The organism is Streptosporangium sp. NPDC005286, from assembly GCF_040607515.1.
In the GTDB taxonomy this organism is placed as follows: Bacteria; Actinomycetota; Actinomycetes; order Streptosporangiales; family Streptosporangiaceae; genus Streptosporangium.
Genome location: NZ_JBEXGU010000053.1, coordinates 1 through 53099, shown reverse-complemented (window position 1 = coordinate 53099; position 53099 = coordinate 1). Strand labels below are relative to the sequence as shown.

44 protein-coding genes are annotated in these 53099 nt (G+C 69.9%); 19 read left to right on the top strand and 25 right to left on the bottom strand.

What is annotated here, in order from left to right; genetic code table 11:
* The 4 genes from ABZU75_RS20810 to ABZU75_RS20795 form a co-directional block, all read left to right on the top strand.
* A partial coding sequence (locus tag ABZU75_RS20810; protein ID WP_355556474.1) for a phosphoribosyltransferase family protein occupies positions 1-562 on the top strand: 562 nt, incomplete at its 5' end.
* 32 nt (positions 563-594) lie between these two features.
* Positions 595-1305 carry a class I SAM-dependent methyltransferase gene (locus ABZU75_RS20805; protein WP_355556471.1) on the top strand — a complete coding sequence of 237 codons (711 nt, stop codon included), beginning with the start codon at positions 595-597 and terminating at the stop codon, positions 1303-1305.
* A complete protein-coding gene (locus tag ABZU75_RS20800) occupies positions 1302-2543 on the top strand; it encodes a DegT/DnrJ/EryC1/StrS family aminotransferase (protein ID WP_355556468.1) in 1242 nt (413 codons plus the stop codon). Before ABZU75_RS20805 ends, ABZU75_RS20800 begins: the two co-directional genes overlap by 4 nt.
* A gap of 40 nt (positions 2544-2583) precedes the next feature.
* Entirely contained in the window at positions 2584-3612 is a 1029-nt protein-coding gene (locus tag ABZU75_RS20795; RefSeq protein ID WP_355556465.1) for a hypothetical protein, read from the top strand.
* A 7-nt stretch (positions 3613-3619) separates the two neighbouring features.
* Here the strand turns inward: ABZU75_RS20795 and ABZU75_RS20790 are convergent, their stop codons facing one another.
* The gene (locus ABZU75_RS20790; RefSeq protein ID WP_355556462.1) at positions 3620-5065 is read right to left on the bottom strand and encodes a cation:proton antiporter; all 1446 of its coding nucleotides are present in this window, start codon (positions 5063-5065) and stop codon (positions 3620-3622) included.
* A 236-nt stretch (positions 5066-5301) separates the two neighbouring features.
* Between ABZU75_RS20790 and ABZU75_RS20785 the strand changes: the two genes are divergently transcribed.
* From ABZU75_RS20785 to ABZU75_RS20775, 3 genes are read left to right on the top strand one after another with little or no spacing between them, the layout of a single operon-like run.
* A complete protein-coding gene (locus ABZU75_RS20785) occupies positions 5302-6012 on the top strand; it encodes an LmbU family transcriptional regulator (protein WP_355556460.1) in 711 nt (236 codons plus the stop codon).
* Between the two features lie 12 nt (positions 6013-6024).
* Positions 6025-7761 carry a non-ribosomal peptide synthetase gene (locus ABZU75_RS20780; RefSeq protein WP_355556457.1) on the top strand — a complete coding sequence of 579 codons (1737 nt, stop codon included), beginning with the start codon at positions 6025-6027 and terminating at the stop codon, positions 7759-7761.
* Positions 7758-8513: a thioesterase domain-containing protein gene (locus ABZU75_RS20775; protein WP_355556454.1), complete on the top strand. Its 756-nt coding sequence runs from the start codon at positions 7758-7760 to the stop codon at positions 8511-8513. Before ABZU75_RS20780 ends, ABZU75_RS20775 begins: the two co-directional genes overlap by 4 nt.
* Positions 8514-8515: 2 nt before the next feature.
* Here the strand turns inward: ABZU75_RS20775 and ABZU75_RS20770 are convergent, their stop codons facing one another.
* The gene (locus ABZU75_RS20770) at positions 8516-9868 is read right to left on the bottom strand and encodes an MFS transporter (RefSeq protein ID WP_355556452.1); all 1353 of its coding nucleotides are present in this window, start codon (positions 9866-9868) and stop codon (positions 8516-8518) included.
* A 121-nt stretch (positions 9869-9989) separates the two neighbouring features.
* Here ABZU75_RS20770 and ABZU75_RS20765 point away from each other — a divergent pair, with 121 nt between their 5' ends.
* From ABZU75_RS20765 to ABZU75_RS20755, 3 genes are read left to right on the top strand one after another with little or no spacing between them, the layout of a single operon-like run.
* Entirely contained in the window at positions 9990-10748 is a 759-nt protein-coding gene (locus tag ABZU75_RS20765) for an FkbM family methyltransferase (RefSeq protein WP_355556449.1), read from the top strand.
* The gene (locus ABZU75_RS20760; protein WP_355556446.1) at positions 10745-11977 is read left to right on the top strand and encodes a cytochrome P450; all 1233 of its coding nucleotides are present in this window, start codon (positions 10745-10747) and stop codon (positions 11975-11977) included. The genes ABZU75_RS20765 and ABZU75_RS20760 overlap by 4 nt, the downstream gene beginning before the upstream one ends.
* A gap of 12 nt (positions 11978-11989) precedes the next feature.
* On the top strand, positions 11990-15265 hold the full coding sequence (locus tag ABZU75_RS20755) for an amino acid adenylation domain-containing protein (protein WP_355556444.1): 3276 nt from the start codon (positions 11990-11992) through the stop codon (positions 15263-15265).
* A 107-nt stretch (positions 15266-15372) separates the two neighbouring features.
* On the opposite strand, the gene ABZU75_RS20750 is transcribed toward ABZU75_RS20755, so the two are convergent.
* Positions 15373-17298, bottom strand: coding sequence for a cobalamin-dependent protein (locus tag ABZU75_RS20750; protein ID WP_355556441.1), 1926 nt, complete (start codon positions 17296-17298; stop codon positions 15373-15375).
* A gap of 159 nt (positions 17299-17457) precedes the next feature.
* Here ABZU75_RS20750 and ABZU75_RS20745 point away from each other — a divergent pair, with 159 nt between their 5' ends.
* A complete protein-coding gene (locus ABZU75_RS20745; RefSeq protein WP_350962105.1) occupies positions 17458-18225 on the top strand; it encodes a hypothetical protein in 768 nt (255 codons plus the stop codon).
* Positions 18226-18335: 110 nt separating this feature from the next.
* On the opposite strand, the gene ABZU75_RS20740 is transcribed toward ABZU75_RS20745, so the two are convergent.
* Positions 18336-19775, bottom strand: a complete 1440-nt coding sequence (locus ABZU75_RS20740; protein ID WP_355556438.1) for a DHA2 family efflux MFS transporter permease subunit — start codon at positions 19773-19775, stop codon at positions 18336-18338.
* Between the two features lie 135 nt (positions 19776-19910).
* Between ABZU75_RS20740 and ABZU75_RS20735 the strand changes: the two genes are divergently transcribed.
* Positions 19911-20573, top strand: coding sequence for a TetR/AcrR family transcriptional regulator (locus ABZU75_RS20735; protein ID WP_355556435.1), 663 nt, complete (start codon positions 19911-19913; stop codon positions 20571-20573).
* Positions 20574-20651: 78 nt separating this feature from the next.
* On the opposite strand, the gene ABZU75_RS20730 is transcribed toward ABZU75_RS20735, so the two are convergent.
* The gene (locus tag ABZU75_RS20730) at positions 20652-21455 is read right to left on the bottom strand and encodes a TetR/AcrR family transcriptional regulator (protein ID WP_355556433.1); all 804 of its coding nucleotides are present in this window, start codon (positions 21453-21455) and stop codon (positions 20652-20654) included.
* Between the two features lie 77 nt (positions 21456-21532).
* On the opposite strand from ABZU75_RS20730, the gene ABZU75_RS20725 reads away from it, so the two are divergent.
* On the top strand, positions 21533-23863 hold the full coding sequence (locus tag ABZU75_RS20725) for an excinuclease ABC subunit UvrA (protein ID WP_355556430.1): 2331 nt from the start codon (positions 21533-21535) through the stop codon (positions 23861-23863).
* Positions 23864-24064: 201 nt separating this feature from the next.
* On the opposite strand, the gene ABZU75_RS20720 is transcribed toward ABZU75_RS20725, so the two are convergent.
* The 15 genes from ABZU75_RS20720 to ABZU75_RS20650 form a co-directional block, all read right to left on the bottom strand.
* The gene (locus ABZU75_RS20720) at positions 24065-25117 is read right to left on the bottom strand and encodes an LLM class F420-dependent oxidoreductase (RefSeq protein WP_355556427.1); all 1053 of its coding nucleotides are present in this window, start codon (positions 25115-25117) and stop codon (positions 24065-24067) included.
* A complete protein-coding gene (locus tag ABZU75_RS20715; protein ID WP_355556423.1) occupies positions 25114-26778 on the bottom strand; it encodes a thiamine pyrophosphate-dependent enzyme in 1665 nt (554 codons plus the stop codon). The genes ABZU75_RS20720 and ABZU75_RS20715 overlap by 4 nt, the downstream gene beginning before the upstream one ends.
* Before the next feature lie 173 nt (positions 26779-26951).
* Positions 26952-27893: an acyl-CoA dehydrogenase family protein gene (locus ABZU75_RS20710; protein WP_355556420.1), complete on the bottom strand. Its 942-nt coding sequence runs from the start codon at positions 27891-27893 to the stop codon at positions 26952-26954.
* A gap of 5 nt (positions 27894-27898) precedes the next feature.
* Complete coding sequence (locus ABZU75_RS20705; protein ID WP_355556417.1) at positions 27899-29071, bottom strand: acyl-CoA dehydrogenase family protein; 1173 nt, start codon at positions 29069-29071, stop codon at positions 27899-27901.
* The gene (locus ABZU75_RS20700; RefSeq protein WP_355556415.1) at positions 29068-30198 is read right to left on the bottom strand and encodes an acyl-CoA dehydrogenase; all 1131 of its coding nucleotides are present in this window, start codon (positions 30196-30198) and stop codon (positions 29068-29070) included. Before ABZU75_RS20700 ends, ABZU75_RS20705 begins: the two co-directional genes overlap by 4 nt.
* Positions 30195-31361 carry an acyl-CoA dehydrogenase family protein gene (locus ABZU75_RS20695; protein WP_355556412.1) on the bottom strand — a complete coding sequence of 389 codons (1167 nt, stop codon included), beginning with the start codon at positions 31359-31361 and terminating at the stop codon, positions 30195-30197. Before ABZU75_RS20695 ends, ABZU75_RS20700 begins: the two co-directional genes overlap by 4 nt.
* Positions 31348-32148 (bottom strand): SDR family oxidoreductase, encoded by an 801-nt coding sequence (locus ABZU75_RS20690; protein ID WP_355556409.1) that lies wholly within the window; start codon positions 32146-32148, stop codon positions 31348-31350. Before ABZU75_RS20690 ends, ABZU75_RS20695 begins: the two co-directional genes overlap by 14 nt.
* Positions 32149-33726, bottom strand: a complete 1578-nt coding sequence (locus ABZU75_RS20685) for an AMP-binding protein (RefSeq protein ID WP_355556406.1) — start codon at positions 33724-33726, stop codon at positions 32149-32151. It abuts the gene before it with no gap.
* Positions 33723-34508 (bottom strand): ABC transporter ATP-binding protein, encoded by a 786-nt coding sequence (locus tag ABZU75_RS20680; protein WP_355556403.1) that lies wholly within the window; start codon positions 34506-34508, stop codon positions 33723-33725. The genes ABZU75_RS20685 and ABZU75_RS20680 overlap by 4 nt, the downstream gene beginning before the upstream one ends.
* Before the next feature lie 50 nt (positions 34509-34558).
* Positions 34559-35299, bottom strand: a complete 741-nt coding sequence (locus ABZU75_RS20675; RefSeq protein ID WP_355556400.1) for an ABC transporter ATP-binding protein — start codon at positions 35297-35299, stop codon at positions 34559-34561.
* Positions 35299-36345 carry a branched-chain amino acid ABC transporter permease gene (locus ABZU75_RS20670; RefSeq protein ID WP_355556397.1) on the bottom strand — a complete coding sequence of 349 codons (1047 nt, stop codon included), beginning with the start codon at positions 36343-36345 and terminating at the stop codon, positions 35299-35301. The genes ABZU75_RS20675 and ABZU75_RS20670 overlap by 1 nt, the downstream gene beginning before the upstream one ends.
* Positions 36342-37211 (bottom strand): branched-chain amino acid ABC transporter permease, encoded by an 870-nt coding sequence (locus ABZU75_RS20665; protein WP_355556394.1) that lies wholly within the window; start codon positions 37209-37211, stop codon positions 36342-36344. Before ABZU75_RS20665 ends, ABZU75_RS20670 begins: the two co-directional genes overlap by 4 nt.
* 31 nt (positions 37212-37242) lie before the next feature.
* The gene (locus ABZU75_RS20660; protein ID WP_355556390.1) at positions 37243-38439 is read right to left on the bottom strand and encodes an ABC transporter substrate-binding protein; all 1197 of its coding nucleotides are present in this window, start codon (positions 38437-38439) and stop codon (positions 37243-37245) included.
* Positions 38436-39239: an enoyl-CoA hydratase/isomerase family protein gene (locus ABZU75_RS20655; RefSeq protein WP_355556387.1), complete on the bottom strand. Its 804-nt coding sequence runs from the start codon at positions 39237-39239 to the stop codon at positions 38436-38438. Before ABZU75_RS20655 ends, ABZU75_RS20660 begins: the two co-directional genes overlap by 4 nt.
* Positions 39240-39301: 62 nt before the next feature.
* Positions 39302-40807, bottom strand: a complete 1506-nt coding sequence (locus tag ABZU75_RS20650) for a class I adenylate-forming enzyme family protein (RefSeq protein WP_355556384.1) — start codon at positions 40805-40807, stop codon at positions 39302-39304.
* Between the two features lie 125 nt (positions 40808-40932).
* Between ABZU75_RS20650 and ABZU75_RS20645 the strand changes: the two genes are divergently transcribed.
* Genes ABZU75_RS20645 through ABZU75_RS20630 form a run of 4 tightly spaced genes read left to right on the top strand, consistent with a single transcriptional unit; the run spans position 40933 to position 44678 of the window.
* On the top strand, positions 40933-41751 hold the full coding sequence (locus ABZU75_RS20645) for a GntR family transcriptional regulator (protein WP_355556381.1): 819 nt from the start codon (positions 40933-40935) through the stop codon (positions 41749-41751).
* 49 nt (positions 41752-41800) lie between these two features.
* Complete coding sequence (locus ABZU75_RS20640; protein WP_355556378.1) at positions 41801-42619, top strand: enoyl-CoA hydratase/isomerase family protein; 819 nt, start codon at positions 41801-41803, stop codon at positions 42617-42619.
* On the top strand, positions 42616-43698 hold the full coding sequence (locus tag ABZU75_RS20635) for a CoA transferase (RefSeq protein WP_355556375.1): 1083 nt from the start codon (positions 42616-42618) through the stop codon (positions 43696-43698). Before ABZU75_RS20640 ends, ABZU75_RS20635 begins: the two co-directional genes overlap by 4 nt.
* Positions 43695-44678 carry an LLM class flavin-dependent oxidoreductase gene (locus ABZU75_RS20630; RefSeq protein ID WP_355556372.1) on the top strand — a complete coding sequence of 328 codons (984 nt, stop codon included), beginning with the start codon at positions 43695-43697 and terminating at the stop codon, positions 44676-44678. Before ABZU75_RS20635 ends, ABZU75_RS20630 begins: the two co-directional genes overlap by 4 nt.
* Before the next feature lie 22 nt (positions 44679-44700).
* On the opposite strand, the gene ABZU75_RS20625 is transcribed toward ABZU75_RS20630, so the two are convergent.
* Complete coding sequence (locus ABZU75_RS20625; RefSeq protein ID WP_355556369.1) at positions 44701-45828, bottom strand: CaiB/BaiF CoA-transferase family protein; 1128 nt, start codon at positions 45826-45828, stop codon at positions 44701-44703.
* On the bottom strand, positions 45825-46439 hold the full coding sequence (locus tag ABZU75_RS20620) for a TetR/AcrR family transcriptional regulator (RefSeq protein WP_355556366.1): 615 nt from the start codon (positions 46437-46439) through the stop codon (positions 45825-45827). The genes ABZU75_RS20625 and ABZU75_RS20620 overlap by 4 nt, the downstream gene beginning before the upstream one ends.
* Before the next feature lie 70 nt (positions 46440-46509).
* On the opposite strand from ABZU75_RS20620, the gene ABZU75_RS20615 reads away from it, so the two are divergent.
* Positions 46510-47691, top strand: coding sequence for an acyl-CoA dehydrogenase family protein (locus ABZU75_RS20615; RefSeq protein WP_355556363.1), 1182 nt, complete (start codon positions 46510-46512; stop codon positions 47689-47691).
* A 510-nt stretch (positions 47692-48201) separates the two neighbouring features.
* Here the strand turns inward: ABZU75_RS20615 and ABZU75_RS20610 are convergent.
* Positions 48202-49302: a histidine kinase gene (locus ABZU75_RS20610; RefSeq protein WP_355556360.1), complete on the bottom strand. Its 1101-nt coding sequence runs from the start codon at positions 49300-49302 to the stop codon at positions 48202-48204.
* A 133-nt stretch (positions 49303-49435) separates the two neighbouring features.
* Between ABZU75_RS20610 and ABZU75_RS20605 the strand changes: the two genes are divergently transcribed.
* A complete protein-coding gene (locus tag ABZU75_RS20605; RefSeq protein WP_355556357.1) occupies positions 49436-49924 on the top strand; it encodes a hypothetical protein in 489 nt (162 codons plus the stop codon).
* Positions 49925-50113: 189 nt separating this feature from the next.
* On the opposite strand, the gene ABZU75_RS20600 is transcribed toward ABZU75_RS20605, so the two are convergent.
* Positions 50114-51793 carry a carboxymuconolactone decarboxylase family protein gene (locus tag ABZU75_RS20600; protein WP_355556354.1) on the bottom strand — a complete coding sequence of 560 codons (1680 nt, stop codon included), beginning with the start codon at positions 51791-51793 and terminating at the stop codon, positions 50114-50116.
* 13 nt (positions 51794-51806) lie between these two features.
* A partial coding sequence (locus ABZU75_RS20595; RefSeq protein WP_355556351.1) for an acyltransferase domain-containing protein occupies positions 51807-53099 on the bottom strand: 1293 nt, incomplete at its 5' end.

Genomic DNA, 53099 nt, shown 5'->3' with positions numbered 1-53099 from the left:
CCGCATCGCCTCCACCCGGGCGTACGCGCGGGCCGCGGGACTGCCGCTGGCCGGGGCGCTGGTCCGTGACGAGCGGGTGGGCAGGACGTTCATCGAGCCCGACCTGCGACGGCGTGAGCGCAAGCTGCGGCGCAAGTTCTCCGTCGGCTCGCCGGTGGAAGGGGCCAGGGTCGTGGTGGTCGACGACTCGATGGTGCGCGGGTCCACCATGCGGCGCATCGTCGCGCTGCTGCGCGAGTCGGGGGCGAGCGAGGTGCACGTGCGGATCGCCGCGCCGCCGCTGATCTCGCCCTGCCACTACGGGGTGGACATCGTCGACACCGGTGAGCTGGTGGCGACCGGGCGCGAGATCGAGGAGGTGTGCCGGATCATCGGCGCGACGAGCCTGGCGCATCTGTCGGTGGCGGGCATGCGGCACACGCTCGGGAGCGCGGCAGGCGAGGGCCTCTGCGAGGGGTGCATCACCGGCGACTACCCCACCCGGGTGAGCTCGGCGCGCGACAAGTCGAGGCTCGTACCCGCGCGGACCTCGCGGCGCACGGCGGCCGCCCACCTCCGTTGACGGTGCTCAGGGCCGCGCCTAGCCTCCGCCAGATGAGACCTCACACACGATCGAACGGCTACGACGACGGTGGTTGCGACGCCCGCTACACCCGGACCACCTGCCTGTGGGGGCGCAGGCCGGACGGGATCTCCGACACCCTGGCGGACGCGCTCTCGCTGCCCCCGGCACCCGAGGAGATCGCTCCGCCCTCCGCTGCACCTGGCGCGGGCGCGCCCACGGTGCTCGACGTGGGATGTGGCGAGGGGCGCAACGCGGTGCGACTCGCCCAGCGGGGCGCGCGGGTGCTGGCGATGGACGTGTCGGCCGCCGCGCTGGAGAACGGCGCGCGGGCCTGGGGCAGTACCGGCGGTGGGGCCGGCGGGATCGAGTGGCGCCGGGGCGACGCGCGCACCACCCGGCTCGCGCCCGGCTCGTTCGACGGGGTGCTGGCGTGCAGCGTCCTGCACTGGCTGCGGGACGAGAGGCAGGTGGCCGACGTCATCGCCAGGCTCCAGGCCGCGACCTCCCCGGGAGGGGTCAACGCCCTGCTGATGTTCAACGGCGGTCACGCCTACCGGCCTCCCGCCGGCGAGATGCGCCTGCCGGTCCTGCTGCCCCACGACTGGTACCTCGCCAGGTACGACGGATGGACCCTGCTGAGCGCCACCGACACCGACTCCACCCACACCCACACCGGCCACGAGGAGCCGCACACCCACGCGGTGACCAGGCTGGTGGCGCGCCGGGAGCTGGACGCGTGAGCTCGCTGGAAGGTGGACTCGCGGGCCCGCCGCACCCGCTCGAATGGCCGGTCTACGACGACGGCACGGCGGCCAGGGTCGCCGAGCTGGTGACGCGGGGGCGCACGTTCGACTACGACTACGGGCCCGAGCTGGCCGAGCTGGAGCGGTCGTTCGCCGAGCGGCACGGCCGCGCCCACGCCCTGGCGCTCACCTCGGGTACCGCGGGACTGCTGGCCGCCTACTTCGCGCTGGGCATCGGCCCCGGTGACGAGGTGATCGTCCCGGACCTCACGTTCTTCAGCACCGCCTCGCCGCTGTTCCTGCTGGGCGCGGTGCCGGTGCTCTGCGACGCGGGCGACGCCACCGGGAACGTGGTCCCCTCGGCCGTGGAGGCACTGGTCACGCCGCGTACCGTCGCGATCGTCGTCACCCATCTGTGGGGCCACAGCTGCGACATGGACGCCCTGCGGGCGGTGGCCTCCCGGCGCGGGCTCGCCCTGGTCGAGGACTGCTCGCACGCCCACGGCTCCACCTTCCGTTCCCGGCCGGTGGGCTCCCTGGGCGATATCGCGATCTTCAGTGTGGGCGGCAGGAAGCTGGTCTCCGGGGGCATGGGCGGCATGCTGCTGACCGACTCCGAGGACGTCTTCGCCCGCGCCTGCCTGCTGACCAACTTCCGGCACCGCACCGACCTGACCATCGACGCCGTCCGCTACCGGCCGTTCCTGCTGACCGGTCTCGGCGGCAACTTCCGCATCTCCACGCCCGGCGCGGTACTGGCCCAGAGCCACCTCGACCGGCTGGACGAGCTGGTGGAGCGCCGGGTGGCCAACGTGTCGGCCCTGTCTTCGGGGCTCGGCGAGCTGCCGGGGGTGCGTCCCTCCCCCATCGCCGAGGGCGTCACGATGGGCGCGTGGTACGACGGGGTCGTCGAGGTGACGCCGGAGTGCCCGTTCAGCAGGGACGGCCTGGTGGCGGCCGGCCAGGAGCGCGGTCTGAAGGTGCGCGCCCCGGCCACCCGGCCGCTGCACCTCTTCCCCCTCTTCCAGGGCACCGCGCCTGACTGGTCACCCCAGGTCGCCGCCGCGGTGCGGGCCGCGGCCACGGCGAACGACCGCCCGTTTCCGCGTTCCGCAGAATTGTTCGCCCGCTGGATGAAATTGCCGGTGAATTTCCTCTGGGAACAGAACTCACCGCTGGTCGGTGCGTATCTGGAGGCGTTCGACGAGGCATTCTCGATGGCCCGTACCGCGTAACGTCGTCCCTGTTTCCAGCGTCGATTCCGGAGTAATCCAAATGAGCCGACAGACGTTTCCCGTTATCCATGCCGTCGCCCCCGCCAGCCTGGAGAGCTGGTTCGGCCATTTCGTCGACCTCGCCCCCGGGGACCGGGCCGTCTTCACCGGGGAGGACGCCGGCGTGGACATGGCCCCGCTGCTGGAGGCGATCGGCCGGGCCCCGCGGGCGACGGTGATCTTCCATTCCAGCCACGCGACGCTCGGCCGCGACCAGTTGCTCGCATTCCGGCTCCGCGAGCTCGGCCACCGGACCGAGTGCCAGTCACGGCTCTGCGCCTCGCTGGGCAGCGACAAGATCCTGATGAAGGAGTTCTTCGACCGCTACCGCCTGGTCTCCCCACCGTGGGCGCGGGCCGGTGAGCCGCTGCCCGAGGCCGGCCCCGACACCCCCGTGGTGATCAAGGACCGGCACGGGACGCAGAGTGTCGGCACCCGGCTGGCCCGCGCGGGCGAGTGCCGTCTGGCCCCCAACGAGCTGGGCGAGCTGTACGTCGACGGGGTCGAGTACTCGGTGCTGATCTACCGTGACGAGCACGGCACGGCGACCTTCCCGCCGGTGTGGAAGGGTCCGACCACCCAGGACCTGGTGCCGCCGTGGCAGCGGCTGCGGCTCTGCCCGGACCCGGCGCTCGGCGGCACCTGGGACCGCAAGCTGCGAGCCGTGGGCAAGCGGCTGGCCGATCTGGCCGAGGCGCACGGCTACCTGGAGGCGGAGTTCCTGCTGACCCCGGCCGGCGAGGTGCACCTGCTGGAGATCAACCCCCGGGTGTCGGGCACCATGCGGCTGGCCGCGATGGCCACCCGGTTGCCGATCTTCTCCCTGCACGCCAGGCCCGAGCTCCGCGACCATCTCTGCGCCGCCCGCTTCAGCGGCGAGGTCCCCTACAGCGGCGCCCCGATCACCGACGCCGACGGCGAGGTGTTCGCCACCTCCCGGCTCACCGTCGCCGGGGAGAGTCCCGGCGAGGTCCGCGCCAAGCTGCGCGAGCTGGGCGCGGAGCCCCGGGTGCTGCCCCGCGCCTCCTAAAGGCCGCTCAGGCGGACCGGCGTACCCGGGCCTCCGCCGTGCCCCGTACCTCACGATCGCGCCGTGCGTCCCGGCGGTCCAGCAACTCCAGCAGGGGCGCGGTCGCGGCGGTGGAGACCAGCGCGACGATCACCAGCATGGTGAAAAGCGCCTGGGTGATGATGCCGAGACCGAGGCCGATGCTCAGGATCACCAGCTCGGTCACGCCCCGGCAGTTCATCAGCACCCCGAGCCGCGAGGCCTCCCGCCACGGCACGCCCAGCGGCCTGGCGACGGCCGGCACGCCGCCGATCTTGCCCGCCACCGCGACGGCGAGGATCAGCAGGCACCAGCCCCACATCGCGAGGTCCTGGCCGAGCAGCCCGATCTGGGTGTTGAGCCCGACGAAGGCGAAGAAGGGCGGCAGCAGGAAGGAAGTGGTGAAGTCCTGGGTGCGCTCGCGGACCCGCCTCAGCCGCACGTCACCGTCGCGGGGGAACAGGACGCCGAACAGGAACGCGCCGAAGATCAGGTGAATGCCGATCAGCTCGGTCAGCAGCCCCGAGACGAGCAGGCCCACGATGACGACGGGCAGCGTCGCCTCCTGGGAGAGCCCCCGGCGCAGCAGCCGGGCCAGCAGCGGCCGTACCACCCCGACCATGACGGCGGCGAAGGCCGCGGTGAGACCGAGCGTGCGCAGCGCCTCGGCGGGTGAGGAGCCCCTGGCCATGGTGATCGCCACGGCCAGCAGCAACCACGCGGTCACGTCGGCGATGGCGGCGCAGGTGATGGTCAGCGCCCCGGTCGGGGTGTGGAAGAGCCCGCGTTCCAGCAGGATCCTGGCCAGCACGGGGAACGCGGTGACGCTCAGCGCGGCGCCGACGAACAGCGCGAAGACCGGGAACTCGACGGGCGCGGCCGCCAGCGGCGCGTAGATCAGCAGGGCCAGCGCGACCCCGAGCGCGAACGGGATGGCCACGCTCGCCTGGCCGCAGAGCAGCGCGATCCGGCCCCGCCCGCGCAGCAGGTCGCCGCGGAGCTCCAGCCCGACCAGGAACATGAAGAAGGCCAGTCCGAACTGGGCCAGCAGGTTCAGGTAGGGCATGACGGCGCCGGGGAACAGCGCGCGGTACGCCTCGGGCCAGACGGCGCCGAGCAGGGAGGGGCCGAGCACGATGCCGGCGGCCATCTCCCCGATCACCCGGGGCTGGCCGAGCCGCCTCAGGACGGCTCCGCCGAGATGGGCCAGCGCGACGACCACGGTGATGGAGAACAGCAGCAGGGGGGTGGCCGGCACCTGCTGCTGCCGGCCCACCCCCACCGAGGGCATCGGGACGGGGCCGGCGGCCGTCCCCGCGTCGAACCCCAGCATCAGCAGCGCCAGCGCGGCGGGCAGCACGACGGCGAGACCGTACGCGATCGCGTAACGACGTACCGTGCGTGTATTCGCGGACCGAAACCCTGGATAGGTCATGGACTAATTCCGTTTCCAATAGGTCGCATTTTGCCTGGGCGCGCATATCACAGAACAAAAATAGTCGCCAAGGACAATGGAGTTTTCGCTGGTCATCGGCCTGATTCCAGCTTTCCGCCGCACCCCGGAAAGGGCATCAGGAAATTACTCATGATCGAAAGTGCGCTACCGAAAACCGTGGGTAAGGTACCGACCTGACTCACTCCACATGCACAGAAATCCGGAGGAAAAGTCGCATGCAGGTGCTCTCCCCCAACCGAGAGGCGAACCGCCAGGCGCCGCCCCCACGTGATGACAGACCATCCGTCCCCGGCCCGCGCGCCACCCCTTCCCAGGGTTCCAAACTCGCCCTGGACGCGTCCGCCAAGCCGAGGCGGACCGGGCTCCAGCTCCCGGTGAGCCTTCCCTTCGACACCTGGCGCCGGATCGGCCACCAGATCTCCCTCATCGCCGACTCCTCCGCCTGGTGGCTCGGCGACTGGCTGGTCTACGGCGAGAACGAGTACACCGACCGCTACAAGAGAGCGGTCGAGGAGAGCTCCCTCGACATCCAGACCCTGCGCAACTACGCCTGGGTCGCCCGGCGCTTCCCGGTATCCCGCCGGCGAGACAGGCTCAGCCTCCAGCACCACGCGGAGGTGGCCGCGCTCCCCGAGCACGAGCAGACGCTCTGGCTGGACCGTGCGGAACGCTTCAACTGGTCCCGCAACCGCCTGCGCAGCCAGATCAAGGCGCACCGCACCGCCGCCCTCTCCGGCCGGGCCCCGGAGACCGCCAGGCAGAAGGCCGTGATCCAGATAGACGTACCCGCCGACCAGGAGCAGTCGTGGCGTGACGCGGCCCGCCGGATGAACCGCAGCGTGGAGGAGTGGGCCAGGCTCATCCTCAACCAGGTCGCCAGCGGCGAGATCCCCGTCCGCGGCATCCACGACGCCAAGGCCGGGTGAACGGAGGGACAGGTGGACGTCGTCCACACCCTGTTCGAGAAGAGGGCGCTCGAGACGCCGGACAGCACGGCCCTGGTCTCCGGGGCCGTGTCGCTTACCTACCGGGAACTCGACGCCCGTGCCAACGGCCTGGCCCGGTCGCTCCTGCACCGCGGCGTCGGCCCGGAGACACCGGTCCCGCTACGGCTGGACCGCTCCCCCGAGCTGCTCGTCGCGCTGCTGGCCGTCTGCAAGGCGGGCGGCACGGCGGTGCTGCTCGACCCCGGCTGGCCCGAGGACCGTCTCGCCCCGGTGCTCGACGGCTGTCCCGTGGTGATCGACGGCCCCCTGGACGCCGAACCCGCCGCCGAAGGGCCCGGCGTCCCCGCGCATCCCGACCAGCTCGCGTACGCGGTGCACACCTCCGGGTCGACCGGGCGGCCCAAGCTCGTCGGGGTGACCCACCGGGCGATCGCCCACCGGGTCGCCACCCACACCGAGGCCTACCGCATCACCCCCGCCGACCGCTCCAGCTGGCTGGCTCCCCCGGCCTCGTCGGTCTCGGTGGTGGAGCTGTGGCCCTATCTCTGCTCGGGTGCGAGCGTGCACGTCGCCGACGCGGCGACCGCGGGCTCGCCGTCCGAGCTGCGTGACTGGATGGTCGCTTCGGGAATCACCCGCGCGTACGTGAACATGCCGCTCGCCGAACCGCTGTACGGCCTGCCGTGGCCGGCGGAGACGTCGCTGCGGCTCATGACGGTCGGCAGCGACGCGGTGCGCGTGTGGCCCGCACCCGACCTGCCCTTCGAGGTCGCGGTGGAGTACGGCTCCGCCGAGGCCAACGGCGTGACCAGCTGCCTGGTACCGCTGGAGGACCGCTGTACCTCGGTCACCGCCGACGAGGCCGCCAAGCGGACCCGTCCCCCCATCGGACGTGCCTGGCCCGAGGTCGGCGCCGGCGTGCTGACCTCGGACCTGAGGCCGGTCGCGGCGGGCGAGGTCGGCGAGCTGTTCGTGTCGGGACCCGAGCTGGCCCGCGGCTACCTGGGCGAGGCGGCCCGCACCGCCGAGCGCTTCCTGCCCGACCCCGCCGGTGGGGGAGGCCGTGTCTACCGGACCGGTGACCTGGTCAGGGAGCGGCCTGACGGGCGGCTGGAGCATCACGGCCGCGTCGATGCGCAGGTCAAGATCCGCGGCCACCGGGTGGAGCCCGCGGAGGTGGAGGCCGTGCTGCTCCGGCACCCCGGGGTGCGCGAGTGCGTGGTCACGGGTGTGCCGGGTCCCGTCGGCGACCTGAGGCTGTGCGCCTACGTCGTCCATGCCGTCACTCCGGAGGGTGCCACGGAGAGCGCCGCGGACGGTGCCCGGTTCGAGATCGGGGAACTGCGCGCCTTCGCCTCGGCCCGGCTGCCCGAGCCGATGGTTCCGACCGCCTGGACGGCGCTGGAGCGGCTGCCGCTGAACGCGGCCGGCAAGGTGGACCGCCGCGCCCTGCCCGCGCCCTCCTGGGGGGAGTCCCCGCGCGGGCGGGAGAGGAGCACGGACCCGGTGACGGCGGGGGTGCTGGAGCTGTGGGAGCGGGCGCTCGGCGCGCGCGGCGCGCTGGGCGACCACTTCATCCGCTCCGGCGGCGACTCCCTGTCGGCCACCCGTCTCGTCGAGGAGATCGGGAGCCGCTACGGCGTGCGGATCCGGCTGCGCGAGTTCCTCAGGGCACCGACACCCGAGACCCTCATCCAGACCATCAGGGCGGAAGGAAGCACACGATGACCGAGAGAAGGCGGAGGAGGAGCCGCCCCACGTGGCTGCTGCGCGCCCCCGACCCCGAGGCGAGGGCACGGCTGTGGTGCCTGCCCTACCCGGGTGCCGGGGCGTCGATGTACCACGGGTGGCCCACCGAGGTGGACGGGATCGAGCTGTGCCCGGTGCAGTTGCCCGGCAGGGAGAACCGGCTGCGCGAGCCGTCGTTCGAGAGCTACGCGCAGGTCGCCGCCGAGATGCTGAAGGGCCTGGAGCCCTACCTGGACCGGCCGTTCGGCTTCATCAGCCACTGCGGCACCGTCTTCATCGGCTACGAGGCGACGCTGCTGCTCATGGAGCGCGGCGGCCCGCTGCCCAGCCACCTGTTCGCCTCCTCGATGGTCCCTCCGCACCGGGCGTCGTGGCCGAGCATCCTGCGGCTCGACGAGGAGCAGGTGGGCGCGCTGGTGTCGGATCTCATGCGGGCGCGCGGCGCGGAGCCGCTGCCCGAACTGGTGGAGATGGCCGCGAACGTCATGCGCGCCGACGTGGCCGCCTACGGCCGCTTCGAGCGGACCGACCCGGTGGAACTGCCGTGCCCGATCACCACGATCGGCTGGTCGGGGGACACGCAGATCCCCCCTGAGCAGATGGGCGGCTGGGAGTTCTACGGCCGGACCCGCCACACCGTGCTGGACGGCGGGCACTGGAGCTACCTCCAGGCGCCCGCCGCCCTGCTCGACGAGATCGCGCGGAGCATGTCCGCGCGAATCCCGGGTTGACCTCAGGTGTCCTTGCCGTCCTCGCGCCCGCCGGGCTTCCCGGCGGGCTCCTCGATGTCCTGCAGGATCTCGGCGTCCTCCAGCCTGCGCAGGTTCGGCACCGGCGACAGGAAGAGCAGGATGATCCAGGGCAGCAGGAACGCGGCACCGGCGTAGATGGCGGGCTTGACCCCGATCAGCTCGCCCAGCACCCCGGCCAGCATCGCGGCCAGCGGCAGGATGCCGAGGTAGACCGCGCGGCTCGCGCCGATGACCCGGCCGCGCAGGTGGTTGGGGATCACGTACTGGAAGAGCGTGAGCTGGCCGATGTTCCCGGCCACCACGCCGAACACCGTGACGAACCAGATCGCCGAGAACAGGGTGATCTGCAGCCACTGCGGACCGGCCACGAACGGCGTGAGGCACAGCACCCGGAACGCGATCAGGGCGGTCATGATGCCGCGCCCGTAGCCGAGCTTCTCGAACAGCCTGCCCGCGAAGACGGCGCCGATGACGCCGCCGATACTGCCCACCGCGTAGATGAAGCCGATCCAGGTGCCCGACAGCTGGAGCTCCCTGGCCGCGTACAGGATGAACAGGGTCAGGATCATCATCGACCCGAAGTTCGCCCCGGCGGAGTTGAGGATCAGCGGGCGGGCGTAGGCGTTGCGGTAGGTGACCTTCAGGCCGTGCTTGATGTCGTGGAGCATCGCCGCGACGGCGCCGCGCCCGCCGCTGTCCTGGCGCTCGACGGGCGGCTCGACGTGACGGATGCGCGACAGGGCGAAGGCGGAGACCAGGAAGGAGATCGCGTCTCCCAGCATCACGTACGCCGGCCGGAACAGGTCGATGAGCACGCCTCCAGCGCTGGAGCCCGCGATGGCGCCCACCGACTCGGTCGCCGCCATCCGGCTGTTGCCGGCCACCAGCTGCTCCTCGCTCAGCAGCGTCGGCATGTAGGCGGCGTAGGCGATCTCGAAGACCACCGAGAGGCCACCGACCACCACGGCGACCACATAGAGCACCCACATGTCCATGAACCCGGCGAAGGCCGCGATCGGGATCAGGGCCACGACCGCGGCCCGCCCGATGTCGGAGCCGACCATGAGGGGTCTGCGCCGGTAGCGGTCGATGAGCACACCGGCGATCAGCGTCAGCAGCAGCGCGGCGATCGTGCGCATGGTGTTGAGCAGACCGACCTCGAAGGAGCTGGCCTGCAGCATGAGGATCGCGGTCAGCGGAAGGGCCAGGGTGGTCAGCTCGGAGCCGAGGACCGAGATCGACTGACCGGCCCAGAGCCGGTTGAAGTCGGGATTGCGCCAGAGCGAGGGCGGCTTTTCCGCCGGCGCCCCGACTTCTGTTCTCTGCGTGTCCATAAGATCGTTCCGTCCCTGTCGGGTTTCACCTCTGGTTGACTGGAATAAGCTTTTTGTTAAGGGTGATGATATGCGAAATCAGCGGAGAGACATCCTGGAAAACAATCAGCGGGTACGCCAGATGACACTGCCGGACGGACATGTGGTATTCCAGCTCAATCCCGCCGAGACCAGCCTGCAGTATCGCAGCATCGTGGGCGACAGAAGTTACTTCAGACACGACGTACGCCTTGAGCCGGGAATGACGGTGTTCGACGTGGGCGCTAACATAGGAATCGCGGCGCTGGCGTTTCACTGGGAATGTCCGGGCACTCGAATTCTTGCCTTCGAGCCTGCCCGGCCGCTTTACGACGCACTGTGCGCGAATCTGGCCGCCCACGGCCTGAACGCCAAGGCGTTCGACTGCGCGCTCTCCCATACCCCGGGAACGGCGACTCTCACCGTCTATCCGGAGACCACCGCGATGTCCGGGATGTACACCGACGTCGACCACGATGCGGAGGTGACCAGGACTTTCCTGGCCAACAGCGGGTTCGCTCCCGAGGACGTGACGGACATGGCCGAGGGCAGGCACGTCACGGAGAGGCAGGAGTGCCGGGTGCGGACGATCTCAGAGGTGATGGCCGCCGAGGGCGTGCACCGTATAGGGCTGCTGAAAATCAACGTCGAGAAAGCCGAGTGCGATGTGCTGGATGGAATCGCCCCCGATGACTGGGGCGCGGTCGACCAAATCGTCATGCAGGTCCATGACATCGACGGCAGGCTGGCGTCCGTACGCGGCGATCTCACCGGCCGTGGATTCCAGGTCGACATCGGCCAGGATCCCCTGCTGAGGAACACGGACATCTTCGATGTGTACGCACGGAGGAATTCCACATGACAGTGGACACGACGGTTGATCTGAACGAGCTGGATCTCGCCGATCCGGACATCTACACGGCACCCGACTCGGGCCTCGGCGTCCTGCATTACCTGCAGGAGCACCGGCCGATGTTCTGGAACTCCAGATCGGCGGGGCCGAGTTTCTGGGCGTTCACCAAATACGCCGACGGTGTGGCCGTCTATCTCGACAAGACGAATTTCACCTCCGAGCGGGGAATGCAGGTCGGGCAGACCGAGTCCGCCGCCCGCGCCGCCGCGGGCAAGATGCTCATCGTCACCGACGGCCGCCACAGCCAGTTGCGCGACGTGATGAACCCCGCGCTCACTCCCCGGGTGGTACGCCGCCTCGAAGGCGCGATGCGCGAGACGGTGGGCGGGATGCTGGAGGAGAACGCGCCCAGGGACTCCTTCGACTTCGTCGACACGGTGGCGGGCAGGCTACCGCTCTCGGTCATCTGCGAGCTGCTGGGCGTGCCCCGCGCCGACTGGGACCTGATGATCCAGTGGACGCGCACCGCGTTCGGCTCCGCCACCTCCGACGACGTCATCTCCGACGCGGAGAAGGCCGAGGCGAACGCCAACATCTTCGCGTACTACGCCGACCTGCTGGCCGAACGGCGCGGCGACCTCGGCGACGACGTGATCAGCGTGCTGATCCGCGGCCGGATCGACGGAACGCCCCTCACCGACGAGGAGATCCTGCTCAACATCAACGGCCTCATCACCGGGGGCAACGAGACGACCAGGCACGCCTCGGCGGGAGCCGTCATCGCCCTGGTGGAGAACCCCGGCGAGTGGCGGCGGCTGCGCGAGGACCCCTCGCTCATCCCGACCGCCGTGGAGGAGGTGCTGCGCTGGACCGCCCCCAGCCTCAACGTCATGCGCACCGCGCTGCGCGACACGAGGATCGGAGAGCAGACCATCCGGGCCGGTGAGCGGGTCAGCGTGTGGCACCCGGCCGTCAACCGCGACGAGGACGCCTTCCCCGACGCGCGCCGCTTCGACGTCGGCCGCACCCCCAACCGGCACCTCACGTTCGGCCTCGGCAGGCACCTGTGCATCGGTGCGGCGCTGGCCAGGTTCGAACTACGCGTGCTGCTGGAGGAGCTGACCCGCCGGGTGGCCCATATGGAACTCACCGGGCCGGTCAAGCGGCTGCGCTCGAACCTCATGTGGGGCGTCGACCGCGTCCCCGTCCATCTCGAACTCGACCACGCAGGGCACTGATTGGAGCACCTCATGCCGGACATGTCGCCGATCCAGGAGAGCGAGTGGAGGTCCTACCGGGCAAAACCCGCCGGTGACCACACCGACCAGGTCACCCTCGCCGCGCGGCTACGCGGGTCTCTGGACGAGAAGGCCCTGACCGCCGCGCTGGAGGACGTGCTGGAGGCGCGCGAGGACCTACGGCCGGCACTGCCGGGTGGTCCCGAGCCCGGCACCACGCCCGTCGCCGTTCCCCGGCCGGTGGAACTGGGCAGGCACGAACCGGGCCGCCGCGAGGAATCGCTGGCGCGCCTGGTCTCCGAGCAGGCCAACCGCGGCCTCGACCTCGAAGCAGGGCCGCCGCTCCGGATCGCCCTGGCCCGGCTGGCCGACGACGACCACGCGCTCGTCATGACGGCGCACCGGCTGGTGGCCGACGAGCGCGTCCTGGCCGGTCTCGCCGGGGAGATCTCCCGGGCCTACGAGAGCGCGGCCGGCTCCTCCGCCGCCGCTCGCGACGGCGTCCCTCGCAACGGGCACCCGTCCAACGGCATCTCCGCAGGCGGCCACGGCCCCCTTGACGCGTCCCCCGGCGGACGCGCCGCCGGCGACACCTCCCCCGCGGCCGGTTCGAACGGTCACGCCGCGTCCTTCCCGGAGGCCGGCGACGCCGCCGATCTCGCCTACTGGCGTGACCGGCTCGACGGCACGCCCCCCGTCCTCGACCTGCCCGCCGACCGCGGCCGTCCCGCCGTACCCGGCCTCACGGGCGCCCGGGTGACCTTCGGCGTCCCGCCGGAGACGGCCGCGCGGGTCGAGGCCCTCGCGCGCGAGTCCGGCACCGGCAACGGAGCCGTCACCCAGGCCGCGCGGGCGATGGCGCTGTCGCGCTGGTCGGGGCAGGCCGAGGCGGCCACTCCCCGCACCGACACCCGGGCCGTCACCCTGGCCGCCTGGGCCGTCGCGCTGTGCCGCTGGTCGGGACAGGACGAGGTCGTGGTCGGCGTACCCGTGCCCGGCGACGGCCGCGCCCCGGTGTTCCCGATCCGGATCGGCTGCGAGGGCGACCCGTCGTTCGCCACCGTCGTCGCGCGGGTGCGTGACGCGCTCGACGGGGCGGCCGCGCACGGCTCCTACCCGGCGCACCGGCTCGCCGAGGAACTGCGGCTGGACGCCTCCAGCGGTGTGCGGCCGCTCTACCAGGCGGAGTTCGACCAGACGGCCCCGGCCTGGAGCGCGCTGCGACTGCCTGGCGTGCGGACCTCGGAGCTGGTGGCGGACCGCTTCCCGCTGGCCTCGGATCTGGCGCTGGTCCTGGTGCCCGGCTCGCTGGAGGGCGAGGTGCGCTACGCGCTCGACCTGTTCGACGCGTCCGGCGCCAGGACCAGGGCCGAGCAGTACGTCACGCTCCTGACCGACGCCGTGGGCGACCCCACCCGGCCCATCTCGCGCCTGTCCCTGCTGGACGCCGAGCAACTGCGGCTGGTGGTCGCCGAGTGGAACCGTACCGAGACCCCCTTCGACGAGGGGGCGAGCATCGGCGCGCTGTTCGAGGCGCGCGCCGCCGCCGCCCCCGACGCGCTCGCGGTGCTCTGCGGCGAGCGGCGGCTGACCTACCGTGAGCTGGACGAGCGCGCCAACCGGGTGGCCCACCGGCTGATCCGTGACGGGGTGCGGCCAGGCCAGGTCGTCGGCTCGATGACCGGCCGCTCGGCCGAGGCGCTCGTCGCCTTCCTCGGCACCGTCAAGTCCGGCGGTGTCTACCTGCCGCTGGACCCGGCGCTGCCGCCCGACCGGCTCGGCCACATCCTGGACGACAGCGGAACCGGGCTGGTCCTGACCGTGGCCGAGCACGCCGGCCGGGTGCGCGGCGGCCGGGTGCGCACGGTCGAGCTGGACACCGGGTGGAGCGCGATCGAGGCGGAGGAGCCGGTCACCAGCCCCGGCGTGACGCCCGCGCCCGACGCCACCGCCTACCTCATCTACACCTCTGGATCGACCGGCCGTCCCAAGGGGGTGGAGGTGCCGCACCGCGGCGTGAGCAACCTCGCCTCGGCCCTGTCGCGGGAGTTCTCCCTGACGCCCGACGACCGGGTGGCGCTCTTCGCCTCGCTCAGCTTCGACGCCTCGATCTGGGAGATCACGATGGCGCTGCCGAACGGGTCGGCGCTGTGCGTGCTGGACCCCTCGGCCATGACCCCGCAGGAGACGGCGAAGGTCATCAGCGACCAGGGCGTGACCGCGGCCACCTTCCCGCCGACGTTCCTCAGCACGCTCAGGGGCGACGAGCTGGGCACGGTCAGGTTGATGGTGGTCGCGGGCGAGCAGTGCCCGACCGGGCTGGTGCGGACCTGGGGGCCGGGCCGCAGGTTCGTCAACGCCTACGGGCCGACGGAGACGACCGTGTGCGCCACGATGGGCGCGTGCGACCCCGCCGCGGCGTACGCCCCGCCGATCGGCCGGCCGCTGGCCAACTTCAGGACCTACGTGATGGACCGCCGGCTCAACCCGCTCCCGGCCGGTGTGCCCGGGGAGCTGTACGTCGGCGGCGCCGGTCTGGCCCACGGCTACCGGGGCAGGCCCGGCATGACCGCGCGGTCGTTCATGCCCGATCCGTACGGCCCTCCGGGGGCGCGGCTCTACCGCACCGGTGACCTGGTCCGCTACCTGCCCGATGGCCGGCTGCAGTACGTGGGCCGGGTCGATGCGCAGGTGAAGATCCGCGGTTTCCGGGTGGAACCGGCCGAGATCGAGGCGGCGATCACCCGCTACCCGGGCGTCCGCGAGGCGGCGGTCGTCGCGCGCGACGACCGGCTGGTCGCCTACGTCGTGCTCGACGACGCCTCCAGGATCATCGCCGACCGCAGCGGCCTGACCGGCGAGCTGCACCGGTTCCTGCAGGGCTCGCTGCCCGCGTACATGCTGCCCGCCTCCTACCTGACGCTGAACGCAATGCCGCTGACCTCCTCTGGCAAGGTGGACCGCCAGGCACTGCCGGAGCCCGGCTCGGGTGGCTTGGACGGCGACGGGGGCGGCGAGGACGACTTCGACGCGCCGCGGACGCCGACGGAGCAGACGATCGCGGTGATCTGGGCCGAGGTGCTGAAGCTCAGGCGAGTCGCCCGGGAGGACGACTTCCTGGAGATCGGCGGTCACTCCCTGGTGGCCGCGCAGGTGATCACCCGGGTACGGGAGACGTTCACCGTGAACGTGCCGATCAGAGTGCTGTTCGAGAACCCGGTGCTCGCCGACTTCGCCGAGGCGGTGGACGGCGCGTCGGTCAAGGCCGAGGCGAAGGCCGGGGTCTGAGCCAGCGGGCATCCCGCCGGGCGGGATGCCCGCGCAGGACGAGGGCCGTGAGGATGATCCTCACGGCCCTCGTCATGCGCGAGCCCTCCGCGGCCCGGCCGGGCGGCTCAGCGGCGGCCCGGCAGCGCGGCGACCTCGGACTCCGGCCGCCAGGTGGGCAGATACTCCCGCAGCCGCAGCACCATGCCCTGGCAGTAGGAGGCGTTGTGCTCCAGGCTGCGCTCGGGCATGAACGGCAGCTTCCGCCCGCGCGGGTGGTCGAGCACCAGCCGGGTGAGGTGCTCCTGGCCGGCCTCCAGGCCGGTCACGTCGAGGTCGATGAGGAGGGCGGCCAGGTCGGCGGGCATGTCGACGACCGAGGCCGTCCTGCCGTGCGGCTCGACGCGCAGCTCGGTGAAGTCGTAGCCCGGCGGCTTGGGCCTGGCCAGGTAGATGTAGGGCCTGGCCAGCAGGTCGAGCTCGAACGCGGCCCGTGCCCCGGCGTCCCGCCACCAGGACTGACCGCGGGCGAAGTCGACGAGCAGCCCGTCGAACTCCTCGCGGTGCGAGTGCAGGACGAGGTGCGCGACCATCCCGAAATTATGGAAGTCGTAGTTCCAGAGTTTCTGCACGGAATCGCGGAAGAAACTGGCGACCTCGGTGTCGGTACGGCTCTCGAAATACGTCGCGGCGTCGGTGAAGAAATCCTCCAGCCGCCTTATTCCGGACCTCTCCAGATAATTGGCGAGGTAATACAGGCCGCGTAGGTTGTAGAGCGAGTGGACGGCGTAGTAGAACCAGGTGCCGCGCTCGCACTCCGTGCGGCTTACCCAGTTGGTGCCGACCACCACGTCGGCTTCCGTGACATCACTGGGAACGCGTTCCACCTGCACTCCGAGAAGCTCCCGTTTGGCGTATATCGAGGTGTTGTGCAGCAGGAGTTGCGGATAGACGATGAGCGTGTCGGCACGGAGCCGGCACAGTTCCGCGATTCCCTCCTTGTATGACTCCAGAGTCTCTCCGGGAAGCGGCCAGATCAGCTCGATGTAGGAGCTGATGCGCTTCTCCCTGAGCGTTCTCTGCAACTCGGTGTAGGTCGCGGGCTTGATGTTCGAGCGGTCGACCAACTCCAGGGTCCTGGAGCTCATCGACTGCAGGGAGATGGGCTGGCTGGTCAGCAGTCCTCCCTGCACGAGGATCTCGGTGATCTCGGCCATCCGGTCGGGCTTGTTCTTGGCCGCGGCCATCGAGACCATCACCGGGTAGCCGTTCTCCTCGCTGCACTCCACCAGGTGGCGGGTCAGTTCCACGTCGCGCGGGGCCATGCCCCAGTTGGCGTCCGCGATGAAGATCGACACGAAGTCGTGCTTGCTGATCCAGGTGATGTCGTCGCGGACCCGCTGGTCCTCGAACTTGTGGACCTTGTCGTTGGTCGCCGCGCCCCAGAAGCAGAAACCGCAGCTGAACGGGCATCCGCGGTTGGTCTCCAGGATGGCGGTGGTGTACTTGCCCTCCTCGAAGACGCCGGAGGTGAAGGGCGAGGGCACCTCCATCAGGTCACGCACCCGCTCGGCGGCCTCGGTGGTGACGAGTTCCCCCGACCGCCAGAAGCTGATCCCGTCGACGGCCGAGAAGTCGGGGTCGCCGCCGATCACCTGGCGCAGGTACTGCAGCATCGTCTTCTCGCCCTCGCCGTTGCAGACGACGACGTTCTCCTGTTCGGGGGCGACGTACTCCTCGGCGTGCAGCATGACCTGGGGACCGCCGAGGATGAACCGGGCCGCCGGGAGCCGCTCGTACAGCGCGGCCAGCACCGCGCGCGCGAATCCGATGTTCCAGATGTAGCAACTGATGGCGTAGACGTCGCTGCGCTTTTCCAGGAGTTCTGCGATCACCTCATTTCTGTCCGCGGACACCGGGGCGGAGAAGATCTCGAAATCACATCGCGACCCCACCTCCGGATCGTGCTGTGCGTAAGCCTGCATGTAACCGGAGGCAAGGGGCAGGATGGCCTCGAATGCAGACAGCTCGACGAATGTGACTTTGGTGTTCATGACGCTCGTCCCTGCGTAGTCCGAGTAATCGCTGAAGCCGATCGGATGGAATCCGCTCATGCTTTCACAGGGGAACGGGGCGGACAACGCACGCCAATTGCGGACACCACTCGCGTGTTACGGTTCTGGAAACCTCGATAACCACGGAGGAGAAACCGTATGCCGACTCACGACTACGAGACCGGCCTCGGGACGCTCTCACTCGACGACCGGATCGCGGAGCATCTCGAAAAGACCTTTCAGGACCCCTGGGAAATCCGCAGATTCTCCCATGATTTCCGCAGGAACGGCTACGTCAAACTGCGGAATGTGGTCTCCGAGGAGGTCAAGGATCTCGTCTCGGACGAGGTGGAGCGCCTGCTCGACCTGCACGCGCGCCGGATCGACATCAACCTCAAGGAGACCAGCAACTCCCCGCGCAAGATGAGCACGGTCAGCCAGCAGTCCATCGCCGGCGACAGCTCCCTGATCCCGGAGCTCTACGACTCCCCCGCCCTCAAGGGCTTCCTGGGCCGGCTGGCGAACGAACCCGTCGTCAACTGCCCCTGGGACGAGGAGAAGTACGTCATCATCCGCCAGGAGAAGCAGGGCGACACCCACGGCTGGCACTGGGGCGACTTCAGCTTCACCCTCATCTGGATCCTGGAGGCGCCGAGCAGCGAGTACGGCGGCATGCTCCAGTGCGTTCCGCACACCAACTGGGTGAAGGAGGACCCCCGGGTCCACGACCACCTCATCCGCTACCCGATCAGCACCTACGCCCACCAGAGCGGCGACATCTACTTCCTGCGCTCCGACACGACGCTGCACCGCACGGTCCCGCTGTCGGAGGACCGCACCCGGATCATCCTCAACACCTGCTGGGGCAGCGAGTCCGACGCGAAGAAGGAGCAGTCACACGAGACCATGGAGGCGATGTTCAGCTGAGCTCCGGGACGGTCCCGGGCTCGCCGGCCGCACCACCGGCGCCCGGGCCCCGAGGGGTCCGGGAGGAGGGGAACGGCCCGGTCCACGACCGGGCCGTCCCGACGCCGGGCTCAGCTCCGCCTGGATGGAGAGGGCACCGGTGATGGCGTCTCCGGTACGAGCTGTGCCCGGGGCCGGCCCGGCAGGAGCGGGATGGCGGCCAGGATGACCGCGATCACGGTGACGGTGAACCAGAAGACGCCGTGGAAGCCGGCTGTCGCGTCGTCGGCGGTCTGCAGGATGAGCGTGACGACGGCGACCCCGATCGCGGCGCCGAGCTGGTTGAGCATGTAGAGCACCGAGCTGCCCTGCGCCACCATCGGGGCGGGCAGTGTGCGATACAGCGATCCCATCGTGGGGGCGCTGAAGAAGCCCATGCCCAGGCCGATGGTGAGGGCGCCCAGCACGGGCCACACCTCGGGGGTTTCCGCTCCGATCTGGGTGAAGGCCAGCGCGCTGAGGGCGGCCACGAGCGCGCCGCCGCCCGCCAGCCCGCGAGCGCCGAGCCGGTCCGACAGCCGTCCGGCCAGCGGCATGGCGATGGAGCCGCCGAGGCCCACGGGCGCCATCAGCAGCCCGGCGGCGAACACGCCGTACCCGTGCGCCTGCTGGTAGTACAGCGGCAGCGCGAAGAAGACGGCGAAGTTCGCGAGGCCGCCCAGGCCCATGATGGTGACGCTCGCGGTGAAACCGCGGCCGGCGAACAGTCGCAGGTCGATCAGGGGTGGCGTGCGCCGGGTGCGGAACGCGTGGATCGTGTAGCCGATCAGCAGCGCGGCACCGGCGGCCAGCGGGCTGAGCGCCTGCCAGGCGGTGAACGTGCCCTGCTCGGCCGTCTGCGACAGGGCCAGGATGAGCGCCGCGAAGCCCGGACCGATCAGGGCCAGGCCGATGACGTCGAGCCGGACCTGCGGCTGCCGCTCGGCCGGCGGGTCGGTGGGCAGCACGCGCAGGGCGAGCAGCAGGGCGATGACGCCGACGGGCACGCTGAGCAGGAACATCCATCGCCGCTGCAGTCCCTGGAGGATGGCGCCGCCCAGGATCGGCCCGAGGACCGGGCCGAGGGAGAGGACCACGCCCATCAGGCCCATCACGCGTCCCGCGCGATGCGGACCTGCGGCCCGGGCCAGCAGGACCAGCACGAGCGGGTCGAGGAGGCCGGCGCCGAGGCCCTGGACGACGCGGAAGACGATCAGGCTGCCGACGTCCCAGGCCAGCCCGGAGGCGAGCGATCCGGCCAGGAACAGCAGGAGGCCGATCAGCCAGAGCCGCCTGCCGCCGAACCGGTCGACGGCCCAGGTGGCGAAGGGGATGGTGGCCGTGACGGCCAGCAGGAAACCGGTGGAGGCCCAGCCGATCGTGCTCAGCGAGGTGTCGAAGGCGGCGGCCAGGGTGTCGGTGGCGACGGCGGCCATCGTGCTGTTGAGGATGCCCAGCAGCCCGCCGAGCAAAATCACGCCGATCAGCCGCAGCAGTGCCGGATCCAGCCGGTCGTCTCGCGGTTCTGTCATGGGTTCTCTCCGCTTCGATCACAACGAACTAGACCAGTGAGACCAAATTAAGAGACCCATGAGTCTTAGTCAATCTAGTCTAAAAAACCAGACCGATTAGTCCAATCGGGTGGTTTGGGAAGTATGATGCGGCCTATGAGCGGAATCTCGGCCGACCAGAGCTCCTCCGTCAGCCCCTCCGTCGCGCGCGGACGCATCGACAAGCGGCAGGCGATCCTGGATGCCGCGTTCACGGTGTTCGCCCGCCAGGGGTACGCCCAGGCCGGGGTGGACATGATCGCCGCCGAGGCGGGCGTCGCCAAGGCCACCGTGTACAACCACTTCGGCGACAAGGAGACCCTGCTACGCCAGGCGATCACCGCTCAGGCCGACAGGGCGCTGGCCAGGAACCTGGCCGTACTGGAGCGGCTCACCGAGCACGGCGAGCCACGCGCCATGCTGGAGGAGGTCGGCCACAGCCTGCTCCAGTGCTACTGCGACGATCGTTCCTGGGCACTGCGGCGGCTGCTCTCGGCGGAGCTCAACCAGTTCCCCGACCTGCTCGACATCGTCCAGGGACGCGCGGCCGAGCGCGTCGCCCAGGCCCTGACCGACCGGCTGGCCCGGCTCACGCTCGCCGGTCGCCTGCACGCGATCGACCCGGCACAGGCGGCCGAACAGTTCAACGCCCTGCTCACCGGCCCGATGGAGGCCAGGTCCCGGCTGGGAACCCGCCAGGTCGGCGACGCCGAACTGCGAGCCGTGGCCCGCGCCGCCGTCCACACGTTCCTGCGGGCCTTCGGCCCCGACGCCCGTTAGGCCCCTGCCCCGCGGACCCTGCCGTGGCGAGGATCGGTCAGCCGGGCCGTGCCACCAGGGCCCCGCACGCCCTGCGGATCATGGAAGTGCTCGTACGCCGGCCCTGTTCACGGCCGCCTCGATGCCGTCCAGGAGGACGGCGAGACCGGCCGCGAAGGTCTCCTTCGCCTCCTGTTCCAGGTAGGGCACGCTCTCGTCCTCGGACTGGTAGGCACCCTCGCTGTCGAGCCAGGTCAGCGTCGGGAACCGCTCGGCGAAGTCCGGCGCGACCTCCTCCAGCAGGGCCGAGCGGGCGTACCACCACTCCTCGTCGGACATCCCGGTCGCCCCCGGGGCCTGGCGCGACTCCGTGACCGTCTGCGCCGCCGCGCGCACGAAGTGGAACAGCACCCCGACGAGGCGCCGCAGCACCCCGGCCGTAAGGCCCGTCTCGCGGAGGATGCGCAGCGCCGTCTCCAGCATGACGTACTCGTTGGGGCCCAGCACCGGGCGCGCCTGCGAGACCTGCAGCACCCACGGGTGGCGCAGGTAGAACGCCCAGGCCTCCTCGGCCCAGGAGGTCACGGCCGCCCGCCAGCCCGCCCCCAGCTCATAGGAGGTGGGCAACTCGGCCAGGGCCCGGTCGTACATCAGGTCGACCAGCTCGCTCTTACTGGGCACGTAGGTGTAGAGGGCCATGGCGGTGCGGCCGAGCCGTTCACCCACCGCGCGCATGGAGAGCGCGGCCATCCCCTCGGAGTCGGCGACGGCGATGGCCGTATCCACGATCACATCCACGCTCAGACCGGGCTTGGGGCCGGGGCGCCCCTCTTCCGACCTCGAGGTATGCCACAGCAGTGCCATCGAACGGCGCGCGTCGCCCTGTCCGGCGAAGACGACCAACTTGCCACTCCTTACGGCATAAACTAACTTTACCGGGCTATCTCTTTACACCCTAAGGATATCAAGGGAGAAGGTCAGTGTTCCCCTCCAGCCCCACCCCCACCGACGACCACGACACGCGGCACGGCCGGGCCGCCGCGGACAGCCACGACGTGATCGAGGTCCGCGGCGCCAGGGAGAACAACCTGGCCGACGTCTCGCTGGACATTCCCAAGCGCCGGCTCACCGTCTTCACCGGGGTATCCGGCTCCGGAAAGTCCTCCCTCGTCTTCGGCACCATCGCCGCGGAGTCGCAGCGGCTGATCAACGAGACCTACACCGCCTTCGTCCAGTCGTTCATGCCGAGCCTCGGCCGGCCCGACGTCGACGCCCTGCGCAACCTGAGCGCGGCGATCGTCGTCGACCAGGAGCGGATGGGCGCCAACTCCCGCTCCACGGTCGGCACGGCGACCGACGCGCAGACGATGCTGCGGATCGTCTTCAGCCGGATCGGCACCCCGCACGTCGGCACCTCGACCGCGTTCAGCTTCAACAGCGCCGAGGGCATGTGCCCGAAGTGCGAGGGACTCGGCCGGGTGTCGGACGTCGACGTCTCCCAGCTGGTCGACGTCGACCTCTCGCTCAACGAGGGAGCGATCACCGCCCCGAACTTCAATGTGGACTCGTGGTACTGGCAGTCGATAGCCCACTCCGGATTCTTCGACCGCGACGTCAAGCTGAAGGACTACACCCCGGCCCAGTGGGAGGACTTCCTGCACAGACCCGCCACCAAGATCAAGATCGGCACCATGAACACCACCTACGAGGGGCTCCTGGTCAAGGTGCGGCGGCTCTACCTCGCCAAGGACCGCGAGTCCATGCAGCCGCACATCCGGGCGTTCGTGGACCGGGCCGTGACGTTCACCAGCTGCCAGGCGTGCGGCGGCACCAGGCTCAACCCCGCCGCACTGGGCTCGAAGATCAACGGCCGCAACATCGCCGACTGCGCCGCCATGCAGATCAGCGACCTGGCCGACTTCGTCCGGGACATCGAGGACGAGTCGGTACGACCGCTGATCGCCACCCTGCGCAACACCCTGGACTCGCTGGTCGAGATCGGCCTGGGCTACCTGAGCCTGGACCGCGAATCCGGCACCCTGTCCGGAGGCGAGGCCCAGCGGGTGAAGATGGTCCGGCATCTCGGCTCCAGCCTGACCGACGTCACCTACGTCTTCGACGAGCCCACGGTGGGCCTGCACCCGCACGACATCGAGCGGATGAACGGCCTGCTGCTCCGGCTGCGCGACAAGGGCAACACGGTCCTGGTGGTCGAGCACAAGCCGGAGACGATCGAGATCGCCGACCACGTGGTCGACCTCGGTCCCGGGGCCGGTTCGTCCGGCGGGCGGATCTGCTTCACCGGCGACGTGGCCGGGCTGCGCGCGTCGGATTCCCTGACCGGCCGCCACCTGGACCACCGGGCCCGCCTGCGTGAGAAGGTACGGCAGCCCAGCGGGCAGCTGTCCATCACCGGCGCCCGCCTGCACAACCTGAAGGACGTGAGCGTCGACATCCCGCTGGGCGTGCTGACCGTGGTCACCGGCGTCGCCGGCTCGGGCAAGAGCTCGCTGATCCACGGCTCGCTCCCCCTCCGGGACGACGTCGCGGTGGTCGACCAGGCCCCGATCCGGGGGTCGCGCCGCAGCAACCCGGCCACCTACAGCGGGTTGCTCGATGCGATCCGTACCGCCTTCGCCAAGGCCAACGGGGTCAAGGCCGCCCTGTTCAGCGCGAACTCCGAGGGGGCCTGCCAGAACTGCAAGGGCATCGGCCTGGTCTACACCGACCTGGCGATGATGGCCGGGGTGGCGTCGGTGTGCGAGCAGTGCGAGGGGAAGCGGTTCACCCCCGAGGTGCTCACCCACAAGCTGCGCGGCAAGGACATCAGCGAGGTGCTGGCCATGTCGGTGGCCGAGGCCCGCGACTTCTTCGCCTCCGGCCCGGCCCGCGCCGTCCTGAACCGACTCGCCGACGTGGGCCTGGGCTACCTCAGCCTGGGCCAGCCGCTCACCACCCTGTCCGGCGGCGAGCGGCAGCGGCTCAAGCTGGCCATCCGGATGGCGGAGAAGGCCACCACGTACGTGCTGGACGAGCCGACCACCGGCCTGCACCTGGCGGACGTGGACCAGCTCCTGGCCCTGCTGGACCGGCTGGTCGACGACGGCAACACGGTCATCGTCATCGAGCACCACCAGGCGGTGATGGCCCACGCCGACTGGATCATCGACCTCGGCCCGGGTGCCGGCCACGACGGCGGCCGGGTGGTCTTCACCGGCACTCCCGCGGACCTGGTCTCCACGGGTGACTCGCTCACCGCCCGGCACCTGCGTACCTACCTACCGGCGGCGCGGGCTTCGGAGAACGGCTGAGCACGGCGCGGCGGCGGTTCAGCTTCCCAGATGGCCGCCGCCGTGCCACACGAAGCACACGCAGGGGGACCGTGCGTTCAGCCCCCTTCGGCGCCGTGGCCGATGGCGATCGCGTCAATGTGGCGGGCAAACTCGAACAGTGGACTCAGCCAGACCACGGCTCAGAACCGTCACGGGGGCGTTTTGGCCCGGTACGAAAATTCACCCCACGTACCTTCGCAGAGCGGTGATGTCCTCGACGCGGCGCTGGTGGGTGGCGGCGAGCGGAGTGGCGTTGAGCGTGGTGACGCCGGACTCGGCGAACGCGGCCAGTCGTTCGGCCACCCAACCGGGAGCGCCGACGAGCGCGACGCCGTCGACGAGTCGCCGCGGTATCGCGGCCGCCGCCTCCTTCCTGCGGCCGGCCAGGAAGAGCTCCTGAACCTCGGCGGCGGCGTCGGCGAACCCGAAGCGCCCGGCGAGGTCGTTGTAGAAGTTCTTTCCCTTCGCTCCCATGCCACCGATGTACAGCGCCAGGTGCTCGCGCACCTGCTGCCGGCCTGCGGCCAGTTCGGCGTCGTCCTCGCTTATGAGCACCTTGGCATCGACGATGACGTCCAGCGGGGGCAACTCCGCCGACCGCTTCGATCGACCTGCTCGCAGCGCGTCGGCGAACGCCTCTCCCGCCCGTTCCGGAAAGTAGAAGAGTGGCTCCCAGCCATCGAACAACTCGGCGGCCAGTTCGACGTTCTTCGGCCCAAGGGCGGCCAGCATGACGGGGATCCGGTCGCGCACCGGGTGATTGATGAGCTTAAGCGGCTTTCCGAGTCCCGAGCCGCCCTTCTCCGTTGAGAGGGGGATGTCGTGGTACGTGCCGTGGAATTCCACCGGCTCGCGCCGCCAAACCTGGTGGCAGATCTCCACCACCTCGCGGGTCCGTGCCAACGGGGCGTCGTGCCGTAGCCCGTGAAAGCCCTCGATCACCTGGGGACCGGACGCACCGATGCCCATCATGAAGCGCCCACCCGAGACGTAGTCGAGTCCAGCGGCAGTCATCGCCAGCAACGTCGGTGTGCGGGAGTAGATGTTGAGGATCGAAGAGCAGAGACGCAAGGTCGAGGTCTTCGCGGCGATGTAACCCAGCTGGCTCACCGCGTCGAAGGTGTAGGCCTCGGGTAAGAAGACGACATCCAGACCGCCTTCTTCGTACTCTCGCAAACCCTCGACCGTCTGGTGGAAGTCGCGCGCGTAGTTGATGGGCATGCCGATTCTCACGGGTGCCCTCCTGTGCGCGCAGCGGGAGGGGTCCGGTGGAACTCCATCGGGATCCGGTTCGGATCGAGCTTGAAGTCGACCAGAAGCGGCCAGGTTTCGGCCGCGATCGCGTCCGCGACGCGCTGGAAGTCCGCGAGTTGACGGACCTCCACCCCGTGTCCCCCAAGGCTTCGCGCGACCGGGGCGAAGTCCGGCCAGTCGAAGTAGGAGGTGGCGGGATCGTGACCCCGCTTGACGAAATGGTGGTGCTCCGCCCCGTAACAGCCGTCGTTCAACACGACGACGAGCAGCTTGAGTCGCCGGCGGACAGCCGTCGTGAACTCGGACAGACCTCCGAGCATGAAGCCCCCGTCACCACTGACCAGGACGGAGAGCCGGGCCGGGTCAGCGAGGGAGGCCCCCATCGCCAGGCTGAGACCGAGCCCGATCGATCCCATGCTCATCGTGTGCACGTAATCTCTCGGAGACGCGACCGAGATGCGCCGCACCGATTCAAAGAAGATCCGGCCGCCGTCGACGGTCAGCAGGCGATCTGGGGGAAGCAGCGAATCCAGCAGTTCGAGGCTCTCGATGTACTCGACCGTGTCGGGACGCCGGTCGCCGGACATCTCGGCGGAGGTCTCCGAGCCGGCCGGTCCGGCCTCGGCGGGACCGGCGGTATCCCAGAGCGGCCGGTCGGAATCGATGCCTCGCGCCGCCAACTCCTCCAGCAGTGCCCGCGCCGTCGGTGCCGCGCTGCCGTGAATGGAAGGTGTGGAGTGGGCCTTCGCCGCATCGGTGTCGATGTGGACGACGTGCTTGCCGTGTGTCGCGGCTCCCTGGGAGGTGGTGTAGGAGTTCAAACTCGCCCCCATGGCCACGATCACGTCGGCCGCGTCGAAGTACGCGGCCGACCGGCCGGCCCGGAGGCCCCCGAAGATCCCGAGGTCGGCGGGTTCGCCGCGAAACAGCTCCTTCGCTCGGAGCGTCGTCGCCACCCGAGCGCCCAGGCGACGGGCGAGGGCGAGCATCGCGGCGCGGTCCGCTTCGTCGGTTGCCCCGCGCCCCGCCAGGATGAGCGGGCGACGCGCCCGCAGGAGCACGTCCGCCGCCGTCCGGACCGCCTCTCGGGTGGGCAGGACCTCCGCGTCGGACCGGTCCGCCCGCGCGATCTCGGACAGGCCCCCGGACAGGGAGCAGGGCTCGTGCGCGTAGTCGGTGGGGATGCCCACGACGACGGGCCGCGCGGAGCGGCGGGCGCGACGGAACGCGAGGGAGAGAACGTCGTCCGCGTCCTCCAACTGTGCGAGCCTCAGATACTCCGCTCCGGACGAGCGCACGATCTCGTCCGTGGGGACGCACTGCACGTTGTCGTCGTCCCAGGATGGCGTCTCCCCCGCGAACAGCACGAGCGGCAGATGGGACCGCGTCGCGTCGGCGAGCGCCGTGACGGTGTTGGTGATGGCCCCCTGCGTGATGCTGGCAAGGCCCACACGGTCCGAGACACTGGCGTACCCCGCCGCCATCAGCACCGCGGCACCCTCGTGGGTCACGGCGACATAGTGTCCCCCGCGCCGCACGAACGAGTCGACGAAGAACAGGTTGCTGTCACCCGTCACTCCGAAGAGCGGCGTCTCCAGCTCGGCGCATACCCGAGCAAGTTCCGCGTGGAACGAATCCACAGTTGTCCACCTTTCTCCAGCGAACTACATCGAACTAAGCCAGGTGGGATGTTGCACCGGCTGAGATCCCGGGCAGCGGGAACCCCTACGCGGGTACCTGTCGTTGAGCGATCAACCTGACAGGAGCGCCGCCCTGGTACGGCGAGGAGGCGTCACACGAAGTGCGGACCGACTCAGCGCGCGGCCTGCTCTTCCGCGAGGTGGAAGGACCCGGTGAAACCGAACTCCTCGATGGCGGTACGCAGCAACGCGAGCGTCGCCCCTCGGTCCGTGGGGAGCCGCAGTCCCGGCTGGGCGTGGCGCACGAGAATCGAGATGTCGTACTCGTCGGCGAAGCCGGACGCGCCGTGGAACTGCTGCGTCGTGCGAAGCGTGTGCTTGACGACCCGCTGCGCCTCCAGGCGCACGCTCAGGGCGTCGACCAGCGATGGGGAGTTGTCCGTGAACGTGCTCCACAGGCTGAAGCGGCACAGCAGGTCCAAGCCCTCCAGCCCGACGGACAGATCGGCCAGGCCGTGCCGGATCACCTGGAAGTCGCTGAGGGGGTGACCGAACTGGTTGCGGACCTTGGTGTGCTCGATCGCGAGCCTGAGTGCCCGCTGCCCGATCCCGAGCAGGTGGTAGGCCCCGAGCACCAGGCCGAGCCGCCGGTCAAGCACGGACGCCGCGCCGCCCGCCACGGGCCGCAGCCGAACCGTCATCGCGAACGGTGCGACCTTCGAGTCCACGGCGGCGGCGGGCTCCGCGTCGAACAGGTCTCCCCCGAGGGTCGCGGCCGTCCAGGTCCCGGCGGCCTGGGCATGGTCGATGATGGGATGGCGGGCGTCGACGAGCGAGAAAGGCGTCCCGGCGGACGTCCGGAGCAGGACCCCGACCAAGGGGAACGGCACGGCGTGGCTCCCGCCCACCCGGCACAGCTCAGCAGCGGCGACGGCATCGTCGAGACCGCTGCGCGGGTCGATGTCGTACAGCCCGATACTCGCCAGGCACTCCTCCGCTCTGGCCGCGGGACGCCGGTCCGACTCCGCGCCACGCGCCAGATCCACGCCTCCTGCGCTGCGCAGCGCGCTGTCGGCGACGCGTCCGAAGTCCAGTGCCGCTTCCGGCAGTTCCATCCGCATCAGCCCACCGCCTGGCGGCCGAGCAGCTCACGCGACACGATCTCGCGCTGAATCTCGATCGTTCCGGATGCGACCGTCGCGGCCTGGGCGTACCGCCAGTGGTCTTCGAACGCGCCGTGCGACGGTGCGCCGGCCGCCGGACCAAGGAGGGAACGCGGCCCGAGAAGCTGAGACATCACCTCGGCCACCTGTTGATCACATGTGGTGGACGCGATCCGCGCCTGACTGGCTTCCAGGTCGACCATCTTGTTCCCTTTCTGGCGCTCGACGACGCGATAGGCCAGCAGGCGCGCCACCCGGACCTGGACCAGAGCGCTGGCCCAGGCGTTTCTGACCCCTTCGTCGTGCTCCGCCCACTCGTGGCGGAGCACGTCCCGCAGCAACCACAGCAGCCGTTCGCAGCGCGCGTACCTGGCGATGCCGACGCGCTCGTGGGCGAGAGCCTCCTTCATGACGCTCCAGCCCGCGCCGAGCTCGCCGAGCATCTCGCCGTCGGTCGCGACGACGGAGTCGAAGAAGCACTCGTTGAGGTGGTGCGGACCGAGCATGGCGCGGAGCGGCCGGACCGTGATGCCGTCGCGGTCCATCGGGATCAGGAAGAGCGAGATGCCCCGCCGGCCGCTGTCCTTGGCGCCCGTCCGGGCGGCGAGGACGCACCAGTCGGCCATGCCGGCGTAGGAGGTCCAGATCTTCTGCCCGGTGATCTCCCAGTGATCGCCGCACCGCACCGCGCGCGTCTGGAGGGAGGCGAGGTCCGATCCGCTTTCCGGTTCGCTGAACCCCTGGCACCAGATCGCCTCACCCGTCGCGATGGGGGGCAGGTGCCGAGCCTTCTGCTCCGCCGTCCCGTAGGCCATGATCGCGGGGCCGACCCAGTTCAGTCCCATGTACTGGGCCCCCCGTGGCTCGTGGTGTGCCCACATCTCCTCGCGGACCACCGTCTGTTCCCAGACCGATCCGTCGGAGCCGCCGAACTCGCGGGGCCAGGCCACCGTCAGCAGTCCTTCGTCGGCGAGCAGACGCGAGAAGCGCTGCGTCATCGCCAGGTCGGCGGGATCGTCGGTGAAGGCCCCCAGGAAGTCCGCCGGGAAGAACTCGGCCACCATCCGCCGCAGCCTGCCACGCAGCTCGGCGGCGGACTCCCCCATGGTGAAGTCGAGCACGGCTGTCATCTCCTCTCACCCCGCGTTGGAATATCTGTGCCGTCAGTGGCGGAAGGCCCCTGCGTGGCCGGGAGAACCCCGTCCAGCAGACCGCCGGCCACGGCCCGCCGCAGCGACCGGGTGCTCCCGCCAAGTGCCTGGTTGAGCTTCGCCCGCCGAACGAGCAGGTGGCAGGAGTGCTCCCAGGTGTAACCGATGCCCCCGTGGGTCTGCAGGGCCAGCCGCGTGACCTCGGCCGCCGCGTCACAGCTCGCCGCCTTGGCCATGGCGAGCGACGTGACGCCGGACCGCGCGAGCGGGTCGCCGGACGCCACCGTCGCCACCGCCGCCTCCACCAGGACATCGGCCGACTCGACCAGGACGAACATGTCCACACAGCGGTGCTTGACCGCCTGGAAAGAACCGATCGGCGCCCCGAACTGCTCCCTGAGCTTCGCGTACGCCACGGTGAGCGCGAGCGCGCTCCTGGCGATCCCGAGACTGTCGAGCGCGAGGGCCACTGAGATGCGCTGCTCGACCGCGCGTAGCAGGGCGAGCGCCTGATCACCCCGGGCGAGGACCCCTGGCTCGTCGAGCGGAACACCGTCCATGACCAGGCGCCAGAACCTCCGCGTCGGGTCGGAGCCGCTCATCGGCTCCAGCCGGGCACCGTCTCCGCGGGACCTGACCAGGACGGCCACGGGCTCGCCGGCGTCCGCCGCGAAAACGAGCACGTGCGCCACGTCGTCCGTGGCGCCCAGGCACCAGGAGACCTCACCCGAGAGGCGTACCTCGCCGCCCCGCGTGTCAAGCCTCGGCGCCGCGTTCCGGCGCGGTTCGGAGTCGCGCCACGAGCACGCCACCCCGCTGGGATCCGCCGCGAGCCCGGGCAGGCGGCCGATCACCGGGTTGACGGACAGGCCCGCCAGCAGCTCTCCCGGGCCGAGGGCGCCGCCCAGTTCCTGGATGGCGATCGAGGCGAACCCGAACCCGCCGTCCTCGTCCTCCAGCTCCCACCAGCCCAGCTCGTCCGACACCTTACGCAGCCGCTCCGCGTTCGGCGGAAGCACACCGGAGGCGTACTCGGCCAACGGTGGCCACGAGTCGGCCAGCACCCGCTGCACGACCTGCCGGAAACTCGAACGCTCGTCGGTCATCGGGAGCCTCCTCGCGGCAGGCCCAGGATGCGCTCGCCGACGACGTTGCGGAGGATGTCGTTGGTGCCGCCACCGATGGTCCATTCCCAGGATCGCAGGTAGTCGTCGAACCAGTTCCCGGTCTGCCACGTGCCCGACCAGCCATGCTGTCCTTCGTGCCCGGCCAGTCCCGCCATGGCCAGTCCCTCCCTGCTCATGTCCTGCAGCAGCTCGCTGTAGACGATCTTGAGGATGGAGGCCGCGGCGGTGTCCGTACCGTCGACCGAGGCGTCCAGGACGCGGGCGACCAGCAGCCGGAAGGACTCCACCCGCTCGGCATAGGCCCCCAGCGCCTCAAGGGCGGCGCCCCGCTCCTCGGGTGGCAGCGCAGCCACCTCCAGCGTCAGGTACCGCAGGCCGGCGACCATCTCCTCGGATCGCTCCAGCATGGTGAGCCCGCGCTCCTCGCCGAGGGTGGCGTTCGCGATCCGCCAGCCCTCGTTCTCCGCGCCGACCAGGGCCGTCAGGGGAATCTCGACGTCGGTGAGGAAGACGTCGCAGAACTCGTCGTGCCCGCTCGCGTTCCGGATCGGCCGGACGGAAACGCCGGGCGAGGACAGGTCGAGCAGGAAGTAGGAGATGCCGGCCCGCCCCGGACCGCCCGTGCGGGCGAGCAGCAGGCACATCTCCGCGAACTCCGCGCTGCTGGACCACGTCTTGTGGCCGTTGACGACGTAGTGGTCGCCGCGCCGCTCGGCGCGGGTGCGCAGGCTCGCCAGGTCGGAGCCCGCGCCGGGTTCGGAGAATCCCTGGCACCACCGCTGCCCGTTGCGGATCGCCGGCAGGTACGCCTCCCGCTGCTCGTCCGAGCCGGCGGTGACGAGCGTGGCCGCGGCGTGGTAGAGCGCGACGAAGTACATGTCCAGCCGGGGGGCGCCGGCCCGGATGAGCTCGCGGGCGATGGTGAGCTGCTCGGCTCGCGACCGGCCGCCGCCCCAGGCCGCGGGCCAGTGTGGGACGGCGTAGCCCTGTTCGGCCAGCAGGAGCAACCACGCCCGCTGCAGCCGGGCCCGCTCCGCCGGGTCCGCCGCGCTCATGCGGTCGCGCCAGCCGGCGGCATCCTGGGACCGGCACCAGTTCCGCACCTCGTCGGCGAGATCCGTACCCTGCTCAGGGAGTGACACGGATCGTTCCCCCGTCCACCTGGAGCGACGCGCCCGCGATCCACGACGCCCGTGCCGAGCAGAGGAAGGCGATGGCGTCCGCGATCTCGCGGGCCTCGCCGACCCGTCCCGCCGCGATGGGCTGGAGTTCGAGCATGCGGCGCTCGACCTCCTCGGGGGTCGAGCCGAGGCGTTCCGCCTGTGCCTGGTAGCCCGCCACGATTCCCTCGGTCCGGGTCAGGCCCGGATGCACACAATTGGTGAGGACCCCGTCCTTGGCGTAGGCGAGGGCCAGTGACTTCGCCGTGTGCAGGAGTGCGGCCTTCGCCGCGCCGTACGCCGCCCAGCGCGGGTCGGCCTCCCGGGCGGCGGTCGATCCCACGAAGAGGACACGGCCCCATTTCCGTTCACGCATGGCCGGTACGCACTTCATCGCCAGAGCCACCGCGCTGAGCACGTTGAGCTCGTACAGCCGGATCCATTCCTCCCAGCTGAAGGTGCGCAGCGGGCCGTGCCCGCCGCCGGCCACGCACACCGCGATGTCCACCTGGCCGTACGCGGCGATCGCGGCCTCGTACATGCCGTCGACGGCACCGGGCCGGGCGGCGTCGGCGACGTGCGCGACGGCGTCAATCCCCATGTCCCGCAGCCGGTCCACCGCGGCCGTCAGTTCGGATTCCCCCCGAGCCGACAGAAGCAGCCTGACGCCGGCCCGGCCGAGCTCCTCGGCGGCGGCCAGGCCGATGCCCTTGCTGCCGCCGGTGACGATCGCCACCCGGCCCTTGATGTCCAAGTCCACTTGGTTCACTCACCTGTCCGTTGAATCGTTGCTTGTCAGGCGGTCCACCACGCCGGCGGTCAGGCCCTCCGCCCGCAGGCGCGCCTTCTCCACCTTGTGGGTCGGCGTCCGGGGAAGCGTGGGCAGGACGCGCCAGTACCGGGGAAGCGCGTAGCGGGGCATGTCCTCGGCGGCGCGCGCGATCACCTCGTCCAGGTCGGCCCCGGACGCCAGCACCAGGGCCACCATGACCTCCTCCTCGGCGACCTCGTCCTCGCCGGAGGCGTCCGGGCGGGTGGCGTACACGGTGCAGTCCATGACACCGGGCTGCGCGAGCAGCACGGTTTCGACCTCCCAGGCCGAGATGTTCTCCCCCTTGCGCCGGATCGCGTCCTTGATGCGGTCGCTGAAGAACAGATCCCCGTCCGGGTTGAGCCAGCCCGAGTCGCCCGACCAGAACCACAGGTCCCGGGTGGCCGCCACGGTGTCCCCGTCCTTGCCCAGGTACCCCCGCATGAAGATGTCGGGCCGCTTGGGGCGCAGGCAGATCTCGCCGACCTCTCCCGGGTCCGCCTGCCGGCCGTCCGGCCGCATCACCCGCACCTCGAAAAGGTCCCCCTCACGACCTACGGATCCCACGGGGGAGGGATCCGAGGAGCGGTTGATCGTCGCCATCGGCGCTTCGCTCAGCCCGTACACCTCGGTGATGGCCACGCCGAAGCGGGCCTCGAACCGGGCCCAGACCTCGCGCTGCGCCCCCGCGCCCCAGGCGAGTCGGACCGCGTGGTCACGCGCCTGCGTGTCGCCGAGTTCCTGCGACGCCTTGAGGATCATCCCCAGCACCGAGCCCAGGTAGTTGAACGCGGTGATCTCGCCCGCGCGGCAGATCTCCCAGAACCGCGAGCTGCTGAACGTGCGGTCGAGCTGGAAGCCGCACCCGGCGACGAGCGCGGCGGCGACGCCCGTGTACCGGGCGTTCTGGTGGTACAGCGGGAAGAAGTTGAGCAGGGTGTCGCCGGGACCGTAGCCGTTGAGCCGCGCGACGGCACGGGCCAGCTCGACGCACGACTCCTGCGAGTGATGTACGCCCTTGGACGGCCCGGTGGTGCCGGAGGTGTAGAGGACCACACCCGACGCCGTGGCCGAAGCGAGCCTCCCGAAGTCCGTCGCACCTGACGCGGGAGCCAGCGCGTGGACCGTCGTCCTCCCGGGGACGTTTTCGGCCGCGCCGCCGGACACCAGGACGTGGCGGACGTCGGTGCCCGCCACGCACGCCAGCACGGTGGCCAGGTGCTGGGCGTCGCAGCAGACGACCTGCGCCCCGGAATCGCGCAGCAGGTAGGTGAGGAGCTCGCCGCGGTAGTTGGTGTTGAGCGGTATCTCCAGGCAGCCGAGCAGCGCCGAGGCGAACCAGACGGCGATCGCCTCCTCGCTGTTGTCCATGAGGGTCGCGACCCGGGACGAGCTGCCGACCCCGAGCGAACGCAACTGCTCGCCGACCGCGCACACCCTGCTCATCAGCGACGCCTCCGGCACGTCGGCGCCGTCCACCCGGAGTGCGGCACCGCCGCCCAGCCAGGTGTCCAGAAGCCGCGGAAGGGGGTTCACTCGCTACCCACCTGTTCTTCCGAGCGGCTGTCGCCACGTCCGATGTAGGCCGCGACGACCTCCGGCGAGTTCAGGACGGTCTCCGGCGGCCCGACCGCGAGTACGGCTCCCGCGGCCAGCACCACCACGTCCGAGCAGAGCTGGTTGATCACCCGCATGTCGTGCTCCACGACGACCAGGGTCGGCCCGCCGTCCACCCGGAGGCCGGCGAGGACCTCCACCACCTCCTCCTTCTCCGCGCGCGAGAGCCCGGCCATCGGCTCGTCCAGGAGGATGCACCGCGGGTCGCTGACCAGCGCCCTGGCCAGGTCCACCCGCTTCTGGATGCCGTACGGAAGCTCCTTGACGGGCCGGTGGGCGTACTGCGACAGACCGACCCGTTCGAGCGCGTGCAGCGCGCGGTCCCGGGCGGCGCGCTCGGCTCTGCGGGCGCTGGGCAGGCCGAGAGCGGCCGAGACCAGGCCGGTGCGGAGACCCACATGGTCGCCCACCATCACGTTGTCCACCGCCGAGAGCTCGCCGACGAGCTGGGCGCCCTGGTAGGACCGGCCGATCCGCAGGAGCGCGAGCTGATGCGGTTTGATCCCGGTCGTCCGGTCTCCGTACAGGTAGACCTCGCCCGAACTCGCGGGGACGAGTCCGCTGATGCAGTTGAGCAACGTGCTCTTGCCCGCGCCGTTGGGGCCGACCAGGCCCGAGGTCTCCCCTTCCGCGAACGCCACGGTGACGCCGCGCACGGCGTGCGTGCCGCCCAGCCAGACGTCGAGGGCTTCGGTTCGCACCGCCGAAGAGTCGCCAGGGGACATGTTCCCCGCTTCCGCCGACATCGTTCTCACACCTCCAGTCCGAGATAGGTCTGCCGTACCCGCTCGCTGCCGAGCACGTCGCGCGCGGGGCCGCTCAGCACCACCGCCCCGGTCTCCATCACGTACGCGTTGTCCGAGATGCTCTGCGCGGCGCGGACGTTCTGCTCGACCACCAGCAGGGTCGTCCCCCAGGACGCCACCACCGAGCGCAGCATGTCGAAGACCATTTCGACGGCGATCGGCGACAGGCCCAGCGAAGCCTCGTCCACCATCAGCAGCCGCGGCTTCAGCAGCAGCGACCGCGCGATGCCCAGCAGTTGCCGCTCCCCGCCGCTGAGCTGCCCGGCGGGCAGGCTCAGCCGCTCGGCGATGAACGGGAACATCGAGGTGACCTGGTCGACCAGCGTCCGCCGCGCCGCCCTGCCACCGGTCATGGGGACGGCCCGGAGATTCTCGTCAACCGTGAGGCTCGCGAAGACCTTGGCCTCCTCCGGGACGAGCACCAGTCCACGCTTGGCCATGGCGCGCGGCGACAGGCCCGTGACGTCTGCGCCGGCGAACATCACCCGTCCGCCGCGCACCCGCCCCGACTCGCTCGACGCGAACCCGCCGATCCCCCGGAGCAGGGACGTCTTGCCCGCCCCGTTCGCGCCCAGCACAAGACAGACCTCGCCCTCGTGCACGACCAGGTCCACCCCGTCCACCGCGACGCTGTCACCGCCGTAGGAGACGGTGAGGGACCGGACCTCCAGCAACGGGCCGTTCATCAGGCCTCCTTCCGGGACGGCAGCCGCATGGTCGCCACCCTCCGGCCGAGACCGGCCAACCCGTCCGGGCGCCAGACCAGGAACACGACGACCAGGGTGCCGTAGATGATCAGTTGGAAGTCGCCCAGGTTCTGCTGGAGGAACCCCGCCACCACGGCGTCGGAGGGCAGCAGCGCGATGGCTCGTGACAGCAGGGGTGGCAGGAGGACGACGAAGCATGCACCGGCGATGGCTCCGCCACTTGACCCCATACCGCCGATGATGATCATCGCGATGTACTGGATCGCCAGCTCCAGCGTGAAGTTCTCGATGTAGACCGCCTGCTGGAAGTACGCGAGGAACGTTCCCGACATCGAGATGATCGCGGAGGAGACCACGAAGGCCGCCAGCTTGTAGGCCGGCAGTGAGATCCCCTGGCTCGCCGCCGCCAGCGGCGTGTCCCTGATCAGCATCCACGCGCGACCGAACTTGCTCTTCTTGAGGTTCTCGACCAGACGCCAGGTGGCGAGCACCACCACGACGAGCACGACGTACCACTTGATGGCCGTGTCAATGGTCAGCCCGCCGATCGAGGCCGTCGGGAGGAAGAATCCCGCCGACCCCACCGCCCGGGTCTGGTACTCGTTGAAGACGAAGATGAGGATGAAGTGCAGGGCGAGGGTGGCGATGGCCAGGTAGATCCCCGACACCCGGAGCGCCGGCAGGCCCGCGAGGAGCCCGACCACGGCGCCGACCAGCACCGATCCGACGAGCACGACCAGGAAGGGCAGCTCCAGCTGCACCGCTCCGATCGCCGCCCCGTACGCGCCGAGCGCCAGCAGCGCGCTGTTTCCCGCAGTCACCAGGCCGACGAACCCGGTGACCAGCGTCAGGGCGAGCGCGCCCAGTGCCGCGATCAGGGCGGTGGTCACCAGGGAGAGCTGGTAGTCGCGCAGGGCGATCGGCAGGATGCAGATCAGGGCCAGGACCGCGATGCGCCGCAGCGCGGTGCCCCGCCCTTCGCTCGTGGTCGCGGCGGCGTTGAAGAGGGTCCGTACCGTCGTCATACCCGCTGCACCTGCTTGTCTCCGAACAGTCCCTGGGGCCGGATCAGCAGCACCACGAGGATGACGATCCAGGCGGCCACGTCCTGCACCGGTCCGCCGAAGAACTTGGTGCCGAACGTCTCGGCCAGGCCCACGATCAGGGCGCCGGGAATCACTCCCCGGATGCTGGTGAGGCCGCCGATCAGCGCCGGGGCGAGACCTCGCATGCCGAGCGCCTCCACGCCGTGGAAACTCAGCGCGGTCTGGTAGGCGTACATGATCCCCGCGACGGCCGCCGCGGTGAGCGCCATCGCCCAGCCCAGGACGTAGACCCAGTCGACGGCGATGCCGCCCTGTGCGGACAGCACGGGGTTCTCGGCCGCGGCCCGCATCCGGATCCCGACGGAGGAGAACTTGAAGAAGGTGTGCGCCGCGGCGAACACCAGGACGGCGGCCCCGAGCCCGCACAGGCCGTAGAGCGTGGTCGACGTGTCATCGCCGAAGGTGATGACCTGGCTCGGCACCGGTTCCCGCATGACGCGCGCCTCGGTGCCCCAGGTGAGCGAGCTGACGCCCTTGAGCGCGCTCGCCAGGCCCAGCGTGGCCACTACCAGCGCGAACTCGGGCTGTCCCGACAGCTTCCTGAAGATCACCCAGTGCGTCACGGCGCCGAGGGCGGCGACGGTGGCCAGGGTGCCGAGCACCACCACCGGCCACGGCAACTCCCAGCTGGTGGCGTACTGGTTGAAGATGAACGCGCCGAGCGCCAGCTGGGCGCCGGTGGCCAGGTTGAGGATGCCGTTGGTGCGCCGGAGCAGCACCCAGGCGAAGCCCACCAGGGCGTAGATGGCGGAGAGCGTCAGCGCGCCGAGCAGGAGGGTCAGCATCGGCGGACCCTCCGCGGCGTGGGAAAAACGATCATGAGACGGCCTTGACCCAGTCCGTCAGCGGCTTGGCCTGGTCGACGCTCTGGTCCCAGGTGAAGAAGCGCACGGTCTTCACCAGCTCGTGGCTCTCGGCGCTCACCTGGAGCGGCCCGGAAAGGCCGTTCGTGTCGATCTCGCCGAGCTTCTCCAGGGCGTCCCGGAAGCTCTGCCCGGTCGAACATTCCGCGCCGCAGGCCTGGAGGGTCTTCTCCAGCAGAGAACCGGCGACCCAGCCCTGCGTGAAGTACGGGTTGGTCATGTTCTTCGCCTCGCCGGCCTTGGTCGCCGCCGCCTTCATCGCGTCGACGGCGGGAATCCCGCTCTCGGTCGGGCTCGCGTAGGTACGGAACGCCGCGTACTTGTCGCCGAGCTGCTTCAGGGTGGCGTCAGCCGAGCCGGCCCACTGGTTCACCACGAGCACGTCGACGCCCTGCGCGCGCAGACCGCGCACCGCGACGAGTGATCCGGCGTCGTTGTGACTCATCAGGACGTAGTCGGGACGGCTTGCCTTGATCTCGGACGCCTGCGCGGTCACGTCGGTGGGTGCGACGGGCATGTACTGGACTGTCGCGACCTCCCAGCCACGACCGGTGATGTCCTGGGTCGCGAGTTTCACCATGTCGCGGTTGGAGGGCGTGTCGACGGAGAAGACGGCGATTCGCGGCTTCTCGATCCCGTCCTCCTGCGCGCGCGTGGCGAGGTAGTTCAGGATGGCCGACTCCAGGCGCTCCGCCCTGAGCTCGTAGGAGAAGTAGTAGGACTGGATCGGGTCGAAGAGGCTGGCCGGCCCGCCCAGGCCGACGATCGGCATGTGGTTCTGGGTGGCCAGGGGCAGGGTGGCCAGGCTGAGGTTGGAGAGGATGAAGCCGAACGTGGCCAGCCGCTTCTCGGACACGAACTGCTGGACGTTGGCCCGGCCCTTGGCGACGTCGGAGCCGTCGTCGAGGACCTTGAGGTCGATCTTCTTGCCGTTCACCCCGCCCCGGCTGTTGAGGTCGGCGACGTAGGCCTGGAATCCGGCCGCTGCCGGCTTGCCGTTGAAGGAGATCGCGCCGGACAGGTCCATGGACATCCCGATGGGGTAGTCACCGGACGAGGATTCGGCTGCGCCGCCGCAACCCGCCAGAATCATCGCCGCCGCGAGGCCGCCTACCACCGCGGCAGCGGTCCTCGTCTTCTTGTGAATCACTGGTCGATCCCTTCATCACCTTGTGGAACTTGTGGGACATCCGGCTTCACTCTCGCCCCGAACCTTTGGAGATGAAGTCGTGCTTCCTCGCTCAGGAGCGAGTCGTAGGCATCACTCATGGACGGCAGTGGCATCGCCTCGTTGAAGATCGACTTCAGCTTCGCGATGGCCGCCTGCGAGGATTCCTTGAGCTGGCCGAGGAGGGTGCGAACCCGGCCGTCCAGGTCGCCGGCGTCCTCGGCGACCTCGGACAGCAGTCCGGCACGCATGGCCTCCTCGGCCGTGAACGGCGCACCCGTGTACATCCAGCGACGTAGCACGGCGTCCGGAACCCGCCCCCGGAGCAGGCGCGGGAGGTGCCCGTCCACGATCCCCACCCGGGCTTCCGGGATGGCGAAGGTGGACGTCGCGGTCGCCAGGCGCAGGTCGCACATCATGGCCAGGGTGAGACCGCCGCCCATGCACAGGCCGTCGATGACCGCGATGGTCGGCTTCGGAACCTGCCGCAGCGCCTCGAACGGCAGATCGTCCTCGTAGGACAGGATCGCCGCGGGGTTCGCGGACGCGAGCAACGCCAGCATCTCCTTGAGGTCGCCCCCTACGGCGAAGGCTCCTGCCGACCCCTGGACGACGAGGGCGTCGATCGACGTGTCGGTGCGCACGGCGCGAGCCACGTCGCGCACCGCCGCGTACATCTCGCGGTTGAGGGCGTTCTTCGCCCGCGGGCGGTCGAGCGTCAGCCACGCGACACGATCCGCCACCTCGACATGGACGAAGGTCGACGACGGCCTGGATATCACGATGCGACTCCCCTGGCTTGTGAGGTTGGTGACGGCTATCTAAGCTATCTTTTAGAAGATAGTCAACGGTTGGTGGTGAAGCAGCCGGGCCCGCAGACCGGGTGCGCGGGGCCGAGCAGGTCGCGCTCCACCTTGCCGGTCACGCCTCTGGGGAACTCCTCCGCCGTCAGGACGTGCACCGCCTGAGGGCGTTCGAAGCGGGCCAGCGTCGCCGTCGCGGCCTCCACCACCTCGGGTACGTCGGCCGGATTCGCCAATGCCACGTAAGCCGCAGGCACCTGCCCGAACCGCGGGTGCGGAGCCGGTACGACGGTCGCCTCGACAATGGCGGCATGGCTCAGCAGGGCTCGCTCGATCGTGGCGGGGTACACGTTCTCGCCGCCGCACTTGAACATGCGTCCGCGCCGCTCCACGAAGGCGAGCGCGCCGCCGTCCCCGCTCCGGACCAGGTCGCCGGTCCTGAACCAGCCGTCGGTGAACTCCGCCCTCGACAGGCCGCCGGCCGACCAGTATCCGCTGAACAGCGTCGGACCGCGCAGCCACAGCTCACCGGCCGAGCCGGGGTCGACGTCCCTGCCGTCGGCGTCCACCACCCGGTGCTGGCAGAACAGCGTTGGACGCTTGTCGAGAAGTGGCCGGTCCCCGGCCCAGGTGACCGCCGAAGCGCCGGGGACCAGGCCCGCTTCGGTACTTCCGAAGGTGTTCAGGTAGGGCGCGCCCAACCGGCGCTCGGCTTCACGGAGCTGTTCGGCGGGGACCAGGTCCGCCATCGCGCCCGCGCATCTGAGCGAGCGGGGGCGCCGGTCCCCCAGCGCGCCGAGCACCTCGTCGATCACGCCGGGAATCAGGAAGAGCCAGCCCACCTCGCGGTTGACCAGCTCATTCGCGATGACTTCCGCGTCGAAGCGTTCCAGGAGTACGAAAGTGCCGCCCAGGACGAGGGTGGCGTACAGGTAGTCGGACGAGGAGATGTGGAAGAGCGGCGCCCAGCCGATGAAGGCGTCGGAGGGCTGGACGCCCAGTTCGGCGTGGAGCACCAGCGCGCGGGACACCATCGCGTGCTGGGAGATCGCCACCCCCTTGGGCCGCCCGGTCGATCCGCTGGTGGACATGATGGCGATCAAGTCGGTGCCGCGGACCGCGTGCGGGTCGATCCCGTCGCCGGGGCCGAGCCCCAGCCACCGGGGGTCCCCGTCATCCAGGTCCACCACCGGCACGTCCGTGGCGGCCCGCGCCACCTCGGCGAACGCGCCGATCGCGAAGACCGCCTTCGGCGCGAGGTCCGCCACCACCGCCGTGGCCGCCTCGGCCGAGAGCCGCCAGTTCACCGGCGCGACGGCGACGCCGGCCGTGCCCGCGGCCACCATGAGCAGCGCCACTTCGAGCCGGTTCGGCGCGAGCACCGCCACCCGATCGCCGCGCTCGACCCCGAGTTCGCGAAGCGCCCGGCCCACCACCTCGGCGCGGTGGTAGAGCTCACGGTAGGAGAGCCGTACCTCGGAGATGGCGAGTGCCGGCTGGTCGGGGCGCTCGCGGGAGCGTTGCCAGAACGCGTGCGCGAAGGTCATCGGAGTGCAACCTTCAGTCGTCATCATCGTCTCCTGACTGGTCAGCTACAAACAGCAATCTGTGTTATCTTTGTACAGTAAGTTTCCGTGACGGTGGAAGACTGAGGAAAGCCGAAGGAGGCTGCGTGAGCAGCGACTCCGACCTGGTCCGGCAGACTGCCGGAACCCTTCCGCAGATGGCACAGCCCGCCATCGCGGAGATGGTGGCGGATGCGATCCGGAACAGGATCATCAGCGGGGAACTGCCGGAGGGCTCGCTCCTGCCGAGGCAGGAGGAGATGATGCGCGAGCTCAACGTGAGCCGGCCGTCCTACCGGGAGGCGCTGCGCATCCTGGAGGCCGAAGGGCTCGTGTCGGTGCGTCGTGGGAACCAGGGCGGGGCGGTGGTTCACGCGCCCTCCCAGATCGGCACCACCTACAGCCTGGGACTTCTGCTCCGCTTCAACGAGGTCACCGTCGGCGACCTGGCCGACGCCATCAGCGAGATCGAGCCACTCTGCGCCGGCGTCGCGGCGTCCCGCCCCGACCGGCACCACGAGGTCGTCCCGCAGCTCAACGACCTGGTGGACAAGCAGGAACGCGCGCTCGGTGTCGCCCACCAGTTCACCCTCGTGGGCCGGGAGTTCCACGAGACGCTCGTCCAGCTGTGCGGCAACGCGACGCTCACGTTGACGGCCGGAGCCCTGGCGGGCCTCTGGTCGACCCAGGAGCTGGAGTGGGCCGACGTCGTCGCCATCACCTCCAGTTACCCCGCGCTGGAGCAGCAGCGTCGCGTGCTCCAGACGCACCGCATGATCATCGCGGCCATCGCGGCAGGCGACCGGCACCAGGCGACGACGCTGATGCGCGCCCACTCCCTGGCGTTGCACCACCACGTCCTGGAGGAGCGGCGGGACCTTCCGGTCACGCCCCTGACGCACTCCAGGGCGGCCGGCGGCCGGTGACCGGTCCGTACCACCCAGAATCACCCCAGAGAATCACCCAGGAGTTCCCATGCCTGTGCCGTTCGGTGACCTGCCCGAGGATGCCGATGCCGATCTGCTGTTCGACGTCGCCGACGGCATCGCGCGCATCACCCTGAACCGTCCCACCCGGGGCAACTCGATCACCGTGTCGATGTTCCCGAGCTTCCGCGCCGTCTGGGAGGAGGTGCGGATGAACAACGACATCCGTTGCGTGATCATCACGGGCGCGGGCGGCAGACACTTCTGCACCGGGGTCGACGTCGACTCCGTCGCGGAGAGCGGGCAGGTCGCCATGGGCAGCGGCAACATCACCGACGAACTGCACTTCACCTCCCGCCAGAACCGGGTGTGGAAGCCCGTCATCTGCGCGGTCAACGGGTTGGTGGCGGGCGCCGGCCTCCACTTCGTCGTGGACAGCGACATCGTGGTCGCCGTCGAGCACGCGGAGTTCCTCGACAGCCACGTGAACGTGGGGCAGGTGGGGGGCATCGAGAACACCGGCCTGGCCAGGCGGCTCCCACTCGGCACTGCCCTCCGCATGACGCTCCAGGGACGTAACTTCCGGCTGCCCGCGGCACGGGCGTATCAGCTCGGTCTGGTCGACGAGCTGACCGCGCCCGATCAGCTCATGGAGACGGCGCTGCAGATCGCCCGGGACATCGCCGCCAACTCGCCACAGGCTGTGTCCCTCTCCCAGCAGGCCGTGTGGGCGTCGACCGAGATGCCCTATTCGCAGGCCGCCGAGTACGGCTGGTCGCTGGTGCGGTCCCATTGGTCGCATCCGGATTTCATCGAGGGCCCCCGCGCGTTCGCCGAGCGCCGTGAGCCTCGGTGGACAGTCGGATGAGTTCCGGACCTCTGGCGGGGATCGCTGTCGTCAGCCTGGCCGAGCAGTACCCCGGGCCCTTCGCCACCATGGTGCTGGCCGACCTCGGCGCGCAGGTGACCATGGTCGAGCGGCCGACCGGTGACCCCACCCGGCGTCATCCGGCCCTCTTCCGCGCGTTGAACCGCAACAAGCGGTCCATCGCGCTCGATCTCAAGACGGTGCCGGGGCAGGCGGCCCTCCGGTCCATGCTGGCCGACGCCGATGTCCTGATCGAGGGCTTCCGGCCCGGCGTTCTGGAACGGCTGGGCCTCTCCCCGGAGCGGCTTCGGCTGGATTTCCCGGACCTGGTGGTCGTGTCGGTGTCGAGCTACGGCCAGAGCGGGCCGGATCGTGAATTCGGCAGCCACGACCTCACCGTGCAGGGGCGGGCAGGGTTGCTGGACGGGGCTCAGGACGGCGCCGGCGTGGTTCCGACCGCCGATCTCGTGGCGGGAGCCTTCGCCGTCATCGGGGTGCTGAGTGGCCTGCTCGCACGTCAGGCTCGCGGTGGGTCGCACGTCGATGTCTCCATGCTCGACTGCCTGGTGGCCTGGCAGGCGGTACGGATGGGGGGACACCTGGAGGGCGACGAGACCACAGGTTATCCGCCTCGGGAACCGGCGTACGGGATGTTCCGGTGCGGGGACGGTGGTGCAGTGACGCTCGCGATCGCCGGGGAGGACCGGCAGTGGGCCGCACTCTGCGACGAGCTGGGGCTGGGTGACCTGGGCGGCCTCTCCACCGACGAACGGGAGAGTCGCGCCGACCGGTTGCGAACGCTCCTGTCCCACGCGCTCGCCGCGCGGCAGTCCGGTGATGTCATCGGCCGGCTGGAGCGACGGGGTGTCAGCTGCGGCCACGTTCGCCGTGTCCCGGACGTGCTCGACGACCCGCAGGTCAAGGCACGCCGGCTGCTGCTAGACCTCTCATCAGGTCACCGGTCCGTCCGGCAACCGCTGCTCTTCGACGGCCAGGCCATCACGGCGTGTCCCGATGCCCCGGCGCTGGGCGAGCACAACGAGCTCTATGGCCTCGATCCGGTTCAGGCGAACCGATGACGACCGTGGGAACGACCTCGACGCTTTCCTCCTCGCCGCGCAGGGCCTGCGCGGTGGGGATCGCGATACAGCCGGACCTGCTCACCGCGCCCGCCACCGATCTCGCACTGTTCGCTCAGTCCGTCCACGACGCCGGCCTTGACCATGTGTCGGTGGGTGATCACGTCAGCTATCGGGGAGGCCAGGGTATCGATGGTCTCGTCGCGGCGACGGCACTCTTGACGGCCGGACCCGAGCTCCACGTGGTCGTCGGCGCCTTCCAGCTGGCGCTGCGGCACCCGCTTGTTGCCGCTCGGCAGCTCGCCACTGTGACCTCGTTCGCACCTGGACGTCTCGTCCTCGCCGTCGGGGCCGGCGGCGACGACCCCAGGGAGGTCTCCAACTGCGGCGTCGATCCCCGAAGCCGCGGAAAGCGCCTCAACGAGAGTCTCGACGTGCTGACCCGGCTCATGCGCGGCGAGGTGGTCGACCACCACGGCGCCCACTTCGACCTGGAGCAGGCGTCGATCGCGACGACGGCTCCCGCTCCGCCCCTGGTGGTCGCCGGGTCCGGGGAGGCGGCCATCGAGCGCGCGGCCGCCTACGGGTCCGGCTGGCTGGGATTGCTGTGCACGCCTCGTCGGTATCGCGAGACACGTCGGGAGATCGTCCGGCGTACGGCGGCCTTGGGCCGTCCTGCTCCGGACTGGTTCGGGCTCAATGTCTGGTGCGCGTCCGCAGGCCAGTCCAGGCAAGAACTGGAGTCGAGCCTCGGTCGTTGGTTCGGCCCTGCGGCCCCTCGCCTGCTCCACCTGTGTGGCGTGGGCGAGGAGTCCCAGATCGCCGCATGGCTGGCGGACTACGTCGCCGCCGGCGCGACCCGGCTGAGTATTTCGGTTCCGGCAGCCGAGGCGGTCGAGGCCGTCGAACGGGTCGCCAGACTCGCCGAACTGCTGGCCGAGCAGGTCGAGGACGCTGTCGCGCATCCGGACTCGAACTAGGAACCGGTCGAAGTCCTCGGGCTCAGCGCACCGGCTGCGCCCACCGCCCGAGGATCTCCGCCGCGGTCAGCGCCCGGCCGTCGACCCGCGCCGGCGGCGCGTTGGGAGTTCTGGAGAACCTCGGCGCGGGCGCCGACTGAACCACACCGTCCACCTCGAGGTACGTGCCGCGTGCCGCCAGATGTGGATGCTCGGCCGCCTCGGCGAAGGTGAGCACGGGTGTGACGCACGCTTCGGTGCCCGCGAAACGCGCGGCCCACTCCTCGCGCGTGCGAGTCGCGAACATGGCCGTGAAGCGCCTTCTCATCTCCGGCCAGCACTCCCGGTCGTTCTGCTCCCCGAGTTCGTTCGCGTCGATGCCCAGCCCGTCCAGCAGTGCCGAGAAGAACTGGGGTTCCAGCGCACCCACCGCTATATACCGCTGGTCAGCGCACGCGTAGGTGTCGTAGAACGGGGCACCGCCGTCAAGCAGATTGCTCTGCCGCTGATCGCGCCACTCTCCCATGCCGCGAAGTGCCATGGTCATCTGGCTCAGCAGCGCGGTCCCGTCGACCATCGCGGCATCGACTACCTGCCCCCTTCCCGACAGCGCGCGTTCCCAGAGCGCGGCCAGCACGCCGACCAGCAGCAGCATGGATCCGCCGCCGAAGTCGCCGACGACGTTGAGCGGGGGAGCCGGCGCCTGGCCGGCTCGGCCCATGGCGTGCAGCGCGCCGGTCAGCCCGATGTAGTTGATGTCGTGTCCGACCTCCCGGGACCATGGCCCGTCCTGACCCCATCCCGTGATCCGCCCGAAGACCAGCCGGGGGTTGCGCTCCAGGCACTCCTCCGGCCCGACTCCGAGCCGCTCCACCACTCCGGGCCGCAAGCCCTCGATCATGACGTCGGCGCGCTCCGCGAGAGCCAGGATGAGAGCTCGCCCTTCCGGCTCCTTCAGGTCGACGGTGATCGAGTGCCGGCCGCGCAGCACGACATCGGTTTCGCCGGGGTTCCCGAGTTGCAGCGCCCGTCCCTTCGGCCGTTCCACCCGGACCACGTCTGCGCCGAGATCCGCGAGCACCATGGCCGCGTGCGGAGCCGGCCCCAGCCCGGCGAGTTCCAGGACGCGCAGGCCCGTCAGCGGACCGCCCCTGCCGGCATCAGTGGTCACGGTGTTGTCCTCCGCACGTTGGTCGGCTCCTTCGGATCGGCCGTCAGGCTGGTCATGACCAGGTCGGCGAGTTGGCGGTACGCTTCGGCGGCGTCGAGCCCGGTGGTCGCCTGGATCGTCCCGCGCTGGATCGCGCCCATGACCTGGGCCGCGGCGGCCCCCACGAACGACGCGTGAACCGGGCGCAGCGCTCCGGCCTTCACCCCCTCGGTCACGAGGGCCTGGACCCGCCGAGCCGCGTACTGAGTGTTCTCCTGGTACACGTCGTTGGCCGGACCGAAGTCGGCCACATCCGCGAAGAACCTGGCCGAGGCCGGCTGAAGTTCCGCGGCGACGGCCTCCAGGTAGATCGCCAGCCGCCTCGCCGGATCATCGGAGGCCGCGACCCGGGCCTCGATATGTTCCGCCGCGGTCTTGAAGAACGAGCGCACGGCCGCGACAACGATCTGCTCCTTGCTTGGCGCCACGGCGTACAAGGTGGTTCTCGAACACCGCAACCGTTCCGCCAGATCTCCAATGTTGAACGAAGAGAATCCCTCGGTCAGGAACAGCTCCCGGAGCTGAACCAGCATCTCCTCGCGGCGCGCGCGAGCCTTCCCTGGAAGTGGCATGACGCCGACCCTATGACAGAGTACCAGACCTGATACCGTGGTACTCATTCTGGTTCTCGGAGGATTGCCCATGCCCGCATCACGTGTCATGCCCACCGGCGAGAGCGCCGACCTGATCAACCTCGTCCGGGACCTCGCCGGCAAGGAACTCGCGCCCCGGGCCGCCCGGGCCGAGGCCGACGAGGAGTTCCCGCGCGAGGTCTTCAGGACCCTCGGCGCGGTCGGCCTCCTCGGCCTCCCCTACCCCGAGGAGTGCGGCGGCGGAGGCCAGCCGTACGAGGTGTACCTGCAGGTCCTTGAGGAGATCGCGGCGATCTGGTCGAGCATCGGCGTCGGCGCCAGCGTGCATACCCTGGCGTGCTTCGGGCTCGTCGACTTCGGCACGGAAGAGCAGCGGCGGGCGTGGCTGCCCGACATGCTCGGCGGCGACCTCCTCGGCGCGTACTGCCTGAGCGAGTCGCACGCGGGCTCTGATCCCGCCGCCATGAGGACCCGCGCCGTCCGGGACGGGGACGACTACGTGCTCGACGGCGCGAAGGCATGGACGACCCACGGTGGGCATGCCGACTTCTACCAGGTGATGGCGCGGACCTCGGACGATCGCAAGGGCATCTCCTGCTTCCTGGTCCCGGCCGACGCGGAAGGCCTGAGCGCGGACCCGCCCGAGCGCAAGATGGGCCTGACCGGATCCGCGACCGCCACCATGCGGCTGGACCACGTCCGTGTTCCCGCCTGGCGCAGGATCGGCGAGGAGGGTGATGGCCTCAAGATCGCACTGGCCGGCCTCGACTCCGGCCGGCTGGGCATCGCGGCGGTCGCCACCGGCCTGGCCCAAGGGGCACTCGACCAGGCCGTGGAGTACGCGAAGGAGCGGGAGACCTTCGGAAAACCGATCATCGAGCACCAGGGCCTCGCGTTCCTGCTCGCCGACATGGAGGCGGCCGTCCAGAGCTCCCGCGCGATGACGCTGCACGCCGCGCGTCTGAAGGATCAGGGGCGCCCGTTCAGCCGGGAGGCGTCCATCGCCAAGATGGTCGCCACCGACAACGCCATGAAGGTGACGACCGACGCCGTGCAGGTCCTCGGTGGCTACGGCTACACCCGAGACTTCCCGGTCGAGCGCTACATGCGCGAGGCGAAGGTCATGCAGATCTTCGAGGGGACCAACCAGATCCAGCGCCTGGTCATCGGCCGCGCGCTCGCCGGGAACACCGGCGGAACGATCACCACCTACAGCAAGGAGCAGGACTGATGGAAGTACGCCCGGCTCGCGCTGGCGATCATCCATCACGACTGTCTCAACGGTGAAGTGACCCGCATGGACGGCACCCTCCGGATGGCGCCTCGCTAACGACCGGCCCCATCTGAAGGAGCAACCGTGAACAGAGACACGGTCGTCGTCAAAGCAGTTCGCACGCCGATCGGGAAGCGCGGCGGAAGCCTCTCCTCCGTCCACCCCGCCGATCTCTCCGCTGTGGTGTTGAGTTGAAGCGATCTATGCCGCCACCAACCGCCGGCCCAGCTCCCGCGCCGTGCGCGCTGGGGAACTCAAAGCCCACATCAGCCGGGTCCATCGGGACAACTACGGTGTCCACAGGATCCGGAAGGTCTGGCGGCAGTTGCATCGCGAGCACATCGTGGTGGCCCGCTGCACCATCGTCCGCCTGACAGGTGAGCTAATTGTGGGCGTCTTCGCCGGTGCTCAGCCCGGAGCGGTGGGCGATGACGGCCAGTGCCGTGCGGTCCCGGGCATCGAGCTTGGTCAGGATCCGGCTGTCAGGGTGCCGCCAAGCGCCTCGGCTCGCTCGCGCATCCCGGCGATCCCGTGCCCGTGCCCGGTATCACCGCCCGGGTCCGCACCGTCATCGGTCACCGACACGTGAAGCAGGGTGCCGTCGTCGTACGCGGTGACGCGGGCGCGGGTACCGCGCGAGTGCCTGACGATGTTGGTGACCGCCTCCTGAACGATTCGGAACGCCGCGGCGTCGACCGTCGCGGGCAACTGAGCGGTGACGCGCACGTCGATGTCGATGCTGGTTCCCGCGGCCGCGGCCGTTTCACGAAGTGTGTCGATGCTCGACAGCGAGACGACCGACCTCGGGTTCTCAGCCGGCGCACGGAGCAGGGCGACGGTTCTGCGCAGCTCGCTCATCGTGCGCGTGGCGGTGGACCTGATCAGGTCGAGAGCCGCGCGGGTCTGCGTCTCGTCGTGACCGAGCGACTCGCGGGCGACATCGGCGTGCAGGGAGATGACGGAGGTCGTGTGACCGATCGAGTCGTGCAGATCCCGCGCGATGGCCAGGCGTTCGGCGTGAACGCGCGCGTCCGCTTCCTGCCGATACCGCTGGGCGGTGAGCTCGGCGATCCGCCTCGCTCCCGCCTGTGCGGTCCGTCTCGATCTCAGGCCGTCTCCCAGGGCGATCGCCGCGGCCATGAGCAGGATGTGTCCGGCCAGTTCATAGCCGACGACGAACGAGAAATCCTGGCCCTCGACCAGGCGGAAGAACAGCGAGACCGCGACCACGACGGCAGCGGTGACAACGGCATGGACGAGCCGGCCGAACTCGGCCGCCGAGAACAACGCCGCGGCGACCGGGACGGCGACCCCGACAGCCGGATAGCCGGCGGCGTAGTAGGCGAACAGTCCCAGCGCGCTGACGGCGAGCACGATCACCGGGTAGCGCCGGCGGGCCGGCATCAGCGCGCCAAGACCTACCGCCCACAGGTACGCGATCGCGTCCGGACCGTGCCGTCCTCCCTGGTCGGCGGAGATCACGACCGACACGGTGAGGCTGACGCCCGCACCGATCAGGGCGTCGACGGCCCAGGATGGGAGTCTCCTTCGTGCCCGCTCGTCGACCATGGATCCCACCCTAGGGTGCCCCTCGGCGGCTCCGCGGCCCGCGTGAAGCGACACCGGGGGTCGCCTCTGGACGTACCGGCATCAAGATCGGATACGGATGTGCCGCGCCCATGGCGCTCCCTAGCGTGCGGCCATGACCCATCAGCACACCCCACCACCTCGGCCGCCCGCCCCGAGACGCCCGGTTCTCGGGCTGTCCATGATCGCGGTAATCGGGCTCGCTCTTCTCGCGGCGCCCCGGGTCGTGCTTCACGACCTGGACGTCATCCACGAGGGCACCTTCGTGAACGCCCTGCTCGTCTTCGTACCACCGATGATCTGGATCGGGGTCGCCCTCTGGAAACGAGTGCCCAGCCCCTTCCTCACCCTGCTCGTCGTGGGCCTGTTCTATGGCGTCTTCCTTACCGCGGGACACCAGTTGCTCTGGGACGCCGGCTTCGGCGGCAACCCGCCCGCACTCGGCGGGAACCTGAGCGATCTCAACCCGGCGACGCAGTCCGTCATCCTGCGGCTGTTCGCCGCGATCAGCAGTCTCTTCACCGGCGTCATCGTCGGAGCGATCACCGGCCTGATCGCCTGGGGACTCAGCAGAGTCATCCCTTCAACTTCCAGGGCGTCCTGAGTACCTGCTTCTCCGCGTTCGGGCAGCGGCGCGGGTTTCGCGAGTATCTGGCCGGGCTGCTGCTACCGCGTGAGCGTGACAAGACGCCGACCTGCCTGGCCGGGGCCGAGCCCGTCGTCTGGGCCCGGAATGCGGTGGCGTGGCGGCTGGGGTTCTTCCTGTCGGAGTCGCCATGGGATCGTGAGAGAGTCAACGCCCGGCGTCGTGAGCTGCTGCGGGCCTATCCAGCGACCACACCGCATGCGGGCGGGGTGCCGGCTGTTCGGCTACCGCCGTCTCCCCATCCGGTCCTGACGCAAGGGCGGCCGCCTCCTCGCCTTCCTCGGCCTCTCCGCCACGCTGACCTGCTACCGGAAACTCGCCAAGCTCACCGCGTGAGACATCGTCCAAGGGAGTGGCTCGGCCGTGCTGGGCGGTGCGCCAGCCGGAGGGGATGCGGTAGGGGCCCATCCACGGTTCGAGGGGGACGCCCCAGCTATTCAGCGCGAAGGAGACCTTGTGGTATTCGCCGATCAGGGTGACGAGTTCGATCAGTTCACGTTCGCCGTAGGTTTCCGACAGGGTCTCCCAGGTGTGGTCGGAAACCACTGACTCGGTGTGCAGTTCGTCCACAGCGGTCAGCACCGCCCGCTCGTGCCGGGTCCATGGTCCGAGGGAGATGTCCTGGGAAATGAGGTCGATCTCCTCTCGGGTGAGGCCGACGCTGAGGGCGACAAGGTAGTGGTGATTCCACTGGTAGATCGCCGAACACGCCCACGCGCCGCGCAAGATCGCCAATTCGCGGTGTCGTGGCGGCAGGACGCCGTCGATCACGCCACGGGCGAGGGGCACGCTCTCCTTGTACAGCTTGGTGTGCCGTACAAAGGTGGTGAGAATGTTCGGGATGTTCACACGGTGCAGCTCGAAGATCGAGTTCTCCCCTTCGATGAGGCCCAACGCGTCCAGCGTTTCCTGGTCACGCTCACCGGGGGCGACGGGTGCGATCCGCGGCCGTCGGCGGATGCCCTCGGCGATCTCGGCGGCGGTGGTCAGGACGCCGGTGACCGTGCGGTCGGTGCTGTCGCCCAGGGACTTGTAGACGGTGGCCAAGGTGATCGCCAGGTTCTCCCGGCAGTCCCACTGGTCCCAACGGCCGAGTGGCAGTTCGGCGACGGCTTCCTCGACCGGCATTCCCTTGCGGTAGCGCACTTCCGCCTCGCTGTGCAGGTGCTCGAGATAGTCCCGCAGATCGATGATCCCGGTGATATCGGTGACCGGCCCGTACCCGGGAACCACTACAGTCGGCCGTAGCGCCGCGAGCTGGACGCAAGCCGCACGCCACAGCTCGATCGAGCCCGACCACGACGCGGGATGCACACCGTTGACGACAGCGGCACCTGTGATCAGCACCGCCTCGTCAGGAAGCCACACGATCGTGTCAGCGGTGCTGTAGGCGCGCCCGATGTCCTGAACCTCGACAAGTGTGTGGCCGAGTTTGAGGTCGGCCGCACCGCTGAAGGTTTGATCAGGTGTTAATCGCCGAGCCGCGATTCCGTGTGTGCGCTGGGATCTCCCGAGATAGGCATCGAGTGGAGAACCCCGCTCCACCTCGGCGGCGTCGAGCAGAGGGCACCTGGCGAGTGCCGTCGCCGTCTCCACCGAGGTGAGTGTCGTGGCGTAGTCCGGGATGTGCTGCCCGGAGTCGGTGTCGGTGAGCACCACCACCTTCGCCGCGCCATCGCCGTAACTGAGCAACTGTCTCGTGGCGTCCGCGCTGTCGAGAGTGCCGACGAGCATACCCCCGCTCATGTCACCCCGCACGTACGTCGCGTTGCGAGTGGTTCCGTCATAGGCGATCCACACGGACTCGCTCAGGTGCTCGTAGTACATGTCTACCTACCTCTCACTGCCTTTTGTTCAACACCATGCGTTCGAGCCAGTCCGCCACGCGGCCACCGGTCTCCACAATGTGCTGCTCGAGCATCGACAGATGGTGGCCGGGGCCGTCGATGACGTCGGTCATCCCGGGCAGCGTCGATCGCCAAGTGTCGTCGTGCACGGTGCCCAGCGGCGCAGACGCGCGCACCAGCAGCGAGGGCACTCGCGTCGGCCGAGGACGCCACGACGACAACAGGTCCAAATACCAGGAGGTGGCCGACAACCGGATCCAGTCGAGCCCGTCGACCACCGATTCCCGGGCATGCAACGCCGGCCACAGCCTGGGCCGCAACACCTCAGTGGCTTTCGAGTCGAGCAAATGGGCATCCAGCAGGACAACCGCGTCGACGGCAAGGCCGCGATCGTCAAGCCAGGCGGCGACCTCGTGGGCGAGCAGCCCGCCCGAAGATGTCCCGAGCAGGACAAGCGGACCCGCCACGGTGCGGTCCACGACCGCGGTCGCCAGTTGCTCGATCAACACGGTCCGTGAGCTGGGCAACAGCTCGCCGGCGGTGAACCCGCCAGGCGTGACCACGCTGACATCCCACTGGCCGCCAAGAGCGGTGGCCAGGCCATGGTAGACATGCTCGCCGGTGGTGGGAACGATGGGCGCGACACAGACCAACTGACGCCCGGTTCCACTGTCCCTCAACGGTGTCAGACGGAGGGCCGGCGGCTCGGCCGACTTCTCGCGCACTTCGGCCACCCCGCGCAGCAATGCGTCCGCCTGGTCCAGCAAACCAGCGTCGACCGACTGCCGGTGCAGGCGCGCGATGACGTCCGGCGGGCTCTGTGGCGCGCTTGGCGCAGCGTCCACCGCGACCCCGCGGACGAACAGCTCGGCCGCCGAAAGCACCACCCTGTCCATGCCACCCTCGTCGCGGCGCAAGGTCCCGGCCACCACCGCGGTGACCCCCGCCTCGTCCACCGCCTGCTCGATCCCCAACGTCAGCAGCGGATGCGGGCCGACCTCGACGAACGCCCGATACCGCTCCTCCAGCAACCGCTCGATGGCCGGCGCGAACTCCACCGTGCGCCGCACGTTCTCATACCAGTAGCCGGCATCCAGCTCCGTGCCCTCCAGCCACCGCCCGGTCGCGGTCGACAGCATCGGCACCCGCGCCGCACGCGGCGCCACCTCCGCCAGATCCGATAGCAGATCATCACGGAACCGCTCGACCTGCGGCGAATGCGCGGCGAAGTCCGCACCGGCCAACTGCCAGCGCATCACGCCCTCGGCCGACAACCGCCGCTCCAG

Coding starts and splice junctions, on each gene's coding strand:
- ABZU75_RS20805 (WP_355556471.1), top strand. CDS start 595: ATGAGACCTCACACACGATCGAACGGCTACGACGACGGTGGTTGCGAC.
- ABZU75_RS20795 (WP_355556465.1), top strand. CDS start 2,584: ATGAGCCGACAGACGTTTCCCGTTATCCATGCCGTCGCCCCCGCCAGC.
- ABZU75_RS20790 (WP_355556462.1), bottom strand. CDS start 5,065: ATGACCTATCCAGGGTTTCGGTCCGCGAATACACGCACGGTACGTCGT.
- ABZU75_RS20785 (WP_355556460.1), top strand. CDS start 5,302: ATGCAGGTGCTCTCCCCCAACCGAGAGGCGAACCGCCAGGCGCCGCCC.
- ABZU75_RS20775 (WP_355556454.1), top strand. CDS start 7,758: ATGACCGAGAGAAGGCGGAGGAGGAGCCGCCCCACGTGGCTGCTGCGC.
- ABZU75_RS20770 (WP_355556452.1), bottom strand. CDS start 9,868: ATGGACACGCAGAGAACAGAAGTCGGGGCGCCGGCGGAAAAGCCGCCC.
- ABZU75_RS20765 (WP_355556449.1), top strand. CDS start 9,990: ATGACACTGCCGGACGGACATGTGGTATTCCAGCTCAATCCCGCCGAG.
- ABZU75_RS20760 (WP_355556446.1), top strand. CDS start 10,745: ATGACAGTGGACACGACGGTTGATCTGAACGAGCTGGATCTCGCCGAT.
- ABZU75_RS20755 (WP_355556444.1), top strand. CDS start 11,990: ATGCCGGACATGTCGCCGATCCAGGAGAGCGAGTGGAGGTCCTACCGG.
- ABZU75_RS20750 (WP_355556441.1), bottom strand. CDS start 17,298: ATGAACACCAAAGTCACATTCGTCGAGCTGTCTGCATTCGAGGCCATC.
- ABZU75_RS20745 (WP_350962105.1), top strand. CDS start 17,458: ATGCCGACTCACGACTACGAGACCGGCCTCGGGACGCTCTCACTCGAC.
- ABZU75_RS20740 (WP_355556438.1), bottom strand. CDS start 19,775: ATGACAGAACCGCGAGACGACCGGCTGGATCCGGCACTGCTGCGGCTG.
- ABZU75_RS20735 (WP_355556435.1), top strand. CDS start 19,911: ATGAGCGGAATCTCGGCCGACCAGAGCTCCTCCGTCAGCCCCTCCGTC.
- ABZU75_RS20710 (WP_355556420.1), bottom strand. CDS start 27,893: ATGGAACTGCCGGAAGCGGCACTGGACTTCGGACGCGTCGCCGACAGC.
- ABZU75_RS20705 (WP_355556417.1), bottom strand. CDS start 29,071: ATGACAGCCGTGCTCGACTTCACCATGGGGGAGTCCGCCGCCGAGCTG.
- ABZU75_RS20700 (WP_355556415.1), bottom strand. CDS start 30,198: ATGACCGACGAGCGTTCGAGTTTCCGGCAGGTCGTGCAGCGGGTGCTG.
- ABZU75_RS20675 (WP_355556400.1), bottom strand. CDS start 35,299: ATGAACGGCCCGTTGCTGGAGGTCCGGTCCCTCACCGTCTCCTACGGC.
- ABZU75_RS20670 (WP_355556397.1), bottom strand. CDS start 36,345: ATGACGACGGTACGGACCCTCTTCAACGCCGCCGCGACCACGAGCGAA.
- ABZU75_RS20665 (WP_355556394.1), bottom strand. CDS start 37,211: ATGCTGACCCTCCTGCTCGGCGCGCTGACGCTCTCCGCCATCTACGCC.
- ABZU75_RS20650 (WP_355556384.1), bottom strand. CDS start 40,807: ATGACCTTCGCGCACGCGTTCTGGCAACGCTCCCGCGAGCGCCCCGAC.
- ABZU75_RS20640 (WP_355556378.1), top strand. CDS start 41,801: ATGCCTGTGCCGTTCGGTGACCTGCCCGAGGATGCCGATGCCGATCTG.
- ABZU75_RS20635 (WP_355556375.1), top strand. CDS start 42,616: ATGAGTTCCGGACCTCTGGCGGGGATCGCTGTCGTCAGCCTGGCCGAG.
- ABZU75_RS20630 (WP_355556372.1), top strand. CDS start 43,695: ATGACGACCGTGGGAACGACCTCGACGCTTTCCTCCTCGCCGCGCAGG.
- ABZU75_RS20620 (WP_355556366.1), bottom strand. CDS start 46,439: ATGCCACTTCCAGGGAAGGCTCGCGCGCGCCGCGAGGAGATGCTGGTT.
- ABZU75_RS20615 (WP_355556363.1), top strand. CDS start 46,510: ATGCCCGCATCACGTGTCATGCCCACCGGCGAGAGCGCCGACCTGATC.
- ABZU75_RS20610 (WP_355556360.1), bottom strand. CDS start 49,302: ATGGTCGACGAGCGGGCACGAAGGAGACTCCCATCCTGGGCCGTCGAC.
- ABZU75_RS20605 (WP_355556357.1), top strand. CDS start 49,436: ATGACCCATCAGCACACCCCACCACCTCGGCCGCCCGCCCCGAGACGC.
- ABZU75_RS20600 (WP_355556354.1), bottom strand. CDS start 51,793: ATGTACTACGAGCACCTGAGCGAGTCCGTGTGGATCGCCTATGACGGA.